The 57,671-nt window shown below is 52.1% G+C and carries 55 protein-coding genes and 1 tRNA gene (2 of these 56 only partly in view); 21 read left to right on the forward strand and 35 right to left on the reverse strand.

The genetic code is table 11. The annotated features are described in order from the left end of the window. The 3 genes from FDX24_RS11470 to FDX24_RS11480 form a co-directional block, all read left to right on the forward strand. Positions 1 to 482 carry the 3' portion of a TerC family protein gene (locus FDX24_RS11470; RefSeq protein ID WP_040232169.1) on the forward strand. 232 nt of this gene lie to the left of the window's left edge, so 482 of the gene's 714 nt are visible here — the last part of the coding sequence; its start codon lies beyond the left edge, outside the window; it ends in the stop codon at positions 480 to 482. A gap of 146 nt (positions 483 to 628) precedes the next feature. Beyond that, positions 629 to 847, forward strand: coding sequence for a lipoprotein YgdR (gene ygdR / locus FDX24_RS11475; RefSeq protein WP_005123410.1), 219 nt, complete (start codon positions 629 to 631; stop codon positions 845 to 847). A 106-nt stretch (positions 848 to 953) separates the two neighbouring features. Then, positions 954 to 1,994, forward strand: a complete 1,041-nt coding sequence (locus FDX24_RS11480) for an NADP(H)-dependent aldo-keto reductase (protein WP_048213112.1) — start codon at positions 954 to 956, stop codon at positions 1,992 to 1,994. Between the two features lie 82 nt (positions 1,995 to 2,076). On the opposite strand, the gene lplT is transcribed toward FDX24_RS11480, so the two are convergent. Then, complete coding sequence (gene lplT, locus FDX24_RS11485; RefSeq protein WP_101741603.1) at positions 2,077 to 3,270, reverse strand: lysophospholipid transporter LplT; 1,194 nt, start codon at positions 3,268 to 3,270, stop codon at positions 2,077 to 2,079. Next, positions 3,263 to 5,422 carry a bifunctional acyl-ACP--phospholipid O-acyltransferase/long-chain-fatty-acid--ACP ligase gene (gene aas / locus FDX24_RS11490; RefSeq protein WP_101741602.1) on the reverse strand — a complete coding sequence of 720 codons (2,160 nt, stop codon included), beginning with the start codon at positions 5,420 to 5,422 and terminating at the stop codon, positions 3,263 to 3,265. Before aas ends, lplT begins: the two co-directional genes overlap by 8 nt. Positions 5,423 to 6,019: 597 nt before the next feature. On the opposite strand from aas, the gene galR reads away from it, so the two are divergent. After that, complete coding sequence (galR, locus tag FDX24_RS11500; protein WP_048213115.1) at positions 6,020 to 7,048, forward strand: HTH-type transcriptional regulator GalR; 1,029 nt, start codon at positions 6,020 to 6,022, stop codon at positions 7,046 to 7,048. Between the two features lie 13 nt (positions 7,049 to 7,061). Continuing rightward, positions 7,062 to 8,072, forward strand: a complete 1,011-nt coding sequence (locus tag FDX24_RS11505) for a LacI family DNA-binding transcriptional regulator (RefSeq protein WP_048213116.1) — start codon at positions 7,062 to 7,064, stop codon at positions 8,070 to 8,072. Positions 8,073 to 8,176: 104 nt separating this feature from the next. Here FDX24_RS11505 and lysA read toward each other — a convergent pair whose 3' ends face one another. Beyond that, complete coding sequence (gene lysA, locus FDX24_RS11510) at positions 8,177 to 9,433, reverse strand: diaminopimelate decarboxylase (protein WP_137364334.1); 1,257 nt, start codon at positions 9,431 to 9,433, stop codon at positions 8,177 to 8,179. 117 nt (positions 9,434 to 9,550) lie between these two features. Here lysA and FDX24_RS11515 point away from each other — a divergent pair, with 117 nt between their 5' ends. Next, a complete protein-coding gene (locus FDX24_RS11515; RefSeq protein WP_048213118.1) occupies positions 9,551 to 10,486 on the forward strand; it encodes a LysR family transcriptional regulator in 936 nt (311 codons plus the stop codon). On the opposite strand, the gene FDX24_RS11520 is transcribed toward FDX24_RS11515, so the two are convergent. Beyond that, on the reverse strand, positions 10,458 to 11,165 hold the full coding sequence (locus FDX24_RS11520) for an aspartate/glutamate racemase (protein WP_137364360.1): 708 nt from the start codon (positions 11,163 to 11,165) through the stop codon (positions 10,458 to 10,460). The genes FDX24_RS11515 and FDX24_RS11520 overlap by 29 nt on opposite strands. A gap of 141 nt (positions 11,166 to 11,306) precedes the next feature. On the opposite strand from FDX24_RS11520, the gene FDX24_RS11525 reads away from it, so the two are divergent. After that, a complete protein-coding gene (locus FDX24_RS11525; RefSeq protein ID WP_061068507.1) occupies positions 11,307 to 11,633 on the forward strand; it encodes a cupin domain-containing protein in 327 nt (108 codons plus the stop codon). A gap of 96 nt (positions 11,634 to 11,729) precedes the next feature. Here FDX24_RS11525 and araE read toward each other — a convergent pair whose 3' ends face one another. From araE to FDX24_RS11550, 5 genes are all read right to left on the reverse strand, one after another. Continuing rightward, positions 11,730 to 13,148 (reverse strand): arabinose-proton symporter AraE, encoded by a 1,419-nt coding sequence (gene araE / locus FDX24_RS11530; RefSeq protein WP_061068508.1) that lies wholly within the window; start codon positions 13,146 to 13,148, stop codon positions 11,730 to 11,732. Positions 13,149 to 13,464: 316 nt separating this feature from the next. Further along, positions 13,465 to 14,226: a 2-dehydro-3-deoxy-D-gluconate 5-dehydrogenase KduD gene (gene kduD, locus FDX24_RS11535; protein WP_137364335.1), complete on the reverse strand. Its 762-nt coding sequence runs from the start codon at positions 14,224 to 14,226 to the stop codon at positions 13,465 to 13,467. A 58-nt stretch (positions 14,227 to 14,284) separates the two neighbouring features. Continuing rightward, positions 14,285 to 15,121 carry a 5-dehydro-4-deoxy-D-glucuronate isomerase gene (gene kduI, locus FDX24_RS11540; protein ID WP_005123391.1) on the reverse strand — a complete coding sequence of 279 codons (837 nt, stop codon included), beginning with the start codon at positions 15,119 to 15,121 and terminating at the stop codon, positions 14,285 to 14,287. 470 nt (positions 15,122 to 15,591) lie between these two features. Beyond that, complete coding sequence (locus tag FDX24_RS11545) at positions 15,592 to 16,770, reverse strand: acetyl-CoA C-acetyltransferase (RefSeq protein WP_005123390.1); 1,179 nt, start codon at positions 16,768 to 16,770, stop codon at positions 15,592 to 15,594. A 102-nt stretch (positions 16,771 to 16,872) separates the two neighbouring features. Next, positions 16,873 to 17,757 carry a LysR family transcriptional regulator gene (locus FDX24_RS11550; protein WP_048213122.1) on the reverse strand — a complete coding sequence of 295 codons (885 nt, stop codon included), beginning with the start codon at positions 17,755 to 17,757 and terminating at the stop codon, positions 16,873 to 16,875. A 101-nt stretch (positions 17,758 to 17,858) separates the two neighbouring features. Here FDX24_RS11550 and FDX24_RS11555 point away from each other — a divergent pair, with 101 nt between their 5' ends. Beyond that, a complete protein-coding gene (locus tag FDX24_RS11555) occupies positions 17,859 to 18,314 on the forward strand; it encodes a multidrug/biocide efflux PACE transporter (protein ID WP_048213123.1) in 456 nt (151 codons plus the stop codon). 142 nt (positions 18,315 to 18,456) lie between these two features. Further along, entirely contained in the window at positions 18,457 to 19,686 is a 1,230-nt protein-coding gene (locus tag FDX24_RS11560; protein ID WP_048213124.1) for an amino acid permease, read from the forward strand. Between the two features lie 53 nt (positions 19,687 to 19,739). Here FDX24_RS11560 and rcnR read toward each other — a convergent pair whose 3' ends face one another. Then, entirely contained in the window at positions 19,740 to 20,012 is a 273-nt protein-coding gene (rcnR, locus tag FDX24_RS11565; protein ID WP_003825567.1) for a Ni(II)/Co(II)-binding transcriptional repressor RcnR, read from the reverse strand. A gap of 120 nt (positions 20,013 to 20,132) precedes the next feature. On the opposite strand from rcnR, the gene FDX24_RS11570 reads away from it, so the two are divergent. Beyond that, complete coding sequence (locus tag FDX24_RS11570) at positions 20,133 to 21,023, forward strand: nickel/cobalt efflux protein RcnA (RefSeq protein WP_048213125.1); 891 nt, start codon at positions 20,133 to 20,135, stop codon at positions 21,021 to 21,023. A 44-nt stretch (positions 21,024 to 21,067) separates the two neighbouring features. Here the strand turns inward: FDX24_RS11570 and FDX24_RS11575 are convergent, their stop codons facing one another. The 7 genes from FDX24_RS11575 to FDX24_RS11605 form a co-directional block, all read right to left on the reverse strand. After that, the gene (locus FDX24_RS11575) at positions 21,068 to 22,450 is read right to left on the reverse strand and encodes an amidohydrolase family protein (protein WP_048213126.1); all 1,383 of its coding nucleotides are present in this window, start codon (positions 22,448 to 22,450) and stop codon (positions 21,068 to 21,070) included. A 12-nt stretch (positions 22,451 to 22,462) separates the two neighbouring features. After that, positions 22,463 to 23,413, reverse strand: coding sequence for a carbamate kinase family protein (locus FDX24_RS11580; protein WP_137364336.1), 951 nt, complete (start codon positions 23,411 to 23,413; stop codon positions 22,463 to 22,465). 26 nt (positions 23,414 to 23,439) lie between these two features. Further along, positions 23,440 to 24,990, reverse strand: a complete 1,551-nt coding sequence (locus tag FDX24_RS11585) for a xanthine permease (RefSeq protein WP_105242191.1) — start codon at positions 24,988 to 24,990, stop codon at positions 23,440 to 23,442. A gap of 117 nt (positions 24,991 to 25,107) precedes the next feature. Next, a complete protein-coding gene (locus FDX24_RS11590; RefSeq protein WP_003033887.1) occupies positions 25,108 to 26,526 on the reverse strand; it encodes a DUF1116 domain-containing protein in 1,419 nt (472 codons plus the stop codon). Then, positions 26,526 to 28,073 carry an acyl-CoA synthetase FdrA gene (fdrA, locus tag FDX24_RS11595; protein ID WP_048213129.1) on the reverse strand — a complete coding sequence of 516 codons (1,548 nt, stop codon included), beginning with the start codon at positions 28,071 to 28,073 and terminating at the stop codon, positions 26,526 to 26,528. The genes FDX24_RS11590 and fdrA overlap by 1 nt, the downstream gene beginning before the upstream one ends. Further along, the gene (locus FDX24_RS11600; RefSeq protein WP_137364337.1) at positions 28,051 to 28,848 is read right to left on the reverse strand and encodes a DUF2877 domain-containing protein; all 798 of its coding nucleotides are present in this window, start codon (positions 28,846 to 28,848) and stop codon (positions 28,051 to 28,053) included. The genes fdrA and FDX24_RS11600 overlap by 23 nt, the downstream gene beginning before the upstream one ends. Before the next feature lie 117 nt (positions 28,849 to 28,965). Beyond that, positions 28,966 to 29,571, reverse strand: a complete 606-nt coding sequence (locus FDX24_RS11605; RefSeq protein WP_048213131.1) for an ankyrin repeat domain-containing protein — start codon at positions 29,569 to 29,571, stop codon at positions 28,966 to 28,968. A gap of 390 nt (positions 29,572 to 29,961) precedes the next feature. Between FDX24_RS11605 and FDX24_RS11610 the strand changes: the two genes are divergently transcribed. Beyond that, the gene (locus FDX24_RS11610) at positions 29,962 to 30,891 is read left to right on the forward strand and encodes a LysR substrate-binding domain-containing protein (protein WP_061068513.1); all 930 of its coding nucleotides are present in this window, start codon (positions 29,962 to 29,964) and stop codon (positions 30,889 to 30,891) included. Positions 30,892 to 30,933: 42 nt separating this feature from the next. On the opposite strand, the gene FDX24_RS11615 is transcribed toward FDX24_RS11610, so the two are convergent. The 6 genes from FDX24_RS11615 to pgaA form a co-directional block, all read right to left on the reverse strand. Then, positions 30,934 to 31,206 (reverse strand): GNAT family N-acetyltransferase, encoded by a 273-nt coding sequence (locus tag FDX24_RS11615; RefSeq protein ID WP_048213132.1) that lies wholly within the window; start codon positions 31,204 to 31,206, stop codon positions 30,934 to 30,936. An 11-nt stretch (positions 31,207 to 31,217) separates the two neighbouring features. Then, positions 31,218 to 31,448 carry a 4Fe-4S mono-cluster protein YjdI gene (gene yjdI, locus FDX24_RS11620; protein ID WP_005123368.1) on the reverse strand — a complete coding sequence of 77 codons (231 nt, stop codon included), beginning with the start codon at positions 31,446 to 31,448 and terminating at the stop codon, positions 31,218 to 31,220. A gap of 82 nt (positions 31,449 to 31,530) precedes the next feature. After that, positions 31,531 to 32,037, reverse strand: a complete 507-nt coding sequence (pgaD, locus tag FDX24_RS11625) for a poly-beta-1,6-N-acetyl-D-glucosamine biosynthesis protein PgaD (protein WP_048213134.1) — start codon at positions 32,035 to 32,037, stop codon at positions 31,531 to 31,533. Beyond that, positions 32,034 to 33,368, reverse strand: a complete 1,335-nt coding sequence (pgaC, locus tag FDX24_RS11630; RefSeq protein WP_040232145.1) for a poly-beta-1,6-N-acetyl-D-glucosamine synthase — start codon at positions 33,366 to 33,368, stop codon at positions 32,034 to 32,036. The genes pgaD and pgaC overlap by 4 nt, the downstream gene beginning before the upstream one ends. After that, positions 33,365 to 35,386 carry a poly-beta-1,6-N-acetyl-D-glucosamine N-deacetylase PgaB gene (pgaB, locus tag FDX24_RS11635; RefSeq protein ID WP_048213135.1) on the reverse strand — a complete coding sequence of 674 codons (2,022 nt, stop codon included), beginning with the start codon at positions 35,384 to 35,386 and terminating at the stop codon, positions 33,365 to 33,367. The genes pgaC and pgaB overlap by 4 nt, the downstream gene beginning before the upstream one ends. Before the next feature lie 9 nt (positions 35,387 to 35,395). After that, complete coding sequence (pgaA, locus tag FDX24_RS11640; RefSeq protein ID WP_048213136.1) at positions 35,396 to 37,858, reverse strand: poly-beta-1,6 N-acetyl-D-glucosamine export porin PgaA; 2,463 nt, start codon at positions 37,856 to 37,858, stop codon at positions 35,396 to 35,398. Between the two features lie 840 nt (positions 37,859 to 38,698). On the opposite strand from pgaA, the gene FDX24_RS11645 reads away from it, so the two are divergent. From FDX24_RS11645 to FDX24_RS11665, 5 genes are all read left to right on the forward strand, one after another. After that, the gene (locus tag FDX24_RS11645; RefSeq protein ID WP_137364338.1) at positions 38,699 to 39,235 is read left to right on the forward strand and encodes a GNAT family N-acetyltransferase; all 537 of its coding nucleotides are present in this window, start codon (positions 38,699 to 38,701) and stop codon (positions 39,233 to 39,235) included. Between the two features lie 272 nt (positions 39,236 to 39,507). Next, entirely contained in the window at positions 39,508 to 40,230 is a 723-nt protein-coding gene (locus FDX24_RS11650; protein WP_115601512.1) for a hypothetical protein, read from the forward strand. Further along, positions 40,230 to 40,859, forward strand: a complete 630-nt coding sequence (locus FDX24_RS11655) for a hypothetical protein (protein WP_115601511.1) — start codon at positions 40,230 to 40,232, stop codon at positions 40,857 to 40,859. Before FDX24_RS11650 ends, FDX24_RS11655 begins: the two co-directional genes overlap by 1 nt. 238 nt (positions 40,860 to 41,097) lie before the next feature. After that, on the forward strand, positions 41,098 to 41,664 hold the full coding sequence (locus FDX24_RS11660) for a YceI family protein (protein WP_137364339.1): 567 nt from the start codon (positions 41,098 to 41,100) through the stop codon (positions 41,662 to 41,664). A gap of 49 nt (positions 41,665 to 41,713) precedes the next feature. Next, a complete protein-coding gene (locus tag FDX24_RS11665; protein WP_137364361.1) occupies positions 41,714 to 42,880 on the forward strand; it encodes a lactate oxidase in 1,167 nt (388 codons plus the stop codon). A 303-nt stretch (positions 42,881 to 43,183) separates the two neighbouring features. On the opposite strand, the gene FDX24_RS11670 is transcribed toward FDX24_RS11665, so the two are convergent. Together FDX24_RS11670 and actS are read right to left on the reverse strand one after the other, a co-directional pair. Further along, positions 43,184 to 43,257, reverse strand: a tRNA-Gly gene (locus FDX24_RS11670). A gap of 80 nt (positions 43,258 to 43,337) precedes the next feature. After that, complete coding sequence (gene actS / locus FDX24_RS11675) at positions 43,338 to 44,096, reverse strand: amidase activator ActS (RefSeq protein ID WP_048213497.1); 759 nt, start codon at positions 44,094 to 44,096, stop codon at positions 43,338 to 43,340. Between the two features lie 166 nt (positions 44,097 to 44,262). Between actS and idi the strand changes: the two genes are divergently transcribed. Continuing rightward, entirely contained in the window at positions 44,263 to 44,811 is a 549-nt protein-coding gene (gene idi / locus FDX24_RS11680; RefSeq protein WP_048213161.1) for an isopentenyl-diphosphate Delta-isomerase, read from the forward strand. Positions 44,812 to 44,907: 96 nt separating this feature from the next. Here the strand turns inward: idi and lysS are convergent, their stop codons facing one another. The 5 genes from lysS to xerD all read right to left on the reverse strand — a co-directional run bounded on the left by lysS (position 44,908) and on the right by xerD (position 51,123). Beyond that, positions 44,908 to 46,425, reverse strand: coding sequence for a lysine--tRNA ligase (gene lysS, locus FDX24_RS11685; RefSeq protein ID WP_115642921.1), 1,518 nt, complete (start codon positions 46,423 to 46,425; stop codon positions 44,908 to 44,910). A gap of 9 nt (positions 46,426 to 46,434) precedes the next feature. Continuing rightward, positions 46,435 to 47,533 (reverse strand): peptide chain release factor 2 gene (prfB, locus tag FDX24_RS11690; protein ID WP_096878465.1). Its coding sequence is split into 2 segments (ribosomal slippage): positions 46,435 to 47,457 and positions 47,459 to 47,533, totalling 1,098 coding nucleotides; the frame shifts between segments, so codons are not numbered across the junction. 217 nt (positions 47,534 to 47,750) lie between these two features. Further along, complete coding sequence (gene recJ, locus FDX24_RS11695; RefSeq protein WP_137364340.1) at positions 47,751 to 49,484, reverse strand: single-stranded-DNA-specific exonuclease RecJ; 1,734 nt, start codon at positions 49,482 to 49,484, stop codon at positions 47,751 to 47,753. A gap of 5 nt (positions 49,485 to 49,489) precedes the next feature. After that, positions 49,490 to 50,203: a bifunctional protein-disulfide isomerase/oxidoreductase DsbC gene (gene dsbC, locus FDX24_RS11700; RefSeq protein WP_137364341.1), complete on the reverse strand. Its 714-nt coding sequence runs from the start codon at positions 50,201 to 50,203 to the stop codon at positions 49,490 to 49,492. A gap of 23 nt (positions 50,204 to 50,226) precedes the next feature. Further along, the gene (gene xerD, locus FDX24_RS11705) at positions 50,227 to 51,123 is read right to left on the reverse strand and encodes a site-specific tyrosine recombinase XerD (RefSeq protein WP_005123354.1); all 897 of its coding nucleotides are present in this window, start codon (positions 51,121 to 51,123) and stop codon (positions 50,227 to 50,229) included. A 113-nt stretch (positions 51,124 to 51,236) separates the two neighbouring features. Here xerD and fldB point away from each other — a divergent pair, with 113 nt between their 5' ends. Continuing rightward, positions 51,237 to 51,758 (forward strand): flavodoxin FldB, encoded by a 522-nt coding sequence (gene fldB, locus FDX24_RS11710; RefSeq protein WP_040232135.1) that lies wholly within the window; start codon positions 51,237 to 51,239, stop codon positions 51,756 to 51,758. Between the two features lie 91 nt (positions 51,759 to 51,849). Here the strand turns inward: fldB and FDX24_RS11715 are convergent, their stop codons facing one another. Together FDX24_RS11715 and sdhE are read right to left on the reverse strand one after the other, a co-directional pair. Further along, positions 51,850 to 52,257, reverse strand: coding sequence for a protein YgfX (locus FDX24_RS11715; RefSeq protein ID WP_048213165.1), 408 nt, complete (start codon positions 52,255 to 52,257; stop codon positions 51,850 to 51,852). After that, positions 52,238 to 52,504, reverse strand: coding sequence for an FAD assembly factor SdhE (gene sdhE, locus FDX24_RS11720; RefSeq protein WP_005123351.1), 267 nt, complete (start codon positions 52,502 to 52,504; stop codon positions 52,238 to 52,240). The genes FDX24_RS11715 and sdhE overlap by 20 nt, the downstream gene beginning before the upstream one ends. A gap of 255 nt (positions 52,505 to 52,759) precedes the next feature. Between sdhE and ygfZ the strand changes: the two genes are divergently transcribed. Further along, on the forward strand, positions 52,760 to 53,740 hold the full coding sequence (gene ygfZ / locus FDX24_RS11725; RefSeq protein ID WP_137364342.1) for a tRNA-modifying protein YgfZ: 981 nt from the start codon (positions 52,760 to 52,762) through the stop codon (positions 53,738 to 53,740). Positions 53,741 to 53,830: 90 nt separating this feature from the next. Here the strand turns inward: ygfZ and FDX24_RS11730 are convergent, their stop codons facing one another. Further along, a complete protein-coding gene (locus FDX24_RS11730) occupies positions 53,831 to 54,490 on the reverse strand; it encodes a hemolysin III family protein (protein WP_101742747.1) in 660 nt (219 codons plus the stop codon). Between the two features lie 163 nt (positions 54,491 to 54,653). Continuing rightward, positions 54,654 to 54,965, reverse strand: coding sequence for a N(4)-acetylcytidine aminohydrolase (yqfB, locus tag FDX24_RS11735; protein WP_137364343.1), 312 nt, complete (start codon positions 54,963 to 54,965; stop codon positions 54,654 to 54,656). A gap of 52 nt (positions 54,966 to 55,017) precedes the next feature. Between yqfB and FDX24_RS11740 the strand changes: the two genes are divergently transcribed. Both FDX24_RS11740 and bglA read left to right on the forward strand, forming a co-directional pair. Further along, positions 55,018 to 55,746: a MurR/RpiR family transcriptional regulator gene (locus FDX24_RS11740; RefSeq protein ID WP_061068520.1), complete on the forward strand. Its 729-nt coding sequence runs from the start codon at positions 55,018 to 55,020 to the stop codon at positions 55,744 to 55,746. A gap of 120 nt (positions 55,747 to 55,866) precedes the next feature. Continuing rightward, complete coding sequence (gene bglA, locus FDX24_RS11745; RefSeq protein WP_137364344.1) at positions 55,867 to 57,300, forward strand: 6-phospho-beta-glucosidase BglA; 1,434 nt, start codon at positions 55,867 to 55,869, stop codon at positions 57,298 to 57,300. 41 nt (positions 57,301 to 57,341) lie between these two features. Here the strand turns inward: bglA and FDX24_RS11750 are convergent, their stop codons facing one another. Then, positions 57,342 to 57,671: the end of an SDR family oxidoreductase gene (locus tag FDX24_RS11750; RefSeq protein WP_137364345.1), read on the reverse strand. 414 nt of this gene lie beyond the right edge of the window; the window shows 330 of its 744 coding nt (coding positions 415–744); its start codon lies beyond the right edge, outside the window; its stop codon occupies positions 57,342 to 57,344.

The raw sequence follows: 57,671 nt of genomic DNA on the forward strand, positions 1-57,671 counted from the left end.
TCGAACTGTTTGGCGAGGCGATTTCAGCGCGCGATCTGATCCTTCTGCTCGGCGGATTGTTCCTGATCTGGAAAGCGAGTAAAGAGATCCACGAATCCATTGAGGGCGAAGAGGAAGGGCTGAAAACCCGCGTCTCTTCTTTCCTGGGCGCGATTGTGCAGATCATGCTGTTGGATATTATCTTCAGTCTGGACTCAGTAATCACCGCAGTAGGCTTGTCCGATCATCTGTTTATTATGATGGCAGCCGTCGTGATTGCCGTGGGCGTAATGATGTTTGCAGCCCGCCCAATCGGTGAGTTTGTTGATCGTCACCCTTCGGTAAAAATGCTGGCACTCTCTTTCCTGATACTGGTTGGCTTCACGCTAATCCTGGAAAGCTTCGATGTCCATGTTCCGAAAGGATACATTTACTTCGCTATGTTCTTCTCTATCGCTGTAGAGACCCTGAACCTGTGGCGCAATAAAAAAAATCCACTCTGACTGACACTATCGCTCCCCCCATGGGGAGCGAATACTCCCCGCGCACCTTCCTTCTCTCACAGATTAAGATTTTACTGCTTTCGCCCTGCACAACTTCGCGTTATTACTAAACTAGTGTCAGACGCAGGCCATGTGAGGATAAGCAGATGAAAAAATGGGCAGTTTTAATTTCCGCCGTCGGGCTGGCTTTTGCCGTTTCCGGATGCAGCAGTGATTATGTGATGGCAACAAAAGATGGTCGAATGATCCTGACCGATGGTAAACCAGAAATTGACGATGATACCGGTCTGGTGAGTTACCACGATCAGCAAGGCAATGCGATGCAAATTAACCGCGACGAAGTCTCTCAAATCATTGAGCGTTGATGGTTAAGGTCAGCAGCGCGCTGGCCTTAACAATTTTGCTTCCCTTTTTCCCTTCCCTCAGCCATTTTTATAATCCTTATGTCGTGATTATAAAAAGGAAACGGCTATGCAATATCACCGTATACCCCACAGCTCGCTGGAAGTCAGTACACTGGGGCTGGGCACAATGACGTTTGGTGAACAAAACAGCGAAGCCGACGCACATGCACAGCTCGACTATGCCGTTGCACAAGGCATAAATTTAATCGACGTTGCCGAGATGTATCCGGTACCGCCTCGTCCAGAAACCCAGGGACTCACCGAAACTTACGTGGGCAACTGGCTCGCCAAACACGGCAGCCGCGAAAAGCTAATCGTGGCGTCGAAGGTCAGTGGACCATCACGTAACAACGACAGCGGCATTCGACCGAATCAGGCGCTGGATCGTAAAAACATCCGTGAGGCACTGCACGACAGTCTGAAAAGACTGCAGACCGATTATCTCGATCTCTATCAGGTCCACTGGCCGCAGCGTCCGACCAACTGCTTTGGTAAGCTGGGATATAGCTGGACGGACTCCGCGCCGGTCGTTTCCCTACTGGATACGCTGGACGCGCTGGCAGAGTTTCAGCGTGCAGGTAAGATTCGTTACATCGGTGTTTCCAACGAAACCGCGTTTGGCGTAATGCGTTATCTGCACCTGGCAGACAAACATGACCTGCCGCGTATCGCCACTATCCAGAACCCGTACAGCCTGCTAAACCGCAGCTTTGAAGTTGGACTGGCCGAAGTGAGCCAGTATGAAGGCGTTGAGCTACTGGCCTACTCGTGCCTTGGTTTTGGCACCTTAACCGGTAAATACCTGAACGGTGCCAAACCTGCCGGCGCACGCAATACGCTGTTTAGCCGTTTTACGCGCTACAGCAGCGAACAAACGCAAAAAGCGGTAGCTGCCTATGTGGATATCGCCAAACGCCATAACCTCGATCCTGCGCAAATGGCGCTGGCATTCGTGCGTCGTCAGCCGTTTGTCGCCAGCACACTGCTGGGTGCCACGACGATGGAGCAGCTAAAAACCAACGTTGAAAGCCTGTATCTGGAATTGAGCGAGGAAGTGCTGGCAGAGATTGAAGCGGTGCATCAGGTGTATACCTATCCTGCACCTTAACAGTTAGCGCCTGATGGCGCTGCGCTTATCAGGCCTACAGACAGCGTTCCCTGTAGGCCTGGTTGCAACAGCATATAACAGACTAATGGCGGCGCTGCCAAATCCACAGCGCCGTAATCGCCAGGGCAAACAACGCACCAAATCCAACGCCAATGGCTACCGCAGGAATACCCACCAACACCGCCAGTGAGTAGATACCGAGCATCAGCAACATCGCGCTGTTTTCACCCAGGTTTTGCACCGCAATAGCGTTGCCCGCACCCACGCTTTTTTTGCCCCGCTCCTGCAGTAACGCATTCAGCGGCACCACAAAGAACCCACCACACACGCCGATAAGCAGCAGCAACGCGTAGGCCGGAAGCAGCGAATGTTGAAGAGAGAAAATCAGCACCACGACGCCGATCAGTATCCCTGCAGGCATACAGCGCGACACGGTTTCCAGCGTCACCAGTTTCGCAGCCGCCCCCGCGCCGACAACAATCCCGATAGCCACCATAGCGTTGAGATAGGTCGGTGTAGCGTTATCGGTAATGCCGAGCGCAACCGGCACCCACAGCACCAGAAGAAAACGCAGCGTGACGCCCGCGCCCCAAAACAGGCTGGTTCCTACCAACGAGAAACGTGTTTCACCGTTGCGCCACAGCGAGGAGGCGGCACAGAAAAAACTACGCGTCATTTTGCCCAGATGCCAGGACTGACCGGGGCGAGCCGCGGCCAGTTTCGGGATATACAGGTTAGCGACCACCGCGCCTGCATAGGCCAGCGCACAGGCGGAAAGCGCAGCAATCACATGCCAGTCGGCCAGCACACCGCCGGCAACAGAACCCAGCAAGATAGCGGCAATGGTTGAAGCTTCCATCAGGCCGTTGGCTTTCACCAGTTTGTCGCCGGTAGTCAACTCACCCAGGATGCCATACTTGGCCGGAGAATACGCCGCTGCGCCAATACCCACCAGCGTATACCCGAGAAATGGGTTAACGCCGAAACAGATACTCGCCGCGCCCAGCAGTTTGAGACCGTTGGCGAACATCATCACTCTACCTTTGGCAAAGCTATCCGCCACCTGTCCAACAAACGGCGCAAACAAAATGTAAGCGCCCACAAACACCATTTGCAGGATTGGCTGGCTCCAGTCCGGGTAGAACTGCGCCTTGAGCAAAGCCAGGGTAGCAAACAACAACGCGTTATCGCCAAACGCTGACAAAAACTGCGCGGCGATAACGGACATCATCCCTTTTGACCAGATTGACGTGCTAGTGTGTACTGACTCACGCATGTTGTTTTTCCGGTTCATCGACCCAGTTTTTCAGTGTCACAAAATCTGGCTTACCGCTGCCGAGCAGAGGGAGTTGTTTTAGGTGGCGGATATCACGCGGTACGGCAAGCTCTGGAATGCCGTGGATGCGCGCATACTGGAGTAATCTTTCACGGGTCAGCTCGCTGTCGGTAGTAAACAGCACCAGCGCTTCCCCTTTATTGGCATCGCTCTTGATAGCCGTGGCATGCATTTTGTCAGCAGATACTGCCAGCGCCAGCTGTTCAACCATCTCCAGTGACACCATCTCACCGGCAATTTTGGCAAAGCGCTTGGCACGCCCCTGAATCTGTACAAAGCCATTTTCATCAAAGCGTACAACATCACCGGTGTCGTACCAGCCGTGTTCTATCTGACCCTGCGCATTTTCTGCGGTTGGGACTTCCAGTACACCTGGCTTTTCGACGCGTAGATAGCCGCTCATAATATTAGGGCCTTTCAGCTGTAAACGCCCGCCATCTTCAATACCAGGAACCGCCAACAGTCGGGCATCCATACCAGGCAGAATGCGCCCTACCGTTCCCGATTTCGCCGCCATCGGTACGTTAATCGACACCACCGGCGCACATTCCGTCACGCCATAGCCTTCAAGGACGCGCAGGCCAAACTTCTCCTGCCACAACTGCTTTGTGCTGTCTTGCAGCTTTTCGGCTCCGGCAACAACATAGCGCAGACGGTGGAAATCGTACGGATGAGCAAACCGCGCATAATTGCCGAGGAACGTTGAGGTACCAAACAGTACGGTGCAGTTACGGTCATATACCAGCTCAGGAACGATGCGGTAATGCAGCGGACTGGGGTACAAAAACACTTCAGCACCGGTCAGCAACGGCGTGAATAACCCTACCGTCAGGCCAAAAGAGTGAAATAGCGGCAATGCTGACATAAAGCGATCGTCGGCAGTGAAATCGGCAATCGTCTTAATCTGCTCGACGTTCGCCAGAATGCTCTTATGGCTGTGTACGACACCTTTCGGGTGGCCTTCTGATCCTGAGGTAAAGAGGATCACCGCAGCTTCTTCCGGCTGCTGCTTCACCTGTGCCAGATGCGGCGCCAACAGATGAGAAAAAATCCACAGCTTATCGCCAAAGGTCACATCGGCCTTCAGATCTTCCAGATACACCCAGCGCACCTGGGTGAGCTGTTCCGGTAGGTGCCAGAGTTTGCCTTTATCGAGAAATTGTCGGGAAGTGAAGATCGTTTTGATTTCAGAGGCTGTAATGGCGCTGGTTAATCCCTTCACGCCCGCCGTATAGTTCATCATCGCCGGGATGCGTCGACGCGCAATGGCGCCAAAAATGACCGCCGCGCTGATCCCCGCATTTGGCAGCATCAGGCCGATTTTTTCACCTTCCGCGCTATATTTCTCCAGAATACGAGCCACAAAGAGTGTCTTCGTCAGCAGTTTGCGGTAGCTGTCCGGCGTAAAGTTAACATCTTCAATGCAGTTTTTGCCTGCGCCAAACCGGTATTTTGCCGCCAGTAGCGACTCGTATAACGTTTCACGCGGGCGGACGGCCATACGCGCTTCCATCATAATCTGATGCAGCATTTCACCGGCGATTTTGCGGCGATCGCGAGCACGCGGCGCTTCCGGCATCGGCATTTGGGTCGGCGGCAGGATATGCAATTGAATACGCGGAAAAAATCGCTGTTTAACCAGACCTTTCAGGCGGCTAAAATGGGTCAGTTCCGCGCCTTCAATACGCACAGGCACCACCGTCGCCTTTGATTTTGCGGCAACGAACCCGGCACCATCGTAGATTTTCATCAGTGAACCGGTGGTCGAAATACGTCCTTCCGGGAAAATAACCACCGGGCGACCCTGCTCGACCAGGCGTACCAGATGTTTAATCGACATCGGTTTGGTTGGGTCTAGCGGTACGAAATCAATCAGTGGAGTGAGCCAGCGCATATACCATTGCTGGCTGATCGAGGTGTAAACGGCAAAAACGGGGCGAATCGGTAAAAAGAGCGCCAGCAGGATACCATCGATAAATGAGACATGGTTGGGCGTGATTAAGACGCGTTCTCCCCGTAGCGCGCTGACATCGCCCGTGACGCGAACACGAAACAGCACGCGAAACAGATTTCGAAAAAAGCCAAATAGCATCTCAACTCCCTGTGCCATTAATTATATAAACATCAATGATGGGAGAGTATACGAGTTGGGGAATGGGCGCGACAGATAACGGGTAAATAGAATCCGAAAAAAAACCTGCGCATCCGCGCAGGTCGGTGCAAGAGACAGGTACGAAGTGCGTACCGAATAATCTCACCAATCAATACCTCTGGGATCTTGATTGTGGTCGTCACCGCGCCGTTCCGCCAGTTGGAAAACGCAAAGGAATGAACCCAAGTGCAACGAGTTGTGTAAATTATCGGTTACTGTTACAGATACGCCGTACGCAAAAAAAAACCTGCGCATCTGCGCAGGCTGGTGTAAATTTTGTGATCAACCCGAAAGTTGATTTCACCTATCAATACCTCTGGGATCCCAACTCTATCAATCCGCTCTCTCCCCTCACCAGCGAACAATCGCAACAGCACATCGCAAAGTGTAAGCAAAGGTTTTCATTTTCTATTTTCTGTCTTACTTCGCTCGTGTCCGCTCACATTTGCGACGTCCTGACGGGCAATCTGCTTGAACAGACAGCCGTTTTCCGTAACACTGGCGGGATGTAAGCGTTTACCCACAACAGGTACTATCATGGCGACCATAAAGGATGTAGCCCGACTAGCTGGTGTATCAGTCGCCACCGTTTCTCGAGTGATCAATGACTCCCCCAAAGCCAGCGAAGCATCGCGTCTGGCTGTAATGAGTGCAATGGAATCACTCAGCTACCACCCCAACGCCAACGCGCGTGCGCTGGCACAACAATCTACTGAAACCGTCGGTCTGGTAGTCGGTGATGTGTCCGATCCGTTCTTTGGGGCAATGGTTAAAGCTGTCGAGCAGGTGGCCTATAACACCGGTAACTTTTTACTGATTGGCAACGGCTACCATAACGAGCAAAAGGAACGTCAGGCGATTGAGCAGCTTATTCGCCACCGCTGCGCAGCCCTCGTGGTCCACGCTAAAATTATCCCGGATGCCGAGCTGACATCATTGATGAAACAAATCCCCGGGATGGTACTGATCAATCGAATCTTACCGGGATTCGAACAACGCTGCGTTGCGCTGGACGACCGTTACGGTGCCTGGCTGGCAACCCGTCATCTTATTCAGCAGGGCCATACGCGCATCGGTTATCTGTGTTCCAACCACAGCATTTCAGATGCGGAAGATCGTTTGCAAGGCTATTACGACGCGCTGGCGGAAAGCAATATTCCGGTAAACGATCGACTGGTCACGTTTGGCGAGCCCGATGAAAGCGGCGGCGAGCAGGCAATGACTGAGCTGCTTGGTCGCGGCAAAAACTTCACGGCTATCGCCTGCTATAACGACTCAATGGCGGCGGGCGCTATGGGTGTATTAAATGATAACGGCATTGATGTGCCGGGAGAAATCTCGCTGATTGGTTTTGATGATGTACTGGTTTCACGCTACGTGCGCCCACGGCTGACGACGGTACGTTACCCTATCGTGACGATGGCAACCCAGGCCGCCGAACTGGCGCTGGCGCTGGCCGAAAAACGCCCGGTCCCGGAAATCACTCACGTCTTTAACCCAACGCTGGTACGTCGGCATTCCGTTTCGGCGCTGACTGAGCCGGGAAATTCTTTGTCAAACGATTAATCAGGATTGCGTCATGACAACGATGTTAGACGTTTCACGACATGCAGGCGTATCGAAAGCGACCGTTTCACGCGTACTGAATGGTACGGGGCAGGTTAAAGAAAGCACGCGCCAGAAAGTCTTCAACGCCATGCAGGCATTAGATTATCGGCCTAATTTTTTAGCGCGCTCACTGGCAAACCGCACCAGCAACAGCATTGGTTTAGTGGTATCTACATTTGATGGCTTCTACTTTGGTCGCCTGCTACAACAGGCTTCGCGCCAGACGGAGTCTCACGGTAAACAGCTGATTGTCACCGACGGCCATGACACACCAGAGCGTGAGCAGGAAGCCGTTCAAATGCTGGCCGACCGACAGTGCGACGCCATTATTCTCTACACCCGCTACATGAGCGAAAAGGCGATTATGTCGCTGATGAGCCGCATTGATATGCCATTGCTGGTCATTAACCGCGACGTCAGCCAGGCCCGCGACCGCGCAATTTTCTTTGAACAGGAAGACGCGGCGTTTCAGGCCGTCGATTACCTCATCTCGCAAGGACATCGCGATATTGCCTGTATCACCGTACCAGGCCATACACCAACCGGTAAATCTCGGTTAATGGGATATCGTAAGGCGCTGGAAAAAAACGGTATTCCCTGGGAACCCGCCAAGGTCAAATACGGTGATTCAACGATGACCAGAGGCTATGAAGCCTGTCGTGAACTGTTGGATGAAGGAGTGATATTCAGCGCACTGTTCGCCTGTAACGATGACATGGCGTTAGGTGCATCGAAAGCATTACATCAGGCTGGACTAAAGATCCCCGAGGATGTTTCGTTGTTTGGTTTTGATGATGCGCCCAGCGCGAAATGGCTGGAGCCGGGGCTGTCTACCGTTTATCTGCCGATCGATACCATGATAACCACGGCAATCGATCAGGCTATCCGTCTGGCCAACGGCGAAAGCGTGGAGCCGATCCCACCGTTTACCGGCAAACTGGTGTTACGGGAATCGGTGACAACGGGGCCGAACTTCACGTAATCAGATGCCGGATGGCGGCTTCGCCTTATCCGGCCTACAGGCCCCACAGTTTATTTCGTAGGCAGGATAAGCGTAGCGCCATCCGGCGTTTCATAACGCTGTATTCAGATTAATTCCAGCGCTAACAGCTCATCAATAGTCTGACGACGGCGAATGAGTCGCGCCACGCCGTTATCGAACAGAACCTCCGGCAGCAGCGGGCGGCTATTGTAGTTCGACGACATCGACGCGCCATACGCACCGGTATCATGCAATACCAGGTAATCTCCCGGCACTACCGCAGGTAATAGACGGGTTTCGACTTTACCGCCTTCCTGTTGGGTAAAAACATCGCCCGATTCGCACAGCGGCCCGGCAACCACCGTCTCAATCTGCGCCGCATTATCCAGCGAGCGGCCATCCCCGGCCAATGCGGAGATATGGTGATAGCTGCCGTACATTGCTGGCCGCATCAGATCGTTGAAGCCCGCGTCGATCAGCACGAAGTGGCGACTGCCCATCTCTTTCACACTGCGCACCTGCGCCACCAGCACACCCGCTTCGGCCACCAGAAAACGTCCTGGCTCGATCTCAAGCTTCACCGGATGCCCCAGATGTTTGGCGATTTGCTCTCGTGCGGCGTTCCACAGTCCGAAGTAGTGATCGGTGTTGATCGCCTCTTCTCCTTCGCGATATGGGATCGACAAACCTCCGCCCGCAGATATAGCCTCCAAATCCTGACCTAATTCAACAACCTGACGCACCATCGCGCCACACACTTGCTCCAGATGCCCGTAGTCCACACCGGAGCCGATATGCATGTGAATGCCCACCAGTTTCAGTTGATAACGCTGAATCACCTCCAGCGCCGCCGGAAGGTCGCTATACCAGATACCGTGCTTGCTGTTCTCGCCGCCGGTATTGGTTTTCTGACTATGCCCGTGACCAAAACCTGGGTTGACGCGCAGCCATACACGATGCCCTGACGAAACCTGGCCCAGTTGTTCCAGCATATCAACCGACCCGGCGTTTACTGGAATACGTAGCTCATGCACCCGGGCCAGCGTCGCCTGGTCAATCATATCGGCGGTAAAGACGATTTCATCATTCTCCGGCACAAAACCTGCTGCCAGCGCACGTTCAATCTCACCCAGCGAGACGGAATCCACCTTCACGCCCTGCTCACGCATCAGACGCAAAATATGAATATTCGAGCAGGCCTTTTGGGCAAAACGCACCACATCAAACTGACTCAGTTTGGCTATCTGCGCGCGGATAATCTGCGCATCGTAAACCCATACCGGACAACCGAATTCGGCGGGCAGACGCAGCAGGTTATCTGCGGTCAGGTCAGTATCAGTGCTGTTGAGTGGACGTGGCATGGTGTGCTCCGGTATTGGCTTTTTTATGATTACGCCACAGCCCGAAGAGAATAAAAAATATCGTTTTATCGCGAGTCTATGCAAAAATGATATGGAATGTTTATTTGAGGATCGCCGATGCCTGCCGTTAACTTGCGCCACATTGAAATTTTTCACGCCATTATGACAGCAGGCAACCTGACGGAAGCCGCACGGATGCTGCACACGTCGCAGCCTACCGTCAGTCGCGAGCTGGCAAGATTTGAAAAAGTTCTGGGGTTAACACTGTTCGAACGTACGCGAGGCCGACTGCATCCCACAGTGCAGGGGCTACGCCTGTTTGAAGAGGTGCAACGTTCGTGGTATGGCCTGGACAGAATTGTGAGCGCCGCAGAGAGCCTGCGTGAGTTTCGTCAGGGTGAGCTGTCGATTGTCTGCCTGCCAGTGTTCTCACAGTCCTTTTTACCGCCGCTGCTGCAGCCATTTCTCGAGCGCTATCCGCAGGTCAATATTCAGATAGTGCCGCAGGAGTCGCCGCTGCTGGAAGAGTGGCTGTCGGCACAGCGCCACGATCTCGGGTTAACTGAGACCCTGCATACCCCCGCCGGGACTAAACGCACTGAATTACTGTCGCTGGATGAAGTTTGCGTGCTGCCACAGGGACATCCGCTGACCGGGAAAGCAGTATTAACACCGCAAGATTTTCAGGGGGAAAACTATATCAGCCTGTCGCGCACCGACAGTTATCGCCAGTTGCTGGATACCCTGTTTAATGATCATCAGGTCAAGCGCCGAATGGTCATAGAAACGCACAGTGCCGCATCAATTTGTGCGATGGTACGTGCCGGCGTGGGGATCTCGGTAGTGAACCCGCTGACCGCCCTGGATTACGCAGGCAGCGGGATTGTAATCCGGCGTTTTAGTGTTTCGGTGCCTTTTACCGTCAGCCTGATCCATCCACTGCATCGCCCGGCATCCGCGCTGGTTGATGCTTTTACAGCACATCTACAGGCCCATCTCCACCGGCTTACTGACCCGCTGGAGGCTATTTTACAATCTCAGGTGAAAGCATAAACGTCACGGCATCCTGCGCATGGATCGCCGCGGTATCGAAGACCGGCAACGGGCTCATTTCAGTGGGAACCAGCAGGCCAATTTCGGTGCAGCCAAAGATCACCCCTTGTGCCCCCTGACGAGCCAGTCGCTCAATCACGCTCAGGTAATAATCGCGGGAAATTTCGCTAAATTCACCAAGGCACAGTTCCTCGAAAATAATCTGGTTTATTTTCTGTCGGTCGTCAGCGTCAGGGATTAGCGTGCTAATGCCAAATTCCATCTGTAAACGCCCACGATAGAAATCCTGTTCCATGGTGTAACGCGTGCCCAACAGCGCGACGTTACTCATCTTCTGTTGTTGTATGGCCCGACCTGTTGCATCGGCAATGTGCAAAAACGGGACATCGCAGGCCGTTTCAATGGCCTCGGTCACTTTATGCATAGTGTTGGTACACAGCACAATTCCCTCAGCTCCCGCTTGCTGTAACCCCACCGCTGCCTGCGCCAGGATCTCCCCTGCCCGCTGCCAGTCACCGTTCGACTGACACGCTTCAATCTCATGGAAATCGACGCTGTGCAGCAGAATTTTCGCAGAATGCAGACCGCCCAGATTCTGCTTAACCCCTTCATTAATCAGACGATAATAAGGAATAGTAGATTCCCAGCTCATTCCGCCTAACAGACCGATCGTTTTCATCATTTACCCTTATTCGTGGTTGTCCTCCCAGTGAACCAAAGATGTGATCAACTTTCCACATCTGCCGGCGCACATTTCCTTTTTTTATTTTCTGATATAAATTTAATGAAATAATGTTTCATTTTATTGCAAGGATATCGAATGTTTATTTTTCATAAAGAAACCACGCTTGAAGATCTGGGTAACGGCGTTACCCGGCGTATTCTGGCTCACGATGGCAAAATGATGGCCGTGGAAGTCAATTTCGAGCAGGGCGCAGTTGGCCCGATGCACAGCCATCCGCATGAACAACTCACGTACGTTTTATCGGGCGAGTTTGAATTTACGATTGGGGAAGAAAAGCATGTCGTCAGTGCAGGAGACACCCTGTACAAGCAACCCAATATTATGCACGGCTGCGTCTGTTTACAGCCGGGAACATTACTCGATACCTTCACCCCGGTACGCGAAGACTTCCTGCAGGCGTAATCTCTCTATTCTCGAACCTTGTTATACAAAAATGCCGGGTATCGCTTACGCTTGCCCGGCCTGCACGAGACGTCATCCGACACTGCGCCTCACTACTTACACCCCAATATCTCTTAACTTCTCGCCAGCCATCAGCTTACGTTCGATATGCTCAAGCGTAACGTTTTTGGTTTCAGGAATAAGCCAGAAGGTAATACCAATAAATACGACGTTCAGTGCGGTATAAAGCCAGAACGTACCGGCTGCGCCAATGCTGTCGAGTAACGTCAGGAAGGTTGCGCCGATAATCATGTTCGACACCCAGTTCGTGGTGGTGGAACAGGTGATACCAAAATCGCGACATTTTAGCGGCTGAATCTCAGAACACAGGATCCACACCACCGGCGCGGCGCTCATTGCGTAGCCGGCAATACACATCATCGTCATGCCAACTGACAGCCAGGATAGCCCACTGGAAGCCGTGCCGTTATCAAACTGCATCAGGCAATAACCAAGCACCAGCGTCCCAATGGCCATCACGCTGAAACCAATTTTCAGCGCCGGTTTGCGTCCGGCTTTATCTACTGTAAAAACAGCAATAAAAGTCGCGAACATAAAGGTTAAGCCAACGACTAACGTGGCAATCATCTGCTGTTCAGTCGTGGTAAAACCGGCCATTTTAAAAATACGTGGGGCGTAGTACATAATGATGTTCATCCCGGTGAACTGCTGCATCGCCTGCAGTAACATCCCAAGAAAAACTGCGCGGCGCACGTTACGGTTAATTTTAAACAACGCCCAACCGCCCTGCTTCAGCTTCAGGCTTTCACGAATTTCGTTCAGTTCATCACGGGCCTTTTCTGACGTATCGCGCAGCATGCGCAATACTTCTTCGGCTTCGATGTGGCGGCCTTTCTCCGCCAGCCAGCGCGGGCTGTTTGGCAGGAAAACAACCAGGATAATCAGTAACACCGCCGGAAGCGCCAGCACGCCCAGCATAGCGCGCCAGTTACCGCTGTAGCTAAACGCCGTATCAGATAAAAAGGCCAGTACGATCCCCAGCGTTACCATCAGTTGATACATGCTGATCATCTTGCCGCGCACGTTCTCACTGGCCATTTCGGAGAGATAGAGCGGCGCGGTGTAAGAGGCGATACCTACGGCAACGCCCAGTACCACGCGGGCAAAAATGAGCATTTCCACGCTTGAAGCAAATGCTGACCCCAGGGAACCAACGACAAACAGGATCGCCCCGGCCATCAGACTGTATTTACGTCCCAGGCGGAATGACAGCCAACCGTTAAACAGCGCACCAATTGCCGCGCCAAGCATCATACTGCTGACCACCCACTCCTGCAGGCGACTGGTCAGGACAAAGTGATCGGTGATGAAAGGCAACGCGCCGGCAATTACGCCGATATCGAGGCCAAATAACAACCCTGCGACAGCCGCAGAAATAGAGACAAACAAGTTCATACGTCGCGTATCGCGCTGCGTACGCGGTGTTAAAGCAGCTTCATGATTAATTGAGACCATTTTTTCCTGCCAGATACAGAGTAAGCCATGTCGATGAAAGTAAGGGATCCCTTACAGGAAGCGTCAGGCGGGAAACGGCAAAAACATGGATAAAATTGCTGCACCACATCGTTATGTGATGGATATTCCAATTTTAAAATTTATCGCTAATTACTCAATTAAATTTAATGCACTGATATTAAAGAGTATTAATTATTGCCAACCCATATATATATAATTATGTATGGATTAACTTATAAACAGAATATGGACTAAAATAACTTAACACCAAAAAAAACCCTGCCATTGGCAGGGTTTGTTGATGCTGGACGGTAAATTAACGCGCCAGCCACCCACCGTCGACCGCAACGGTATAACCGTTAATGTAGTCAGATGCGCTGGACGCCAGGAACACTACTGGCCCCATCAGATCGCTTGGCAGACCCCAACGGCCCGCCGGGATACGATCGAGAATTTCGGCGCTACGCTGCTCATCAGCACGCAGTTGCTGCGTGTTATTGGTCGCCATATAACCCGGCGCGATCGCATTCACGTTGATGTTATGTTTTGCCCACTCGTTGGCCATCAGACGGGTGACGCCCATTACGCCGCTTTTAGACGCGGTGTAAGACGGCACTCGGATGCCGCCCTGGAAGGAGAGCATAGAGGCGATGTTGATAATTTTGCCGCCATTACCCTGCGCGATAAAGTGCTTCGCCGCCGCCTGAGACATGAAGAACACGCTCTTAATGTTCAGGTTCATCACGTCGTCCCAGTCTTTTTCGCTGAAGTCGATAGCATCGTCACGACGGATAAGACCGGCGTTGTTGACCAGAATGTCGATATGACCGAATTCTGCGACCGCACGCTCCAGCAGTGCCGGAATACCATCAATCTGACGCAGATCGGCGGTCAGGCTTAAAAAACGGCGGCCCAGGGCGGTAACACGTTCGATGGTTTCAGTCGGCTCAACAATGTTGATACCCACGATATCGCAGCCCGCTTCCGCCAGGCCCAGCGCCATACCCTGACCCAGACCGGTGTCACAACCCGTCACAACGGCGGCTTTACCTTCAAGAGAGAATGCATTCAAAATCATTGTAAATCCTTAAATTTTTATAATGCCCGCCACAGGCAGGCAAGGCTGTCGCCCGCAACTAGCGCAGATCTTTGACTGCAACATGGTCCATATCATCAAAGACCTGGTTTTCGCCGACCATGCCCCAAATGAACGTATACGCTTTTGTGCCGACGCCGGAGTGAATTGACCAGCTCGGAGAAATCACCGCCTGCTCGTTGTGCATCACTATATGACGCGTTTCCTGAGGCTGCCCCATCATGTGGAAGACACAGGTGTCCTCTTCCATATTGAAGTAGAAATAGACTTCCATACGGCGTTCATGGGTATGGCACGGCATGGTGTTCCACAGGTTGCCCGGCGCCAGTTCGGTCAGGCCCATGCTCAGTTGGCAGGTTTCCAGTACGTCCGGCACAAAATACTTGTTGATGGTACGGCGGTTACTCGTGAGATCATCACCCAACGTCACTGGCGCAACGTCGGCTGGGGTCACTTTTTTGGTTGGATAAGTCATGTGTGCCGGCGCGCAGTTATAATAGAACTTGGCGGGTTTTGCAGGGTCAATGCTTGCAAAAACAACTTCTTTTGCCCCTTTACCGACATACAGCGCATCGCGATGACCAATTTCATAACACTGACCGTCAACGGTAATCGTGCCCGGTCCACCGATGTTGATCACGCCTAACTCACGACGCTCCAGGAAGTAGGTTACGCCCAGCTGTTTGCCAACTTCACCACCCACAGAGACGGTTTTGCCCACAGGCATAATGCCGCCAACAATGATGCGGTCGATGTGGCTGTAGACCATGGTGTATTCATCTGCGACAAACACTTCTTCTACCAAAAACTCATTACGCAGCGCCTGGGTATCCAGGGTTTTCGCATGCGCACTATGGATGCTTTGTCTTACGTCCACATTTACCTCCAGTGATAAATTGACCGTGAATTCTTGAGCGATAGCAAAACGCCGTTCCGTTTTACCTAATGCGTTCATGATATCCCTCCCGGGACGGGTTTTCAATTATAACTAAAACGATGTTTCACTTTTTCCGCATCTTATTATCAAAAGTGTAAGTGCGATCACGCCAGCGCGTATAAATAGCGAAATAGGTTTAAATAAAATCATTGAATAACAATAAGATAAATTTATTCATTCACTAGAGGTGGGGATAAAAAATGGAAAATTCAGCCGAGTTTATAGGCCGATAAGACACCTTTTCTAACAAAGTGCGCAGTTAATCACATGAAATGAAACAATGTTTTGATAAGTTGACTGTGTTTAGAGTGTATGTTTCTGTAACTGGCCTTGCCCTCCTGCTGGAGGGCTTTTTTACAGGTGCAGGGAAAACACTTAGAAAGGCGTTTAAGACGGTAAATGTAAGATCGTTAATCTCGTTCGATAGCGAGTGCCACCCCCTGGCCGCCGCCGATACATAACGTTGCCAGCCCTTTATGCGCCCGACGCTTCACCATTTCATGTACCAGTGAAACCAGAATCCGGCAGCCTGATGCGCCAATCGGATGACCGAGCGCAATGGCTCCGCCGTTCACATTCACCCGACGCTCGTCCCATTCCAGCATTTTCCCAACGGATAATGCCTGCGCGGCGAATGCTTCATTGGCTTCAATCAAATCGACATCCGCCAGTTGCCAGCCGACGCGCTCAAGGCAGCGACGCGTCGCGTATACCGGAGCTATCCCCATGAGCGCAGGATCGACACCGACGCTGGCAAAGGCGCGAATGCGCGCCAGTATGGGTAAATTCAGCGCCTGCGCTTTGGCTTCGCTCATCATCATCACCGCGGCAGCGCCATCATTGATAGATGACGCGTTGCCCGCCGTGACCGAACCGAGTCTGTCGAAGGTAGGATCCAGACGCGCCAGCCCTTCGGCGCTGGCATCGGTGCGCGGCTGCTCGTCGGTATCCACCACAAAGGATTGCCCGTTACGCTGGGTCACTACCGGCACGATCTCATCTTTAAAGCGCCCGGCATCAATTGCCATCCGCGCTTTGTGCTGCGAATGAAGCGCGTAGGCGTCCTGTAATTCGCGGCTGATACCATATTCCCGTGCCAGGTTTTCCGCGGTAACGCCCATGTGATAATCGTTGAAGGCATCCCACAGACCGTCATGTACCAGGCTGTCGACCAGTTGGCTGTTCCCCAGCTGTGCGCCGGTGCGGCTATCGGTAAGGACATGCGGGGCACGGCTCATATTCTCTTGCCCGCCCGCAATCACAATGTCGGCTTCGCCGCACTGGATAGCCTGGGTCGCCAGATGCAGCGCTTTCAGGCCCGAACCACAGACATCGTTAATGGTGATGGCGGAAACGGTATTGGGTAGCCCACCATTGATGGCAGACTGACGCGCCGGATTCTGCCCGGCACCTGCGGTAAGCACCTGACCGAGGATCACTTCATCCACAGCATGAACGTCCACGCCCGTGCGTTCCAGTAACGCCCTGACTACCATGCTACCTAATTCAACGGCAGAGTGGCGCGCCAGCGTCCCCTGGAAGCAGCCAATCGGTGTCCTTAACGCCCCGACTATCACAACCTCTTTCATCACCACCTCAGCGCAAAATAACACCGCAATAGTAGATGATTGTTAAAAAGAGTTATCAAGGTTGTTTAAAAACGGTGATTTTTATCACAAAGGAAATTCGTATCATTTATTGGTCATCTGAACGCCACTCTGCTGTAAATGGTCGCGCAACCAACTTCCCGCCACGCCTGGCGGGGATTTCTTATTCCACAACAGATCGATAGAGATAGCCTTTGGCCAACCGGGCAGCGTCAATGGAACCAGCGGCTTTTCTGCGGCAAATTCTTCTACCAGCGCGCAAGGCAGCGCGCACCAGCCGAATCCCTGAACCGCCATACTCAGCAGCAACAAATAGTTGGGAGCAGACCACACAGGGCCGCGCGCCACGTTGGTACGGCTTTCCAGATAGGTGTTCAGACGCAGCTCGCGCCAGGTATGCAGCTGTTCCCACTGCAGTTTTTCCTGCGCCGCCAGCGGATGCGAAGCCGCAACATATAATCCCATCCAGGTTTGCATCGGCAGGCGCGTGACGCCCATGTCGGTCGGGTAATCCTCCCGCGCTTCGATCAATCCCACCTGAGCACGTCCTTTTTGCAGCAGATCGATCACGTCCTCGTCTTCACCAATCAGACATTCAAACTCGGTATGGGGAAACTTACGGTCAAACTGCACCATCAGTTCTTCCAGCACATCCGGATGCAGCGTATCTGACAACACGAAGGTCAAACGCGCTTCCGTTTCACCCGACAGCGAAATCGCCGCTTCGTCCAGACGATCGCTCGCTGACAGAATGGCCTGCACATAACCCAGCACCCGCTTACCTTCTTCGGTCAGCGTTGGCTGGCGTGATGAACGGTCAAACAGCGCAAAACCAAGGTCGGCTTCCAGATGCGCAATGGCCGTACTGATGGTGGACTGGCTTTTGCGCAGCCGCCGGGCCGCAGCAGAAAATGAGCCGCAGGAAACGGTCTCTACAAATGCCGTTAACGCTTCAGGAGAGTAACGCATGAACTATCTACTTTATCGATGGATACTATCTTTTAGATATCACATAAAACGATAAAATTGCCACCATTCCGTTATCCGGGCATCAAAGAAGGTTTTAGGTTATGCAACACGATACAGTCCAACGTCGCTCGTTAATGGAGCGCATTTTTCATGCCGTCTGCTTTGAAGGCATTGCCACCGCTGTTCTCGCACCAACCACCGCATGGTTGATGCAGCGCTCGGTACTGGAAATGGGCGGGCTGACCATTCTGCTGGCAACGACAGCAATGATCTGGAATATCATATATAACGCCCTGTTTGACCGCTTATGGCCGTCACATCTGGTGAAACGTACGGCTAAAGTACGCGCATTCCACGCGTTAGGTTTTGAGAGTGGTTTTATTGTGATCGGGGTGAGCATCGTGGCGTATGTGCTGAACGTCAGCCTGTTTCAAGCATTCACGTTGGAAATAGGTTTCTTCCTGTTCTTCCTGCCGTACACCATGTTCTATAACTGGGCATATGACACGTTACGCGAGCGTGTTATGAAGCGTCGCCAGCAGCGCGTTACTGCCTGATAATTCAAACAATAGCCGGAATTTTCTCAATTCCGGCTATTCATCCATTCACCAGCCCACTTGTTCACACCTCCCCCAGCCCCTCTCATTTGTGGTAAATTGCGCTTCTTTTTGTTTATTTTATAGTTGATACGTTCAAATAATGTCGAAATTTTGGTCAAAAGAAGAGACTCTCTGGAGCTTCGCACTATATGGGACTGCCGTCGGCGCAGGAACCCTCTTCCTTCCCATACAGCTGGGTTCTGCAGGCGCGGTGGTACTGTTTATCACCGCACTCGTCGCCTGGCCTTTAACCTACTGGCCGCACAAGGCGCTGTGCCAGTTTATCCTGTCGTCAAAAACCTCTGCAGGTGAAGGGATCACCGGCGCGGTCACCCACTACTATGGCAAGAAGATAGGCAGCCTGATTACGACGCTTTATTTTATTGCCTTCTTTGTGGTGGTGCTGATCTACGCCGTGGCGATAACCAATTCACTCACCGAACAGTTGGCAAAACATATCGAGATTGATCTACGCATACGCATGCTGGTAAGTCTCGGCGTGGTACTGGTGCTGAATTTAATTTTTCTGATGGGTCGCCAGGCCACCATCCGGGTGATGGGCTTTCTGGTGTTCCCGCTCATCGCGTATTTTTTATTCCTTTCGCTCTACCTGACCGGAAGCTGGCAGCCAACGCTACTCACCGGCCAGATGTCTGTCGATCAGCACACGCTTCATCAGGTTTGGATATCTATTCCCGTGATGGTTTTCGCTTTTAGCCATACGCCAATTATCTCCACGTTCGCCATTGATCGACGTGAGAAATATGGCGAGCAGGCCATGGGTAAATGCAAAAAAATCATGAAGGTAGCCTACGTCATCATCTGCCTGAGCGTGCTGTTTTTCGTTTTCAGCTGTTTGCTTTCGATTCCGACAAACTATATCGAGGATGCAAAAAATGAAGGCGTGACCATTCTGTCAGCACTATCGATGATGCCAAACGCGCCGGCCTGGCTGTCAATCTCCGGGATTATTGTTGCCGTCGTGGCGATGTCAAAATCGTTCCTCGGCACCTACTTTGGCGTAATTGAAGGGGCGACAGAAGTTGTAAAAACGTCGCTGCATCAGGTAGGTGTGAAGAAAAGCCGGGCCTTTAACCGCGCCCTGTCCATTATGTTGGTCTCAAGCATCACGTTTATCATCTGCTGCATTAACCCGAATGCCATTTCAATGATTTACGCGATCAGTGGGCCGCTGATTGCCATGATTCTGTTTATCATGCCGACGTTATCGACCTATCTGATCCCGGCGCTGAAGCCGTACCGTTCAGTGGGGAACCTGATAACGTTGATTGTCGGTCTGCTGTGTGTATCTGTGATGTTTTTTGGCTAAATGACGTTATCAACGGCTCATTCATCAGTGTGTGGATGAGCCGTTAAACTGACTTATTTGATGTACGAATCCAGCACTTTCAGGACAACGTCCAAATCCTCTTCACGCTTTATTTCATCGCCCTGATGCACAATGTGCTCGGTCAGATGACCTTTAATCACTTCGCGCATTAATCCATTTACCGCCCCGCGGATCGCCGCTATTTGCTGCAATACCGCCGCGCATTCATGCGGTTCATCCAGCATGGTTTTCAACGCCGCTACCTGCCCCTGAATCTTACTGGTTCGGGCTTTCAGCTTCTGTTTGTCGCGGATCGTATGTGACATAACTTTACCTTTTTAACGTCTGGCTGTAGCGACAATACCATCGACATTCTACTGGGGGGTAGTATTTGATACTGGGGGGGAGTAGAATCCGGTGAAACAAAACAACTAAGAATCATTCTCATGGGTGAGTTTTCGACGCTTCTTCAGCAAGGCAACGCCTGGTTTTTCATTCCCAGCGCGATCTTATTGGGCGTGTTACACGGTCTGGAACCGGGGCATTCCAAGACAATGATGGCGGCCTTTATTATCGCCATAAAGGGGACTATCAAGCAGGCGGTGATGCTGGGGCTGGCGGCTACCCTGTCGCATACCGCTGTGGTGTGGTTGATTGCGCTCGGCGGGATGTATATCAGCAAAGCGTTTACAGCCCAGGCCGTGGAGCCCTGGCTGCAGTTTGTCTCGGCGATAATTATTCTCGGGACCGCATTCTGGATGTTCTGGCGGACCTGGCAGGGAGAGCAGAACTGGCTGGCCCAGACGCATCACGACCACGATCACGGGCATCACCACCACCATGATCATGACGATCATCACCACCACCATCATGACCACGATGACGATCATCACCATCACCATGACCACGATCATAACCATGCCGCGTTAGCAGGGCTGAGCGAGGGTTCGAAAGAGTATCAGGACGCGCACGAACGCGCACATGCCACCGATATTCAGCGCCGCTTTGCGGGCAAAGAGGTCACCAACGGCCAAATTTTATTGTTTGGCCTGACCGGCGGGTTAATCCCGTGTCCTGCGGCCATTACGGTACTGCTGATTTGTATCCAGCTCAAAGCCTTTACGCTGGGGGCAACGATGGTGCTGTGCTTTAGCCTCGGGCTGGCGATAACGCTGGTAACGGTGGGCGTGGGCGCGGCAATCAGCGTGCAGCAGGCGGCCAAACGCTGGAGCGGATTTAACACGCTGGCACGCAAAGCGCCCTATTTTTCCAGCGTGCTCATCGCGATGGTCGGCGTATATATGGGGATTCACGGCTATATGGGGATCGTCGGTTAATATATGGGAGCGCAGCAGCGATAGCCGCTGCGCGTAGAACCAGGCTAGCTTGCGACATTCCCCCACACCAGTTGCCCTTTATGGAAGGTCGCAGTGCGTGGGGAGATTCGCGCGACCGCTTCCGCCGAGCAGGAGGCATCCACCAGCACAAAGCTGGCTTCATCCTGCGCTTTCGGCCAGACGCGCTCACCTTTATCGTTAAGCGGCAGCACATCACCGGTAGCGAGAAACAGCGCCCGCGACAGGTTGAGTTCATTCGGGCGAATATAGAGCTGCGCGTACAGATTCGCCTTCTCCAGCATGTCTCCCAGGCCGTACGGCGACCAGTGGTCAATCACGCTGTCGGTGCCGGTAATCACTTCCACGCCTTTGTCGCGCAGCTGTTTTAGCGGCATGTGCATCGTGCCAATCGGCACCGTCGAGGCAATGGTAATCTGCTGCGCCGCCATGCGGGCTGCCAGTTCATCCACCTGCTGCTCGTTCAGCGTAGACAGCGCAAATGCATGGCTGATGGTCAGTTTTCCCTTCAACTGCGGGGTTTTCTCAACCGTTTCCACCATGTAATTCACCGCCGCCACGCCCGCCGGACTGGTTTCATGCAGATGGATATCCACGCCTTTGTTGTAATCGAGCGCAATCTGGAACATGGTATCGAGTGATTTTTCCATCGCGCCGTCGACGCTGGTTGGGTCCAGACCGCCGACATACTGCGCTCCCGCCTGCATCGCTTCACGCATTAACGGTTCAGATTTTGATAACAGCAGGCCATGCTGCGGAAACGCCACGATTTCGCAGGCAAAACCCGGCTGGCGACGCGCCAGCACCGCCTGCAGGTTCTCCAGGTTTTTCAGTCCGGAAACCGGTTCGATATTGCAATGACTGCGGGCAATCGAGGTGCCTTTTGATTGCAGCAGATCGATAAGCTTTTCCGCCCGCTCCTGGGTATAAGGCTGGAGTTCAGGCAGCAGCTTTTGCTCCAGGCGGATCATATCCTGAATGGTGGTGCCCGCCGGACGGTTCAGCGAACGCCAGGGACCGCCGTAAAAGGTTTTATCCAGATGGATATGCATGTCGCGCATGGCGGGCAGCATCAGCTTTCCACCCGCATCGTAGTGCGGCAGCGCCGCATCCGGATGCTGCTTATTCTCGCGCAGCGCAACAATTTTCCCGTCCTGGATTTCAACGGTTTGCAGCGCGGTACGGGTATGTACCACCACCGAGTTTTCGTAATCAAACCCCGCTTCCAGCAGGACGTTATCCAGGTAATAGTGCTTATCGTTAATCGTCATTGTGCTCTTCGACCCGCAGGTGTTCCCGACAGGATTAGCAGCATACGCGACCGGGGCGACTGCGCCAAACAGCGCGGCAGCAGTGACCATTTTTCCGCTCTGGCTTAAAAATTCACGGCGGCTGTTACTTTCCTTCATTCGCATCTCCTCTCAGGAATGGACAATATGGGTGCCCGTTTCACCGCGCAGTGCGGCGGGCAGGCATTCCGGCGTGGTGATGATTACCCGCTTACCGCCGCGCGCCAGGAACGTCAGGCTGGCAACGATTTTGGGTAACATACTGCCCGGCGGGAAGTGACCTTCCTGCATGTAGCCGGTCATTGTCGCAATATCCACCGTATCCAGCGCCTGCTGGTTGGGTTTGCCGAAGTGAATACACACTTTCTCTACGCCGGTGGTGATCACCAGAATGTCGGCGCGGATCTCCTGTGCCAGCAACGCCGTGGAGAGATCTTTATCAATCACCGCATCCACGCTGTGATAATCCCCGTGCTCGCTACGCACCACCGGGATGCCGCCGCCACCCGCACCAATCACCACAAACCCCTGCTGGGTCAGCGTTTTGATGGCCTCTGCTTCAACAATACGTTTGGGTTCAGGGGAAGCCACAACCCGCCGGTAGCCGCGCCCCGAATCCTCGACAAAGCGCCAGCCCGGATTGACCCGCAGCAACTCATCGCGCTGCGCTTCGCTAAAGAACGCCCCGATAGGCTTGGTCGGATTAGCGAAGCCCGGATCGTTTTTGTCGACCTCCACCTGCGTGACCACCGTAACTGCCTTCTGCTCACCGCGCCGCGCCAGACGGTTATTCAGCGCCTGTTGGATCAGATAACCGATACCGCCCTGAGTATCGGCAACGCAGTTTGCCAGCGGGGTAAGCGGCAAACCTTCGCGTTCGTGCGCGATTTCAGCACGCCGGAGATCCAGCCCCACCTGCGGCCCGTTACCGTGTGTCAGCACAATGTTGTAGTCCGATGCCAACATCTCCAGCACCGTGTCCGCCACCGCCTTCACCGCTTCAGCCTGGTGCTCAATCGACTGGCTGGCGTTATCTTTGATAATGCTGTTGCCGCCAATGGCAACGACCACAAGTTCTTTCATCGTATTTTCTTCCGCTTGCAGGCGATTCAGGTTGTTTTCGTCGGTTCCTGCTCAGGCGCAGTAGCCGCTTCACGACTGTCGAGAATATGTTTGACGACAAACATGCCGCTCATCATCAGGTAGGCCACAACAAACATCATCGAGCTGCCCTCAGCAAAGCCAACTGCCGGGGAGTGGATCACGCCAAACAGCGACAGCAGTGCCCCAAAGGCTGCGGCAATCGCCCCGCGTAACGGCTTATTCATAATGGCGAAGATAGCGACACAGCCCCACAGCATGCTGGCCAGCGGCGCGCCGCTTCCCAGATGCACCAGTCCGTCGTAATAGACGCCTTTGCTGTGCAGCAGGTCACTGCCCAGTTTCCCCGCAGAGGTTCCGGCGGCGCCCATCACGCTGTTAACGATGGTCAATGCCCAGTTGGCAATCCACGGGAACAGACAGATGAAGATGACGGGAACCTCTACTTTGGGTGTTTCTCGTACCACCTGGTTGGCGGTCACCACGCCGATAAACACCAGAATCGGCACTATCGCAGTCATCGGAATAATGGCGAGCATAAACGCGCCCAGCCCAAACAGCGGTACCAGGAACATGGTGATGCCTGAAGCGAGGGTATAGCCGATGCTGGCGCCCATCGCTTTCCAGCCCGCATGCCCAACATACACGGTCACCGGGAACGGATTGCCCAGCATGCAGCCGAGCATGGAGGCAAAGCCATTCGCCATCATCACCTTACGGGTGTTGTACTCATCCCCCGCCGCGTGCGCACTTTCAATGTTCTCAAGGTCGAAAATGTAGTTCGCCAGACCCAGAGGAACCGCAGAAGCCAGATACGGCAGCGCGTGCGGCAAACCTTGCAGGAAGCTGTCGACATGAATTTCCGGCGGGTTGAAGCCAAAGGAAGACATCGACGCTTTAATGGCTTCCGGGCTTTGTAAACCGGAGATCCACGCCAGGGCCGTACCGGCAATCAGCAGCAGCAAACCGGTAGGAATACGGGCAAAAATCGGCTTCTTACCGAACCAGTTAATGAAGATCAGCAACAGGACGATGAAAGAGACGGTCGGCGCTTCGAATGCCTGCAGCATCGGGTTCATCGCCAGCAGCAACAGTCCCAGGCCGGACAGACAAGAAAGCAGTACCGTACGTGGGATCATCTTGCGGATGGTTTCGCCCAGGAAGGAGCCGCCGACCAGGATTAACGCTTCTACAAAGCACCATACCAGCGCTATCTGAATCGCAAAGTTGGCATCTTTGGTTTGCTGATAAACCGGCATCAGTACCAGGAAGGTGACGGTAAAGATTGACGGTGCGCTCGGTCCGGACGGCAGCGCCGTCACGTCTTTACGCCCGGTGTGCTTTGCCATCTGCAGGCCAAACCAGGCGTAGCAGACGCTGGCCACCAGCACCGCCAGACCAAAGGCAGGCGCAATGCGACCATAGACAATTTCGGTAGGGATCCCGACGACAAAAATGAGCAGCCCCATCATTGTCAGCAGGTTAGTCAGGTTGTTGGTCATCAGCCCAAAGTAAGCTGCCCAGTCACCACGTTTCCATTCTAGTTTTATGCTGTTCATGGAATATCCTTAACAGGTTAAGCATCGTTTGCGATCGCGGAGATCGCCCAGCCCTGCAGGTAAGCAACGTTTTTCGCTTCGCTACTGTGGGGCTAACCGCGTCAGCCCCGATTGTTGTTATTGGCAGTAGCGGTCGCGCCAGTTGAGGATCGCCTTTTCAAAACAGGCGAACGGCGGGTGGACTATTCCGGCACCGATCATGCCGATCCCCGCGTCTTTGTGCGCAATTGCGGTGTTGATCACCGGCAAAATGCCGGTGCTGCCCACGCGCGTAATATCGATAGCGGTCGGTACGCCCATAAAACCAAGCAGCGGAATGGTGACGTTGGGGTTTTCGCCGAGAGTGATTTCACGCATCTGGCGCGAGAAATCAACGGCCTCTTCGACCGTACCACCGACCAGCGCCACGATAGCCGGTGCCGTCGCCATGGCGAAACCGCCAATACCGTAGGTTTCGGTAATCGCGCTATCGCCGATATCGCGTCCTGAATCTTCCGGCTTATAGCCCGCAAACATCGGGCCAATCACCTGTTGCGCCGGACCGGTAAACCACTGACCCGGTAAGCCGCTGATGCGCAGACCGAACTCAACGCCGTTACGCGCCATCGTCGTCACCACGGTGCTGTATTCAATGCCGTGTGCAGCGTCCATTGCGGCTTTACACATCGCCATCCAGGTCGGCCCGGAGAAGTAATCGCTGCTGAGGACGAATTCGAACACCTCACGCTGCTGCTCAACCGGATAACCGGTCTGAATAATCCACGGCGTCAGCGCCTGAATCAGCAGCGCCGTCCCGGCATTGTTACGGTTATGGCACTCATCGCCCATGTGTAGCGCCTGCGCCAACATCAGGCGCAGATCGATTTCGCCCGCCAGCTTCATGGCGTCGCGCAGCATCGGTCCCAGCACATCACGCATCCAGTTCAGACGATCGATAACGCTCTGATCGTTCGCCCCCATGCGCAGGATCTTCGCCATCTGCTCGCTCATATTGGTATATGCGCGGTTGCCGTAGGTTTTGTTCTCAACGATGTGCATAAACATGGATGCTGACGTCACACCCGCCATCGAGCCAACGCAGTCATGCTCGTGGCACGGAGAGAAGATAATTTCGCCCGAGGCGGCCAGTTCGGCGGCTTCATCCAGATCTTTCGCCAGCCCTTCAAACACCAGCGCACCGGTGACTGCGCCCTTCATTGCGCCGCACATTTTTTCCCAGCGGATTGGCGGTCCAGCGTGCAGGATGGTGTTGCGGGTCATCCCCGGCACGACATTGATTGCCTGGTCATAGCCAATCAGCACCGGATGCGACTGGATAATACGTTCCAGCGCCTGCTGGTTAGCGGCAGCGATTTTGTCTGCCAGCGGCGAATCGGCAATCTCGTCCAGTGCCGCAACCACCTGCATGTTGCCCTGGCCCGGCGGCGTCCAGTCGAGCTGGGTCACGGGAACGTTCTGCTTTTTCAGGTCATCGCTGAACATCGCGATACCGACGTTAATCACATTCAGCGGCTGGTTAAACAGCGTCTGGCTCATCAGGCTTCCTCCCCTTTACAGATAAATTCACGCGCCAGCAATCCGGTGTTGGTGCTACTGCTCGCCCAGATAACACCAGCATCAGTCAGCATCTGACACTGTTTTTCCAGCGATGGCGTATCAAGATCGGTTCCCAGCACATAGCCGAGGATCTCAAGCGGACGACCGTCTGCGGCGGCGATCGCTTTGGCTTCAACGATCGCATCGAGCATTACGCCAACCGGATCTTCATGCGATCCAAAGCCAAGCACAAAGTCCATCACGATCACGCCGACTTCAGGATCGCGCGCTTCCTGCAACAGACGACTAATGCGGTTGGTGGGATCGATCATCGGGTGCGGTTTACCGTTGGTGAAATCATCATCACCGAAATCAAGGAAGGTATGCGCGACGCTGCGATTGAGATCCGTGAGGCGGAATGCCGGGTCCGGATGAATGTTGCTGTACACTTCGGCATGTTTTTCCATGGCGGCAAACATCGCCTCATCGCACAGCGTGCCACCGCAGAACAAGCCACGGATGTACTTTTGTTGCGGGGTCAGACGGGCGCGAACCTCTTCAATCAGCGGCCAGTTGAGCGGATGCAGATCCAGGCTCTCTTTTTTCACGCCTGTCAGCAGTACCGCTTTCAGCGCAGCTTCTTTGGTGCCACGTGCGAACTGCAGCCCCGCTTCATCCGCAGGCGCGGCATCACGTCCAAGGAAACACACCACCACGGGCTTATGACAGGCGCGTGCACGTTCCAGTACCTTGCGGGCCACCGCAGGTGCAGGCGGTTTGGAGATCAGTGCAATGATTTCGGTTTGCGGATCGGCTTCCAACATGCCAATCGCGTCAAGCATCATCAGGCCGCCAATCTTTTCACTCAGATCGCGTCCACCGGTGCCAATCAGTTGGGAAATCCCGCCGCCAAACTCGTGAATGCGTACGCTCAGTTCCTGGCTACCGGTACCGGACGCACCAATAATTCCGATGTTGCCGCGACGCACTGCGTTGCCAAAACACAGCGCCGCGCCGTTAATAATGGCGGTTCCGCAGTCTGGCCCCATCATCAACAGCCCTTTTTCGTGCGCCAGTTGCTTAAGCGTCAGCTCGTCTTCAAGAGAGACGTTGTCAGAGAACAACATCACGTTGAGGTTATTTTGCAGCGCCTGACGCGCTTCACGCGCGGCAAACAGGCCATTGACCGAGATCACCGCCAGGTTGCTGTCAGGAACATGTTTCTTCGCGCTGGCGAGCGTAGCGTAGCGCGCTTCGTGCTGGCCGCCCTGCTCTTTATGCGTGAACAGATCCTCAATCGCCACCAGCGTCTGCTCGTTCGCCGCTTCGCTGGCGCCTTTAATGACAATCATCAGATCGCCACTTTTCGCCTCTTCCAGTTCAGGCGTGAGCAGGCCGAGATTCTTCAGCACGCCCTTATTCATTTCTGTCGCCATAGCCACGAACGCCTGCTCCACACCATCGAGCTTATTTGCGCGTGTTGAAATAGACATCAGTGAGACCGAATCAAAGTACGTATTCTTTTTAACAACTATCCTGATCGACATAATTCCCTCCGGACCTGTGGCTCAGGGCGCAGGCATCTGCCATACCGTACAGCATGTCGCAGCCAGAACTTGAGCCGATATTTTTAATATCAGTTATATATTGCGTAGAAACGGGTTGTTGCTCATTAATAATATGGTTCAGCAGTCGTGCGACACTTTCCCGATAGCGCTGATGAAAAGCCTCCTCCAGCGTAATTTTACTGAGTAATGTCGTATTATTTCCGTCACGCTGCAAGGCGGCTAAAAACTCTCCCCGATATTTTCCCAGCGGGTGTCCTGGAATAAATAAGATGGTACTTAGACCAACTAAATAATCATCCGATGATGGCGTCAGCCCAATCCCCAGACCAATTAAATGGCTGACCGCTGTAGAGATATTTTCTCCTGTACGCAACGCCGTCAGTAATGTTTGTCGGCGGTTGCGTAATTGACGGGTGATTTCCTGAAAAAACGGATTGTCACCCTGATACAGAAATAATGTGTCATCGTTTTTAAGCTGTTGGCGGATATCCTCTTCCCAGCGCTGCCACCGAATAGCCGCAAACGCTGTTGCATCTGGCGTCCACTGTGGCATTCGCCACGGCAGGCACCCGGAAGTCTCTATCCACTTATCCTTACCAACGACAATCCCTGATTCGGTAAAACTGACCGGCTCACCGGGATGAAACAGGTCTTCACAATGCGTCAGCGCCAGCCGACAGCTATTGGGCGCGTTATCACAGCCTTCACTCAGTAACGTCAGTAATCGCTGCTGCTTGGGTATGAACAGATTCACCGCGCGGGAAAAAACCTGTTCTACTCGCCCGGTTCCCCGGAATGAAAGAAACGCGCCGTCGGCGGTTAGCGCCCGAACGCATCGCCGTGATGGCGTGGCGATAGCGGCGCTCCTCTGTCAGGCTCCGGCGGCAATCAGCAGCTCGGCAATTTCGTGGTAACCTTTCTCCCGCGCCAGTTCCAGCGGGGTTTTACCGTATTTATCCGTCATGTGCGGGTTCGCGCCATGGTCGAGCAGCAGCTTGACGATCTCCTGCTGCTTCGCGCCGCCGTCGTTAAGTACGATAGCTTCCAGCAGCGGCGTCCAGCCAACGAAATTGGTGTGGTTGACATTAATATCGGTATGCAGCAGCAGCTCGCGCACGATCTCAACATGACCTTTTTCGCTGGCAGGCGTAATGCCGACACCGCCAAAACGACTCAGACGCTCAAGATCCGGGTTAGCCGGTAATACCAAACGCAGTAGCGTTAAGTCATTTGTCAGGCAGCTAATCAGGAATGGATTAAAGCAGGTTTGATCTTGCTTATTAATATCAGCACCGGCGGCAATCAATAAAGAAACACAATCGTAATGCTTATTCAGGCTGGCAATAATTATGGCAGTACGGCCCTGACGGTTGGTGGCATTAATATCCACATTTTTTTCCAGACAGGATTTTAATCCTTCGACGTTACCCTGTTCTGCCGCCAGCAGAAATTCAGTAATAAGTTCTTTCTCTGACATAATCACTCTCCTGCAGTTTTTTAGACTTTTTAAATATCCGATAACCTGAGAATAGCAACAGAGTGCAGAGAATAACATCCGCTTAAATTTCATTCATCGTTAGTGCATCGATTATTGAATCAATTTTAACAATGAGAACAAAACGTGCTGTAGTGCAATCTTTCCCTTATGGCTGGGGCCCTTTTAGCCACTAATCAGTAGTCCGGTGAATCAGGCGGTATGCTGCACGGATAGCGGCCTGCAATTAAAATACAGAAGTGTGATTGCCTTCAAATCAAATGTAAAACTAGTGTTAAATTTTGTTCAAAACTGATTGCTCTGTATAAGGATTACAAATACATTCAACAATCATCGTGTTGCGGATGCGCATTGTCGCCGGAGGAGAGAAAGATGAATTCAATATTTACCGAGGAAAACCTACTGGCGTTTACGATGGCTGCCCGCTACAGCAGCTTTAGCAAGGCGGCTGAAGAGCTTGGCTTAACAACGTCGGCCATCAGCTACACCATCAAACGTATGGAGATGGGGCTCGATGTGGTGCTGTTTACTCGCAGTACCCGCAGCATTGAGCTCACCGAGTCCGGTCGCTACTTCTTTCGCAAAGCAACCGACCTGCTGAATGACTTCCACGCCATCAAGCGCAGCATCGATACTATCGCCCAGGGAATTGAAGCGAGGGTACGCATTTGCATTAACCAGCTGTTGTATACCCCACAGCATACTGCACGGCTGTTACAGGTACTCAAAAAGCAGTTTCCGACCTGCCAGATAACCGTCACCACCGAGGTGTATAACGGCGTCTGGGATTCGATCATCAACAACCTCGCCAACATCGCTATCGGCGCGCCTGATACGTTACTGGATGGCGGCGGCATTGATTACACCGAGATCGGCGCGATCCGTTGGTCGTTTGCGATTGCCCCGGATCATCCGCTCGCCTTTATGCCTGAACCCATTTCTGAGAGCCAGCTGCGCCTGTACCCGAACATCATGGTGGAAGACACCGCGCACACCATTAACAAGAAGGTCGGCTGGCTGTTACACGGACAGGAGTCGATTCTGGTTCCCGATTTTAATACCAAGTGCCAGTGCCAGATCCTGGGTGAAGGCATTGGCTTTTTACCGGACTATATGGTACGCGAAGCGATGGAAAAGTCGCTGCTGGTGACGCGGCAGATCCACAACCCGCGTCAGGATTCACGAATGCTGTTGGCAACCCAGCATTCGGCAACCGGTCGTGTAACGCAGTGGATTAAAAAAGAGTTTGGGCCACAAGGGATACTGACGGGGATTTATCAGGATCTGCTGCATCGGGAGTGATGAACCGGATGGCTGTTATACCTTCCGGTTCATATAAGATGATCAGGCGCGGATATCGTCGTACTCGCGGGTTTTATCAAATTCATGTTTGGCAAACGGGCACAGCGGAATAACTTTGCGGTTTTCAGCGCGCATCTTCTCTACCACTTTCGCCACCAGCTGTTTGCCGACGCCCTGACCTTTCAGGCTGGGGTCGACATCGGTATGTTCAATGATGCTCAGATGCTCGCCCGTCGGCACAAAAACAATCTCGGCGACCTGCTTGCCTTCAGCATCGTTCACATAAAATTTGTTGTGGCCTGCAAGAATTTCCATGGTTCCCTCACTTATTTCTGGCGATACTTCAGTGCACCACTCGGACAGGTATCAATAACCCTGATAACCGTCGCAACATCGACTTCATCCGGGATGATCCACGGTTTACGCTTCAGGTTAAAAAGCTTTGCGCTTCCTCGTACGCAATTACCCGAATGTTGGCACATCCCCGTGTTGAAATAGACATCAATCTTCTCGCCGGTATAGGCCCGGTAACCTGCATCCAGTAGTTCCTTATCCACGACATTGCCTCACATTTTTTTATTGTCTGGGTCTAATCATAGACCGATGCGAGGCTGAAGGAAGCCGCTGAAAGCAGAAATATCACTCAGACCGTCTCTGCCACGACGGCTGCTGCTCTGGTGGCAAATACTCCAGCATCGCAGGCGTCGGTGGCGGCAGACGGTTATCGGCGATATCCCTGTCCACATCGATATGACTGATCTCACCACTTTCATGATGGTGAACCGTCAGCACCCTCGCCTTGTTCAGCTCGGTCACCAGCTCGCGGGTAATGCGTAAACTTTCCGCCAGCTCATGCTCTTCCAGACCCGGTCTGCGACTGCGGCGTTCCACCCGGAAACGAAACTGGTTGTACTTAGCCCAACCAATTAGCACCAGACCATTGACCAGGGCAATAAGAATGTAAAACGTCACCGTATCCAGGGTCGTGAAAAAGGGGCGAACCCCTATATGCGGTGAATGCGCCAGTGCGACGATCAACCCTTTATAAATCAGGTATAAGAACCCAATCCAGGCAATAAGCGTCAACACGACGTCGATCACCCGCGGCAGCAGACGCCGTTCGGTAAAAATCAGCGGTTGGTTCATGATTCAATCCTCCCGATACCGCGATCAGGACTGACCCAGCGTGCCCTGCCGCGTTTGCGTTTGAGCATCACTTTGGGGAACGCCACCAGCGTGGTGAACAGACTCAGCATCCAGTACACCACCGGGAACCAGATGATCCAGAACAATGAGGCCCCAATCCCTTTTTCATAGCGCCGTTCAATCATCAGGCTCACCGCGAACTGCAACAGGCAGACCACGCCGAGGATAAGTCCAGTGAAGGCTGGCGGGAACAGATGCTGAACATACAGCGTGTCTGGCATCGGGAATAGCAGCCCTAACAGGAACAGCACGATACTAACCGCATACGCAAATGCCCAAGCGGTAGAGAAACAGAACTCAAGGAACAGCGGCCACATACGGCGGAATTCCCACGACCACAGGCGGCGCATGTTAACGATAAACACCTCCGCACCACCTTGTGCCCAGCGCAGGCGCTGTTTCCACAGTCCTTTCAATGTTTCAGGCATCAGGATCCAGCACAGCGCGCGCGGCTCAAAGAATACCGACCAGTGGCGTAATTGCAGCTTCCAACTGATGTCGATATCTTCGGTGATCATGTCCGGGCTCCAGTAGCCAACTTCAGCCAACGCCCGGCGACGAAACGCGGCAACGACACCTGAAACGGTAAATATCTGCCCGTAGACTCGCTGGGTACGCTTGATTAAGCCGATAATCGACGAGAACTCACCAACCTGTACGCGGCCAATTAACGTCGAGCGGGTACGAATACGCGGGTTACCGGTCACCGCACCAACGCGCGGGAACTGGATAAGCGGAGCCACGATATAGGCGACGGCATCACGATCCAGTAACGCATCCCCATCAATGCACACCAGGTAATCGCTGCGCGCTGCAGCTGCGCCGGTCTTAAGAGCCAGGGCTTTCCCCTGGTTTTCCGCTAAGTGAATCACTCGCAGGCTTGGGTACTCTGTTGCCAGCTGTTCCAGAACATCGTGCGTGTCATCCGTCGAACCATCATTGATGGCAATAACTTCAATATTCTTATATCGCTGGGCCAGTGCGGCCTCGATCGTTTCGCGCGCGTTGATCCCTTCGTTAAAACACGGGATCAAAATCGAGACCAGCGGATTTCCCTCCAAAGTAGGCGGCGGCGTTTCATCTCCCCATTTCCAGTGACGCTCACGGTAAAACCAGAAATAGACCCCGCCGCTTATCCACAATGCAGACATGAACAAGGGCCAGAAGAAGACAAAGTTCAACATCACTTCACCCGTGAAGACGACAGCCACGCCAAACGGCAGGCTGAACATCAGGCAAAGTATCAGGAAAGCAATTATGCGATCGGTCATTTTTGCGGGTACCAGTATGAGGAGAACGTCGAACGAATCTCTGACATCTCAGGTTTATCGCTGATGAAATCATCCGGGTAATAGCCATAGTTGCCTGCGCCGCTTAACTTAAGCTGACGCATCCATTCGGCGAGCTGTTTACCGCTGATTTCGGCCTGTTCCCCGGATTTACGCCAATCGCGTGCCTGCAGTTCAAACACGGTTTTATCCAGCGCGCCGGGCGTCTGTGCGACAGCATTCACCAGTCGATCAAGCCAGGCGTTAGCATCATTGGCCGGGATCTGCTCCATAAATGGCATCGCCATGGGTGCCGTCCAGTCATAGGTATTCAGGAAATCATTCAGGTTTTGCGCAAACCAGGCTTCACTCTCCGGTTCCAGTACCGGCATAGCATAGATATTACGGGCGGTTTGCACCTGCGGACCGCGAATATTGCGTACCGATTGCGTCAACTGCTTCGTGAAGTCGATCAGCATCTTACTTTTCAGGCGCGTCCAGCGCTCAAACGCCTGAGGGTTATTACGGATTTGCTCGATGCTTCCCGGAAGTCCTGCGGCACGGTAGGCGGCTAACGCCTCCGGCGATGCATCTTCAAAATCCGTCAGGAAGGCATCGTCATGGAACAAGATGCCTTTGAAGCTGGCGTGCTTCGCCAGGTCTTCGTAGATCTCGGTAATGCGCTGACGCGCTTCACTGCTCCAGGGTGAAAGACGGACATAGTTCTCGCGGTTGATCGCAGTACGTCCGGTTTTCGGATCCCATGCCGTTACACGCGGAATTGAGGCATCCAGATCGAAAGCCAGCACCGGCATCCAGGCGTACACGGTAACCCCTGCACGGGTTTGTAACTGCCAGGAGATATAGTTAAACAGATCGGCGCGCATCGGCAGCCAGCGGTTAGGGAAATAGACCTCGCGAATGTTCCCGTCGCCTTTAGGGTCGGCATACGCCTGCAGGAAGACATGAGAGATACGCATGTCGTAGACACGCTGGATCAGCTTATCGATGTTGCGCTTCTGCTGGGCGGGGTCTTTGTCATAGACGTAATCCAGATCGACATGCATCACGCGCATCGTCTGCGGTTCACGCACCTGAGCAACCTGACTGGCAAAACGCTTGAGCGATGGGTTATCAGAAATCAGTACACGCGGGATATCATCAAGGAATGCCGCATTCGCCAGCCCTTCATTAAGCGTAAACGCCATCTTATAACCTTGCTCTTTGGCCAGGTTTAAGGTCGTACCGCTGGCGGCACCGTAAGGCCATACCCACGCACGTGGCGATTTCCCCGTTACCGCTTTAATTTTATTGGTGATCAAAGAGATATCGGTATTAATACGGCGATAGTATTGCTCGTCCGTTTCGTAAGTGCCGGTTTTCTTATCGTAGAGACGGTTTGCCACTGCAGGTTCTTTACTTCCCTGCGGGTTCGCCTCAGCACCGAAATGCGAGTTCCAGGTATGCGCGCCGATTTCCACCAACGGCGATTTGCCCATTTCCTCGACCATCTTCCAGGTGGCGAATTTGTCGCGCGCCGTCATCAGGCCACCAAAATCGACTTTTTTGTCCGCAGGGGCATCCACCCAGCTTCCAACCGGTGCCCAAAGGGCTGGCCAGTTGTAAGCTTTCAGCAGCGGCCAGACGCGGGTATAGAAACTGCTATACCCGTCATCAAAGGTGAGCAGAACCGCTTTTTCCGGCAGCACGATTTTACCGTCATGAGCATCCAGAATTTGCTGAACGCTGATCGGGTTATAGCCATTATCACGGAGCCAGGCTATTTGATCGCTCAGCGCGCTGGTACGCACAGAGAGGTAGCGCTGATCGGCTGCATCATCCTCTACATCGTGATAACCCAGAACCAAAAAACTATTTTTCGGCCACGGGTGATCGGCCGTCAGCGGCGTTCTCTCATCAGGAGGAACGTAGCGAGGCGTCGTATTGTGCGCACTGCTGCACGCGGTAATCATCAACCAGCCAGCGATGAGTGCGCTAAGCCATAGGCATCTTTTCAGCATGAACAATCCTTAAAACCTGACATTCAAATCGAAAGCGAGGGAGATATTCCGCTCACGTTTACCGTCGTAGGGGCGTTTATCCCACACCAGCATCACCCCGCCATCTACGACGTTGTTCCATTTAAGCCGTTGACCGTAACCCAACTGGACGATAGCCCCTGCGTCTTCACCTTGTTGCCAGTAGCCGCCCACACCAGCCACTCCTTGCTGTGTCCACACGGTGTCATAGTGTCGGTAAAGCACCTGCTCCGCGGTCAAGCCGGGAACTACGGAGAAATCACTTTTGGGGTTGTAATACGGCACATTCTCTTTGGTGTTGGTGCTACCGCCGATACCCGGGGTAAAGTCCAGCGTGAAGCGCGGTGTCGTCCACATACGCTCTTTTCCGCTAAGCCCGTATTCGAGACGATCGTTACCATCCGAGAAATGTGAGGCCGCAAACGACAATTGATACTCTCGCCGTTCGTTTTGGTACCAGCGGACATACATGTCGCCGCCGTTTGCATATACGCCGCTACGCAGCGCACGCAGTGGCGTATTGCGGGAAAGACGCTCTGCTGACCCACCCACACGCCAGTTATCATTGAAGTCATGCCAGGCTGAAAGACGGCCCCCCATTTTCTGCCCGTCGCCATAATTACGGCCAGACAGTTCCATTTCGGCCCAGTAATCACGTGAAGTCCATTCAGCACCAGCCGCCAAATCGCGGCTGATGCCCTTTCCTTCTTCAAACTCGCCGGTGGCAAAGTTGAAACCGGTAAACAGTCGCCAGTTGTCATTAATCGGCGGGCTGTAAATCGCAGTATTGATGTTGAAGTCATTCTTACCGCTGACCGGACTATCGGAGGAGATCCCCTGCGTACCGCTGATACGCACTTCCGACATTTTGTGTACATCACGGATCCGTGCCAGGCGCAGCGTCGCTTCGTCATCCGGGCTACGGGCGATGACATCATCGGTCAGCTCATCGGCCTGTTTCCACTCCTGAAGATCCAGCGCCACATAGGCCTGCTGACGCTCCAGCTCCAGGTTGCTGGGCTCGATCACTTCCGCAAGCTTTAACTCTTTTTCCGCCGCATGTGGCAATCCACGGGCTTCCAAAACGGAAGCATAGGTTATGCGCAACCCCTGGTTACCGGACCCCGTTCGTGCCAGATGTTCTGAGAGTTTTTCTGCCTCAGGCAGTTCATTGGCAGCAAGATGATATTGCGTCAGCAGCGTCTGCCCGAGCAGCCAGTTATCGTTAGGCTGTGGCGTTGGCGAGCCGTAGATACGACGCAGATACGGGCTCTCTTTGATCAAGTCATCAACTTGTTTTTTAGCGGCATCAAAGTTTTCATTATCAATATGCGCATAGAACAGATCCTGTTGATCTTCAGGACTGAGCGGCGTCACAGGGATAGGTCCGTTCGGATAATAGATGCTCGCCAGCATTGCTTCGGTCTTTTCCGGCTGACGTTCGCTGAGCCACGCCGAAGCCACCCAACGTTTGGCATAGTTGGGCACTTCACCGTCCGCGGAAAGGGATTCGTACTCCTGAATCACGTCGGCAGTGCGCTTACGCACCAGCAGGGCCCCCATGCGGTCAATCCTCGCCCGACGCACATCCCCCTGAGCTGCGGGTTCATCTTTCCAGGCTGCCAGCAACTGGTCATAGCGGGCAAGCGCTTTATCCGCCACGATAAAACGCTCATCTTCATTTCGTGCAGAGGTATAAGAAGCGCGCACCTTTTCGGCTGCAGCATCAAGCGCCAGACGCCGCTTAACGGGGTCAGATGTCGGAACCACTTCCGTCAGTCCCAACGCCGGTTCAGCAACACGGTTGGCTGACAGCGCTGACAACAGCGTGGATTTCGCATTTTTGTTACCCGGATCAACTTCATCCGCCTGGCTGGCGACTAACAGCGCATCCCAGTTTTTACCCTGTGAATGATACACATAGGCAAGCAGTGCATCAGAGTCAGCCCCCGGATGCGCACGTGCCCATTTATTCGCTTCAGTCAGGGCCTGCTGATTGTAACGTGCATCCGCCAGCGTCATGATCCAGCCAGTACGCACATCGGCGTTCTCAGGCTCTTCCTGTACAACGCTCTCCCAGAGCGCTAATGATTCATTCCAGCTCTTCTGATTGCGATACGCACGTGCAGCGGCCACTTTGCCGCGTGCGGGCACTTCCATCTGTCCACGATACCTTTGCCAGATATCAATGGTTGCTTTATCGTTGTTATCAACCCAACTGGATACTTGCAGCCAGTCAGCCACCTGATTTGGCGTTAACGCACTTTTCTTTCCCTGCTCCTCAAGGTAGCGCAATAACGGTGTGCTATTACCACCTCGCGCTTCAATAATCAACGCATCGTAATCTGATACTGCTGCAGAGGCTTGCATTGGGAAAAGAACGCTTGCCGTAAATAAACAGGTTACTGACTTGAAGCGTTTAATAAAGTTGGCATGTCGACGCATACTGAACATATCTGCCCTTATATCTTACATCATAGTAAAAATAAGCGTTTTCAATAAGTTATAGTCATTCCATGACGGTTGCCGACCATGTAAAGTGCACTGCCGCTTATTTCGTAATATGGCTAAAAATCATTTAATTCTTTCGTCTTATTGACTCCCTATGACTCGTCCACTCGTCGTTGAGAGGCTGGCGAAAGCTCAGGAATTTTATCACTCAGTGTGGGGTCTTGCTATGTTATAAGAAAACTCTTAGGCAAAAAAAGTATTTTAAACCAAATTATCCTAATACTCTTGGGATCGAATACTGGATTTAGATTAAGTTTCCGTGACGAAACCACGTAGTGATGATAACTATTATCAGCAAATATAGAAACACCAGGTAACTGTTTGCCTGATAAGCATTTTGAAAATTGACAGGGAAAACCTGATAATTAACAGTAACTGATAACACTATAAATAACATCAGTTAATTTTAAACGGCTAAGTTTCAGGGTTAAATCGGCAACATAACACCAGGCAAAAAGAATTAGATAAAGATATAACAAAATGAAATTAAAGGGCTTTATGAGCAGTATGTTTATCACCTACCAAAAATGGCATTGTGGAATACCTCAATGAACTACCACAGGCAATTGTTAATTCCACTACGCCCAAGTGTATTTATCATTCCGTAAAACTGTACTTATCTATTTGTTAAATTATTGGCGATATCAACGACAATCAATTTTACCCTTACAAAATACAAGCCTAATGCTATTGAATGATGTCCATTGAGCCATAAGCTTTTACGCTTACCCTTTCCGCATTCTTTCAGGTAATCTGGCAAAAGATGCCAACGGGAACTGGTCAATGAAAATCGTTAACGCAGAAGAAAAGCACATCCCCGCTATCCATACTATCTACGCACATCATGTTCTTCACGGGACGGCCAGTTTTGAGACTAACCCGCCAGATTCTCACGAAATGCTTGTTCGCCTGACTAAGATCCGCGAGCTGGGGTTGCCGTGGGTTGTGGCCCTGCAGGACGAAAAAGTCATCGGCTACTGTTATCTCACTCGCTACCGTGAACGCTATGCCTACCGTTATACGCTCGAAGACTCGATTTATATTGATCCGACAGCACAACGTCAGGGCGCGGGCAAAGCGCTACTACACCATGTCATTGCATGGGCAGAAACACACGGCTACCGACAGATGATTGCCATCGTCGGCGACAGCAATAATCAGGGATCGCTGAAAGTCCACCAGCAGGTCGGATTTATGGAGGTCGGCACGCTAAAGAATATTGGCTTCAAGCATGGTCGCTGGCTCGATACCGTATTGCTACAACGTAATCTGGGTGAAGGTAACAGCACACTGCCGCCCGACGCTGGCATGATGCTCTGAGGGAAAACGGAGGGGCCCCCCTTAATACTTATTTCAGTCGTTTGCCTGCTTTATCTACCTGCTACTCGCCATCTTCCTTTACGAAAATGCCTTTTTGCGCACAACAACACGATACCCAGAGGGGTTTCATCAGATAGATTTCTGTGGTGCAGGACTGGCAAGATGGAATGATAAGGTAGATGATTGCTACGCTTGAACATGTCAGTATAAACAATTAGAAAATAAAGCTAACCGACTAATTTTATTAGCTAAGCCACATTAAGGAATATGGGATGTTAAATGCCATTCTGGAAGGTAAAGCGGGAAGAATAACGCTAAATGAAGGGATGCGACAAAGCTGGCGAACTGTTTTTCAGTCCTATGAAGATCTACTCACAGCTGCAATCTGGAGCCGGGTTAACTATTTATCACCTGCTGCAATGAGTCATTTCTTTTCTGCATTGACCGGGAAATCCAGGGATGATTGGGGAGCTTATGAAGCTATCGCTTTCTGGCCAAAATTCGCTTTTCCCGATTCCATTGATGAAAAAATGCAGCCATACACATCTGGTCTGGAACAATTTTCTGAACCGGATGTGGTCATCACTTTCGAACATGCGGCACTGATTGTCGAGGTAAAACCACCTGCTGGAGGGATGCAATATCAACAGCAATGGCGAAAAGAACTTTATACTTATTTACACGATGATGACGCCAAACCTGTTGTCCATTTTTTAGCTCTGGGCAACTTGCCCGCCGCCGCAAAATCCTGGTTTCACGAATTAGCGACAGAGTTTCCCCAGGTTGAATTTCATGGACTGGAATGGCGTAGACTCAGAGAAATTTTCCAGCATTCAGAATGGAATGCTCCTCAGGATAAGCGCATCGTTGCTGATTGCCTGAAAGCCCTTGCTCTGTACGGCATCCGCGAACCACTGCTTCCCTGGCACAGATTTAGTCAATTTCTGACAGAGAATCCCCTCTCCGGCGATTTATCACTTATTAAGGAACAATAATGACACATGATCCCTTTGCTCAGGTTCGTCAGGCTCACCGCATCTGCGGGGCGTATTACCAGCAAATTCTGCCAATGATCAATGAGGTTGCGCAGAAAATAGAAACCTCTTTTCTCCTCTGGGATACATGGAGTTTCAATAAACCTCCTCGTCGTGGCGTGAATCCACTGGAGAGTTGGAAATGGGACTACCTGCCAATGATGGATGTATCATTCGTCTTTGGCAAACAAAAGCAGCCTTCTTTACCGATGTTGATGACCGACTATGTGATTGATTTTAAATTGGTTACTGACAGCGAATTAGAATATCACCAGCGCACATCACAGTACCCAAAAGATGAAGAACCACTGGCAACCCGACTGAAAACACCCGCCGACAAATCCCAAAGTTATCTGAATATTTATCTCTTCTCAGCAGCAAACAATGACACACCGTATTCCTCTCCAGAAGAGATGTGGGACAGCTATGAGGGCTATCCTGATACCCATTCCAAAGTACAATTTTCTGACAATAACCAAATTCGCGGTATCGGATTTTCAGTGCCGCTGATAGATATCGCGAACGACAATGGAGTGAATCTACTGGTGGAAAAAATTTTGGAACATAGAGAATATCTCATGCAAGGATAACCTGTTATCGCAGGATAACTTAATTTTTATAAGTGTTATCAGCGATTGAGCGGGTAATATTAAATCCAATATATCCTTATAATTCCAAAGTGATGCAGGGGGATTATTCAATAGAGAATAGTCCCCTTGCATCTCCCTATCGTTCTATAAATGGGACACTGCTTCCCACTTTTCAATCTGGACGGGTTATAACACATGAATTATAAATGCATCTGTTTTTTATCTCTGAGGTTACACCATGAACAAGAACATATTGATCACAATATGCGCATTAGGTTTTGTGAATATTGCGCATGCCGAAGTATATAAATTGGATAGTACGCATACGAATGCGACATTTAATATCGACCATTTTCAGACGTCAACCAACCATGGTGGCTTTTACTCCATCAGCGGAGAAGTGAAATATCTTCCAGAGAAACAGCAAGGTGAAATGCAGGTAACCATTCCTGTTAAGTCTCTAAATACCGGTCTGGAAGCATTTGATAAACATATCCGTAGCAGCGATATACTCGATGCAGAAAAATATCCGAATATTGTATTCAAATCAACAAAATGGAACTTCTCTGAGGGCAAACCCGCCTCTATTGAAGGGATGTTGACGATGAAGGGTGTTACTAAACCTGTCACGTTAACGACGACCAAATTCGGCTGCTATATGAGTCCGGTTTTCAACGCTCAGGTCTGCGGTGGCGATTTCTCTGCAAAAATTGATCGTACCCTATGGGGTGTTGATTATCTCGTCAACATAGGAATGAGCAAAACAGTTGATATTAGTATTCAGGCTGAAGCAATACGCCAATAACAAGGAAGTAAGAGTGAAAGTGAATAAAACAGTTCTGGCCATAGCCTCTATGGCTATGATGATTTCATCGGGTATGGCGCAAGCCGAAGCATATAAAGCCAGCACCGAAGAGCACCCCATTAAAATGGTCAACATTGACTCTCTTGAAGATCAAGTAAAAGCCAGAATGGAAAAGGGAGCATTTGGTTATATTCGTGGAGGCGCGGAAGATGAAAATAATCTGCGCAGCAATACCGAGAGCTTTGATAAGAAATTTATCGTTCCTCGAGTATTGCAAGGTATTGAATTAAAAAATATCGATCTTTCAACCAGCTTGCTGGGCATTCCGCTAAAAACCCCCATAATCCAGGCGCCAATGGCAGCCCAGGGTCTGGCGCACGAAGCCGGTGAACTTGCCACAGCCCGAGGAATGGCCCAGGTAGGTTCAATTTTCTCTTTAAGCACCTACGGAAATAAAACCATTGAAGACGTTTCCAGGGCATCAGAGGGAAATCCGTTTTTCTTCCAGCTCTATATGAGTAAAAACAATAAGTTTAACGAATATATACTGAGTGAAGCAGTTAAGCATGGTGCAAAAGCGATCATTCTGACAGTCGATTCACCTGTTGGTGGATATCGTGAAGACGATATAAAAAATAATTTCCAGTTCCCTCTCGGCTTTGCAAATCTTGAGATGTTTGCGAAGCAGAGTGATGACGGTTCAAAAACAGGCAAAGGTTCTGGTATCAGCGAAATTTACGCACAAGCCAAACAAGCCTTCACACCGGAAGATATTAAATACGTTCACCAAATCTCCGGTTTGCCGGTCATTGTGAAAGGAATTCAATCGCCGGAAGATGCAGAGATTGCTATTAAGGCCGGAGCTGCAGCTATCTGGGTTTCTAACCACGGGGGAAGGCAACTCGATAGTGGGCCATCCTCATTTGATGTATTGCCCTCTATCGCAAAAGTGGTAAATAAACGCGTACCCATTATTTTTGATAGTGGTGTACGTCGTGGCTCACATGTATTTAAAGCTATCGCTAGTGGCGCTGATATCGTGGCTATTGGGCGTCCTGTCCTGTACGGTCTAAACCTTGGCGGGGCTCAGGGTGTTGCTTCTGTTGTCGAGCAACTCAACAAAGAATTAGTCATCAATATGATGCTCGGTGGAACCAAAGATATCGAGCAGGTGAAAAAAACCAAATTGTTGACCTTACGTGATCTGGAAGAATAAGAGCATACTTTGGGTTAACGGTGTGGAATATTAACCCCTCTACTCCACTCACCAGAGACATTATTAAAAATAGATAATAATGCTGAATACCGGCCACTATGGCCGGTATTTTATTTATTCACCATGGAGGAAAAATACCTTAATAGCCAAAGTGCAAGCCGACCCCGTAAAGCGCATATCCCATAGTGAAATCACTCAGTCGCCCTGAGGGAGTACAATTGAGTTCAATAGACTAATAGAATGCTATAACTGCTGATTTATCAAGAGAAAATTGAGTTCGGTAGACTTCAGTAGACTTGAGTTTGGAGCGGGCGAAGGGAATCGAACCCTCGTATAGAGCTTGGGAAGCTCTCGTTCTACCATTGAACTACGCCCGCGAAGAGGTGCGTGGGCCATTATAGACCTTACGCACCCTCTGACAAGCCCAAACTATGCTAACTGCTGATAAAATAGCCTGTTAGCACTTAGGTTTACTCCCCTGCGGCGGTAAATAACGCAGCGGATCAATCGCCGTTGCGCGATAGCGAATCTGGAAGTGCAGGCGTACAGATGCCGCATCAGTGCTACCCATGGTGGCAATTTTCTGCCCGGCCTTCACGCTCTGCCCGTTGTTCACCAGTAGCGTATCATTATGCGCATAAGCGGTAATGTAATCCTCACTGTGCTTAATCATGATGAGGTTGCCATAGCCCCGCAGCTGGTTGCCGACATAAACTACCTTCCCTGCTCCCGCCGCATAAACCGGTGTGCCGCGCGCAGCTGAGATATCAATACCCTTGTTGCCGCCATCCGCCGTTGAATAAGGCAGGATCACTTTACCGCTGGCAGGCCACAACCAGCAGCGTTGCCCCACCGGCGGCCAGGATGACTGCGGCACGGATGAAGATGGTCTGACAGTTGCCGTTTTAGTCGAGGATTTCTTGGTTGTTTTGCCAGAGCTTGAACTGGTTTTCGCGCCGCCGCTGACCTTCAGCCTTTGCCCTACTTCGATGGTATAGGGTGGTGAAATGTTATTCAGACGGGCAATCTCTTTCACGCTGGTGCCGGTGGCGCGCGAAATACGGTATAGCGTATCTCCCCGCTTCACGGTATACACGGAGCCGGAATAACTTCCTGTATCAGACGACTTACTCCCGGAACAGCCCGCTAACAGCAGACCGGCACACAGCAGCATCACGATACCCAAGCCATTTTTCTTCAGGCGTCCTGCACTCAAAACAATACCTCGCAACATTTTCAGACGCTTTATCATAGCAGCCAGAAACCGGATGCCAAATCATATCGCGTAACGAAGCGTCGGCTCTGGCATTTCACACCCTCTGTTAATCAATATGACTTAATTAAGCATATAATGTAGGCGCTTAAGATTGAGGGTGGACGCAATGCGACAGGAACATGTCATTTTATTGAACGAACAGGGCCAACCCTGTGGAACGCTGGAAAAGTATGCGGCGCATACCGCCACAACGCCCCTGCACTCCGCTTTCTCATGCTGGATATTTAACGAGCAGGGGCAACTACTGGTCACCCGCCGGTCGCTGCATAAAAAAGCCTGGCCGGGTGTCTGGACAAACTCGGTGTGCGGTCATCCACAATCAGGGGAAACAACTGAAGACGCCATTATCCGTCGCGCCCGCTTCGAGCTGGGAGCTGACATTCGCGCACTCACGCCCGTATACGCTGATTTTCGCTATTGTGCCGCAGATCCCAGTGGAATTGTGGAAAATGAAGTTTGTCCGGTATATGCCGCACAGCTAATCAGCACGCTGCAGCCGAATGCGGAGGAAGTGATGGATTATCGGTGGAGCAATCTTGAGGATGTGTTATGCGGGATTGACGCTACACCGTGGGCCTTCAGCCCGTGGATGGTAATGCAGGTTTCAGACGATAAGGCGCGAAAATTGTTGCGCGCATTTTCCAGCGGTCATTAATTGCCGGATGACAACGCAAACGCGTTTTATCCGGCCTACGAATCGTCTTCCGCGTAGGCCGGATAAGGCATCAGCCGCCATCCGGCAGTTCACATCTTACTTAACCGGACGCATTGCCGGGAACAGGATCACGTCGCGGATGGTGTGGCTGTTAGTGAACAGCATAACCATACGGTCGATACCAATACCCAGGCCCGCAGTCGGCGGCAGACCGTGTTCCAGAGCGGTAACGTAGTCTTCGTCGTAGAACATCGCTTCGTCATCACCCGCATCTTTGGCGTTAACCTGATCCTGGAAACGCTGCGCCTGATCTTCGGCATCGTTCAGCTCGCTGAAGCCGTTACCGATTTCACGTCCGCCGATGAAGAATTCGAAGCGATCGGTGATTTCCGGGTTTTCGTCATTACGACGCGCCAGCGGAGAAACTTCTGCCGGGTACTCGGTAATGAAGGTCGGTTGAATCAGGTGCGCTTCTGCAACTTCTTCAAAGATCTCGGTCACGATACGACCCAGACCCCAGCTCTTCTCAACTTTGATGCCGATAGATTCAGCAATCGCTTTTGCAGAGTCGAAGTTATCCAGATCGGCCATGTTGGTTTCCGGACGGTATTTCTGAATCGCTTCGCGCATGGTCAGTTTTTCGAACGGCTTACCGAAGTCGAAGACTTCTTCACCGTAAGGCACTTCAGTCGTTCCCAGAACGTTCTGCGCCAACGTACGGAACAGAGATTCGGTCAGTTCGATCAGATCTTTGTAGTCCGCATAAGCCATGTAGAGTTCCATCATAGTGAACTCTGGGTTATGGCGAACAGAGATGCCTTCGTTACGGAAGTTACGGTTAATTTCGAATACGCGTTCGAAACCGCCCACCACCAGACGCTTGAGGTACAGTTCCGGCGCAATACGCAGGTACATGTCCAGATCCAGCGCGTTATGGTGGGTGATAAACGGACGTGCTGCCGCACCGCCGGGGATCACCTGCATCATCGGGGTTTCAACTTCCATAAAGCCGCGGCCCACCATGAACTGACGGATACCCGCCATGATCTGTGAACGCACTTTAAAGGTGTTGCGGGATTCATCATTAGAGATGAGATCCAGGTAACGCTGGCGGTAACGCGCTTCCTGATCCTGCAGACCGTGGAATTTATCCGGCAGCGGGCGCAGGGCTTTGGTCAGCAGACGCAGCTCGGTACAATGGATGGACAGTTCGCCGGTTTTGGTCTTAAACAACTTACCTTTCGCGCCGAGGATATCGCCCAGATCCCACTTCTTGAACTGCTCGTTGTAGACGCCTTCCGGCAGATCGTCGCGCGCAACGTACAGCTGAATACGGCCGCCCACGTCCTGCAGCGTAACGAATGATGCTTTACCCATAATACGACGGGTCATCATGCGGCCAGCAACGGATACCTCAATGTTCAGCGCTTCCAGTTCTTCGTTTTCTTTCGCGTCGAAGTCAGCGTGCAGTTGGTCTGAGGTATGATCGCGACGGAAATCGTTCGGGAACGGGATCCCCTGCTCGCGCAGGCTCGCCAGCTTCTCACGGCGCGTTTTCAGTTCATTGTTAAGGTCGGCTACCGCGTCAGCGCCCTGTGCGTGTTGTTCAGACATGTTGGTTCCTCATAACCCTGCTTTCAAACTTGCTTCGATAAATTGATCCAGGCTGCCATCCAGCACTGCCTGCGTGTTACGGGTTTCAACCCCGGTACGCAGATCTTTAATGCGGGAGTCATCAAGGACATAAGAACGAATCTGGCTACCCCAGCCGATATCTGACTTGGTGTCTTCCATCGCCTGTTTCTCGGCATTCTTCTTCTGCATTTCCAGTTCATAAAGCTTCGCTTTCATCTGCTTCATGGCCTGGTCTTTGTTCTTGTGCTGGGAACGGTCGTTCTGGCACTGCGTCACAATCCCGGTCGGGATGTGGGTAATACGCACCGCAGATTCTGTACGGTTAACGTGCTGACCACCCGCACCAGAGGCGCGATAAACGTCGATACGCAGGTCCGCTGGGTTGATATCGATATCGATATCATCGTCAACTTCCGGGTAGACAAACGCCGAACTGAACGACGTATGGCGACGGCCGCCGGAATCGAACGGGCTTTTACGTACCAGGCGGTGTACACCGGTTTCAGTACGCAGCCAACCGTAAGCATATTCTCCAGCGATTCTGATGGTCACGGATTTAATACCCGCCACTTCACCTTCAGACTCTTCAATAATTTCGGTCTTAAAGCCGCGCGCTTCAGCCCAACGCAGATACATACGCATCAGCATGCTGGCCCAATCCTGCGCTTCGGTACCGCCGGAGCCAGCCTGGATATCGAGATAGCAATCTGCGCTGTCATATTCACCGGAGAACATACGACGGAACTCCAGCTGTGCCAGTTTATCTTCCAGCGTATCGAGTTCTGCTACGGCTTCGTTAAAGGTTTCTTCGTCATCGGCTTCTACAGCCAGTTCCAACAGGCCGGAGACATCTTCCAGGCCCTGGCTCATCTGATCGAGCGTATCAACGATGGCCTCAAGGGAAGAACGTTCTTTACCCAGCGCCTGTGCACGTTCGGGTTCGTTCCACACGTCCGGCTGTTCCAGCTCGGCGTTTACTTCTTCCAGACGCTCTTTCTTGGCATCATAGTCAAAGATACCCCCTAAGAACGTCTGAGCGTTCCGTGAGGTCCTGAATGCGGTTATTTACCGGATTAATTTCAAACATGGTCTGATTTCTTTTATTGAACGAGTCAAAATGCGGTTATAAGAGCGGGATTGTAACCAATCCACACCCTTTTTTATAGCGAATATACACGTCATCCTTCAAGCTGACTCTTTGTTGGCTGCGCGAATTCACCCCAGTCACGTACTCGTTGTACGCTCCTGGGGACTCATTCACTTGCCGCCTCGATGCAGCTTGAATGATTATGTGTATTGTGACGCTAAAGTGGCCAGATATTATCGATTATAATCTGCAGGCTGCGGTTACCGCGAAACTCATTAATATCCAGTTTGTAGGCAAGCTGAACTTCGCGAACACCGTTATCCGGCCAGCATGTGGTATCGACATTAAACGCAATTCCGTCCAGCAGTGGGCCGCCGCCAACAGGCTCCACCATCACCTTCAGATGACGCTCACCGACCAGGCGCTGCTGAAGCAGGCGGAAATGCCCGTCAAACAGCGGCTCCGGGAACATTTGTCCCCACGGGCCGGCATCGCGCAGCATTTGCGCGACCTCCATGGTCATCTCTGCCACACTCAGCGGACCATCAGAGACTACCTCACCCTGTAATAAAGCGGGGTCAAGCCATTCTGTTACCAGTTCGCCAAAACGCTGCTGGAAACGCTCAAACTGCGCTTCTTCCAGCGACAGACCTGCTGCCATCGCATGTCCACCAAACTTAATGATCATGCCGGGATAAAGCGTATCCAGACGCTCCAGCACATCACGCATATGCAGTCCCTGGATCGAACGTCCGGAGCCTTTCAGCGTACCGTCACCGGCAGGCGCAAACGCAATCACCGGACGATGGAAGCGCTCTTTGATGCGCGACGCCAGAATCCCCACCACGCCCTGATGCCACTCTGGGTGGTACATTGCCAGGCCGCCTGGGAGTGTGTCACTACTGCGTTCCAGCTTTTCACACAGGGTCAGTGCTTCTGCCTGCATCCCCTGTTCAATCTCTTTTCGTGTCTGGTTTAGCGCGTCCAGCTCATTGGCCAGCACGCGCGCTTCACCAATGTTGTCACACAGTAGCAGCGCCACGCCGACGGACATATCATCCAGACGACCTGCCGCGTTCAGCCGAGGGCCAAGCGCAAAACCTAAATCACTGGCGGCCAGTTTGAGCGGGTCACGATTGGAAATCTCCAGTAGCGCCTTAATGCCAGGGCGGCACTTTCCAGCACGAATGCGGCTTAAACCTTGCCACGTCAGGATACGGTTATTGGCATCCAGCGGCACCACGTCTGCTACTGTGCCCAAAGCAACCAGATCAAGCAAATCTGCCAGGTTCGGCGGTGCAATGCCTCGTTCATCAAACCAACCTTTGTCACGCAGGAAAGTACGCAGCGCCAGCATCAGATAGAAGGCTACACCAACGCCTGCCAGCGATTTCGACGGGAATTCACAGTCGGGCAGGTTAGGGTTGATGATCGCCTCTGCGCCCGGCAGCGTGTCACCGGGCAGGTGGTGATCGGTCACAACGACCGGGATCCCCAACGCTCTGGCATGTTCGACTCCCGCGTGAGACGAGATGCCGTTGTCTACGGTGACAATTAGCTGAGCGCCCCGGGCATGGGCCTGATCCACGACTTCCGGGCTTAAACCATAGCCGTCTTCAAAACGATTAGGCACCAGGTAGTCAACGTTGCTGCAGCCCAACGCACGCATTGCCAGGATGCTCAGCGCCGTGCTGGTCGCACCATCGGCATCGAAATCCCCCACCACAATGATGCGGGTTCCTTCGCGAAAGGCGTTATAGAGGATCTCAACCGCTTTTTCGACGCCGTTCAAATGCTGCCACGGCAGCATGCCTTTCACGCTACGCTCAAGCTCCTGCGCGCTGCGCACGCCGCGACTGGCGTACAAACGACGCAGCAGCGGCGGCAAGTCGGCTGGTAGCTCGGCGGTCTCGTCGGCTTCACGCCGACGAAGTTGTATCTGTTGTTTCACGCGAATTATTTACCGCTGGTCTGTTTTTCGTGTGCGTCGAGGAATTCTTTCATCTCTTTCGGCCCCTGATAGCCCGGAACAACATAGCCGTTGCTCAGGACAATCGCCGGTGTGCCACTGACGCCAAACTGCACGCCCAGCGCGTAATGATTCGCGATATCCACATCACAGGTCGCCGCTTTCACGCCCTTGCCCGCCATTGCATCGTCAAAGGCTTTGTTTTTATCTTTTGCACACCAGATTGACTTCATGTCCTGCTCGGCCAGGCTTTCCAGCCCCTGTCGAGGGAAGGCCAGATAACGGACGGTGATCCCTAACGCATTGTAGTCTTTCATCTCTTCATGCAACTTGTGGCAGTAACCACAGGTGATGTCGGTGAAAACGGTGATGACGTGTTTTTCCTGCGGCGCTTTGTAGACGATCATCTCTTTTTCCAGCGCATTCAGATGCTTCATCAGCAGTTGATTAGTGACATTTACCGGACTTGCGCCACTTACGTCATACATCGGCCCCTGAATAATATGCTTGCCGTCTTCAGTCACGTACAGCACACCGCTATTGGTCAGTACGGTTTTCATGCCCGCAACCGGAGCAGGTTGAATTTCGGTGCTCTGCACGCCCAGCTTCGCTAATGACTGGCGAATAGCTGCATCGTCTGCATGCACCATGCCTGAAAACGCTGTAGCCAGCAGGGTGAGCATCATAAAACGTTTCTTCATAACCTATCCTTTACTGTCAGCACTCACGCTCGTGGGTGATGCTGTTGATGTAGTTGACGCAAGCGCTCCGTTGCGACATGTGTATAAATCTGCGTAGTCGAGAGATCGCTATGCCCCAGCAGCATCTGCACCACGCGCAGGTCAGCGCCGTGATTGAGCAGATGCGTGGCAAAAGCATGCCGCAATACGTGCGGTGACAGTTTCTCGCTGTCGATCCCTGCTAACACAGCATAGTGTTTAATACGATGCCAGAAAGTCTGACGGGTCATCTGCTGCGCACGCTGGCTGGGAAACAGTACGTCAATCGATACGCCGTTGAGCAACCACGGACGACCGTGTTCCAGGTATGTTTCCAGCCAGTACACGGCTTCTTCGCCCAACGGCACAAGCCGCTCTTTGTTGCCTTTACCAATCACCCGCACAACGCCCTGGCGCAGACTAATATCGCTCATCGTCAGCCCCACCAACTCTGATACGCGCAACCCCGTAGCGTACAAAACCTCCAGCATCGCTTTGTCGCGTAGCTCAAGCGGTTGGTCAATAAGCGGAGCCTGCAGCAGCCGTTCTACCTGCGCTTCGCTGAGATCTTTTGGCAAACGCTGCGGAAGTTTAGGTGAAGCAAGCGAGGCGCTTGGATCGTCTTCGCGAAATTTTTCGCCGTAAAGATGCTGAAAAAAACGCCGCATGGCACTGAGCAAACGTGCTGAACTGGTGGCTTTATACCCGCCATCCATCCGCTCAGCCAGCAATGCCTGCAAATCATCACTTTGCGCCGTCGCCAGTGAAATGCCACGATGGTGCAACCATTCAACAAGCATTGTCAGATCGCGACGATACGCACTTAACGTGTTCTCTGCCAGATTTCGTTCCAGCCACAGTGCATCAAGAAACTGCTCGATGCGCGCCAGATCCTGTTCCACTCGCGCCCCTTATTCCACTCTCATTTTTGATGCATTATGCCTCATTGTGCCGGGATTGCGGCGATTCTGTTACACTACCCGCAACGCTACAGCAGAATTGAGATGTTTACGTCATGAACATGGGTCTTTTTTACGGTTCCAGCACCTGCTACACCGAAATGGCAGCAGAAAAAATCCGCGATATCCTGGGTCCCGAACTGGTGACACTGCACAATCTCAAGGATGATTCCCCGGCTCTAATGGAGCAGTATGACGTGCTCATTTTGGGTATTCCAACCTGGGATTTCGGTGAAATTCAGGAAGACTGGGAAGTGGTCTGGGATCAACTGGACAACCTCAACCTGGAAGGCAAGATTGTCGCGCTTTACGGCATGGGCGATCAACTGGGGTACGGTGAGTGGTTCCTTGATGCACTGGGTATGCTGCATGATAAACTGGTCACCAAAGGCGTTAAGTTTGTCGGTTACTGGCCAACAGAAGGTTATGAGTTCACCAGTGATAAACCCGTGATTGCCGATGGGCAGTTGTTTGTCGGTTTAGCTCTGGATGAAACGAACCAGTACGACCTCAGCGATGAACGTATCCAGGCATGGTGTGAGCAAATTCTCGGTGAAATGGCCGAACACTGGTCCTGATAGCCAGTTTGCCGGATGACGGCGTGAATGCCTTCTCCGGCTTACATAGCGCGCTAAACCGTAGCTGCTCGCCATCAGTCATTCGCCGGCGTTAACCCTGCTTTACCTGTTGCAGCATTAACCGCCGCAAATCCCGCCACTCAGCGTCATCCATGCTGTCCGCTGCCAGCCACAAATGCTGACGTTTTCCCGCATCTGAACGCAAACGCAGCATCATGCCCGTTTTAATCATCCAGGGTGCACAAACGATAGACCACTCTTGCCCCTGCCAGCGCAGGCGACCGTCCATTAACAGTCTAATTTCTCCCTGACAAGCGTTAATGCGACGCTGACTGCGTACGCTATCAAACACCACCAGAGAGAGCAGCACCAACCATAATGGGGTGTAGCTCAATGGCCAGGGCATCAATAAAATGAATACCGCAACCAGCCCATGAATGAGCAGAGAGAGCCACTGTGCGCGCCATGAAACGCGTAAATCAGATTGCCACTGGACCACGTTCCCGATTCCGTGTCTGGATGAGTCGCACCATCTGCTCCAACTGCTCATCAGCCGGTTTCCCATGATTCATCAACCAGTTAAATAAGTCTGGATCATCACATTCCAGCAGACGGATAAAGATGCGTTTTTCTTCGTCACTTAAGTTGTCATACTCATGTTCGAAAAACGGCATGATAGAGATGTCCAGTTCACGCATACCGCGGCGGCATGCCCAATGAATACGTGCTTTGTTGTTAATATCCATGTTCTTTTCCCTGTCTCGCGAAAACGAAGTATCCGGCTATTGTAACGTGTTTTTCACGCTCTTTTACGGGAATATCAGTAAACGGAAGCGCGATCGCTAAATAAAACCACATTAAGTCAAAGGGTTCACTTTTTTGGATGTCTCCTCGCAAAGCTTAATATAAGGCACAAACAGGATGTTTAAACCGCTTGCAATAGCCTATAGCTCTTTTACCATTAGTCATTATTATCGCGTTAAGCAAATCAGGACATTATTATGGCTTTTACATCGTTTCCTCCTCGCCAGCCGTGTGCGTCGGCACGTTTGCCTCTGACGCTAATGACGCTCGACGACTGGGCTCTCGCCACCATTACCGGCGTCGACAGTGAAAAGTACATCCAGGGCCAGGTCACCGCTGATGTCAGCCAGATGACCGAACAGCAACACCTGCTGGCAGCTCACTGCGATGCCAAAGGTAAAATGTGGAGCAACCTGCGTCTCTTCCGTCAGGCTGATGGTTTTGCCTGGCTTGAACGCCGTAGCCTGCGTGATGCCCAATTGACCGAACTGAAAAAATACGCCGTCTTCTCGAAGGTCGTGATTGCCCCGGATGACGAGCGCGTCCTGCTGGGCGTAGCGGGCTTCCAGGCGCGCGCGGCGCTAGCCAATCTCTTTAACGAACTGCCAACCAGCGATAAGCAGGTCGTTACCCACGGCGCTTCCACCCTGCTGTGGTTCGAGCATCCATCTGAACGCTTCCTGCTGATCGTTGATGTCGCAACAGCTGAGATGATTGCGGAGAAACTGCGTGGCGAAGCAGAATTGAATAACAGCCAACAGTGGCTGGCGCTGGATATCGAAGCGGGTATTCCGGTTATTGATACTGCCAACAGCGCACAGTTTATTCCGCAGGCCACCAATCTGCAGGCATTGGGCGGTATCAGCTTTAAAAAAGGCTGCTATACCGGTCAGGAAATGGTTGCCCGTGCAAAATTCCGCGGCGCCAATAAACGCGCCATGTGGACTCTGGCAGGTGCGGCCAGTCGGGTGCCGGAAGCGGGTGAAGACCTTGAGCTGAAAATGGGCGAGAACTGGCGTCGTACCGGCACCGTACTCGCCGCGGTACAGCTGGCTGATGGACAAGTGCTGGTGCAGGTTGTGATGAATAACGACATGGAAGCCGACAGCGTGTTCCGCGTTCGCGACGATGCAAAAACGCTGCATATCGTACCGCTGCCGTATTCGCTGGAAGAGTAAAAGATTAACGCCGGATAGCGCACGCTTATCCGGCCTACAGGCACATTTTGTAGGCCGGATAAGGCGTTAGCCGCCATCCGGCATCAAGGGTTAAGCCTGACCAACGTACAGATAGATTGCCAGGAAGTGGCAAACGCTGCCGCCCAGCACAAAGCCATGCCAGATCGCGTGGTTGTAAGGAATGCGCTTACAGACGTAGAAAATAACGCCCAGCGAATACACGACGCCGCCAACGGCCAGCAACGTCACACCACCCGCCGACAGCTTAACCGCCAGTTGATACACCACTATCAGCGATAGCCAGCCCATTGTCAGGTAGGTCACCAGCGACAGAACCTTAAAGCGGTGCGCAATAGTCAGTTTGAATAAAATACCGATTAGCGCCAGGCTCCAGATAACAATCATCAGTCCGCGTGCCAGCGGCGAATCCAGCCCCACCAGCAGAAATGGCGTGTAGGTCCCGGCAATCAGCAGATAAATCGCGCAGTGGTCGAATTTTTTCAGCCAGACTTTCGCTCTCTGATGGGGGATCGCATGATACAAGGTTGAGGCAAGGAACAGCAGGATCATGCTGCCGCCGTACAGGCTATAGCTGGTAATAGCCATGGCGCTGGCGTTGGTATCCACTGCCTGAACCAGTAACAGCACCAGTCCGACAATCCCAAACACCAGCCCGATACCGTGACTGATGCTATTGGCTATTTCCTCTGCCAGCGAATATCCCTGCGCGATTAATGGCTTCTGAACCATAAGTTACTCCCCAGAAACGAACACTTTCGTTATTGCGCCTCTAGCGTAACTGAGAATGGTTCCAGTGAACACATGTTAGCTAAAATATTTATCAAATAATAAATAATTAATAAAAATCATATAATTGCATTTTATATTTCAGCTAACAGCTGTACCTGTAAAGTTAAAGGCATTTAAAATCAATCACATAAAATTGCGTTTGATCCGGGTAAATCTCGGCGATCACCTGTTTAAGCTCATCGAGCGCCATGTTTTCCTGCTGGGCATGTTTTTCCGTTAGCCTATCCAGCGTAACCGTTGAGGTGCCGACAACTTCAATCGTGCAGAAGTAGCCCTCATCTTCAAAGCGTCCAACCCGTAGAATGTCCCCGGCTTTAAAGTGTGATTCGGACTCGTCACGAATGGTGATGGTTTTGCGTCCGGCCAGAATGTCATCCTGGAAACGCTGAAAAAAAGTGATGTCATTTGGCTGCATGTTATTATTCCCTGTAGATAAAGTCTGATGAGTGAGTTTTGCCATTGTGAGTATGTTCTCCCACGCTGCCATCGCCAGTCTCAACAATCTTGAGATGCTGGTCTACAACTATGTCATCAAAAACCGTGACAAAGTCATGTACATGACCATTCGCGAACTGGCTGATGCCGTGGGCGTTTCCACCACCACCGTACTGCGCTTTTGCCGCAAGCTTAAGTGTGAGGGTTACTCAGAATTTCGCTTACGCTTCAAATTATATTTAGAGCAGAATGAACCGCAACAGGCTAATTTCGGTGCCAGCGAAATTATCAGCTTCTTTAAAGGCGTCAATAACGACGAGTTCGATAAACTGCTCGATCAGGCTGTTGATATTATATTATCTTCCGAGCGTATTATATTCGTCGGAGCGGGAACGTCTGGAGCGCTGGCAAAATATGGCGCACGTTTTTTCTCAAACGTCGGTAAATTCAGTAATCACATTGACGATCCTTATTTCCCGGTAACTAACGACATGGCCAGAAACGCGCTGGCGATCGTGCTTTCCGTTTCTGGTGAAACAGAAGAGATCCTGCGCTTTGCCAGCCAGTTCAGTCTGCACAACTGTAAGGTTCTGTCTGTCACCAGCCATGAACACTCTCGCCTGGCGAAACTCGCCGACTTTAATCTCTCCTGGCATGTTCCACAAACACGTATTGCCGGGGTATACGATATAACCACGCAGATCCCCGTTATTTATATTCTGGAATCACTCGGTCGCAAGCTGGCGAAAAGAATAGCGTAAAAAAACAATCTGTTTTTTTGATGTAACAAATCACATTTACGCTATTTTGTTATATCGTGACATTTATCTTTCCTTTGTTAGACTCAAAATCAGATTGTATTAATTTGAGACTGAGCGCAGATGAAAAAACTTACCTTACCAAACGATTTTTTATGGGGCGGCGCGGTGGCGGCGCATCAGGTTGAAGGCGGCTGGAACAAAGGTGGCAAAGGCCCCAGCATTTGCGACGTCCTGACCGGTGGGGCACACGGCGTTCCGCGAGAAATTACTCAGGATGTCGTACCGGGTAAATACTATCCCAACCACGAAGCTGTCGATTTTTACGGTCATTATGAAGAAGACATTAAGCTGTTTGCCGAGATGGGCTTCAAATGCTTCCGTACGTCAATTGCCTGGACCCGCATCTTCCCGAAAGGGGACGAAACCCAGCCAAATGAAGAAGGCTTAAAATTCTACGACGACATGTTTGATGAACTGCTGAAGTACAACATTGAACCGGTCATCACCCTTTCCCACTTCGAAATGCCACTGCATTTGGTTCAACAGTACGGTAGCTGGACCAATCGTAAAGTCGTCGATTTCTTTGTCCGTTTTGCTGAAGTCGTTTTTGAGCGCTACAAGCACAAGGTCAAATACTGGATGACCTTCAATGAAATCAACAACCAGCGTAACTGGCGCGCGCCGCTGTTTGGTTATTGCTGCTCCGGCGTGGTGTATACCGAGTATAAAAACCCGGAAGAGACCATGTACCAGGTGCTGCACCACCAGTTCGTGGCCAGCGCTCTGGCAGTAAAAGCCGCACGTCGCATCAACCCGGAAATGAAAGTCGGCTGCATGCTGGCGATGGTCCCGCTGTACCCGTTCTCCTGTAAGCCTGAAGATGTGATGTTCGCGCAGGAATCGATGCGTGAGCGTTACGTTTTCACCGATGTTCAACTGCGCGGTTACTACCCGTCTTATGTGCTAAACGAATGGGAACGCCGTGAATTTAACATCAGGATGGAAGACGGCGACGAGCAAATCCTGCGCGAAGGCACCTGTGACTATCTCGGTTTCAGCTACTACATGACCAACGCCGTTAAAGCGGAAGGTGGCAGCGGTGATGCGATTTCCGGCTTTGAGGGTAGCGTACCGAACCCGCACGTCAAAGCATCCGACTGGGGCTGGCAGATTGACCCCGTCGGTCTGCGCTATGCCTTATGTGAGCTGTATGAACGCTACCAGAAGCCGCTGTTTATCGTTGAAAACGGGTTTGGCGCTTATGACAAAGTAGAAGAAGACGGCAGCATCAACGACGACTATCGCATCGACTATCTGCGCGCTCACGTCGAAGAAATGATGAAAGCAGTAACGTATGATGGCGTAGACCTGATGGGCTACACGCCGTGGGGCTGCATCGACTGCGTGTCATTCACCACCGGCCAGTACAGCAAACGGTATGGCTTTATCTATGTGAATAAACACGACGACGGCACCGGCGATATGTCGCGTTCGCGCAAGAAGAGTTTTGAGTGGTATAAAACGGTGATTGCCAGCAACGGCGAGAATTTGTGATTTTTTGCCGGATGGCGCTGCGCCATCCGGCAATCAAGTCCCTACTTCCCGCCCGCCAGTTCCAGAAAACTGCCCGTTACGTAAGATGCCTTCTCGCTCAGTAGCCAGGTAATCGCCTGCGCGACTTCTTCCGGCTGCCCGCCACGCTGCATAGGCAACATAGATTTCACGCGATCGACCCTTCCCGGCTCGCCGCCTGACGCATGCATTTCAGTGTAGATAAGACCCGGTCGCACACCGTTCACGCGGATGCCCTGCGCCGCAACCTCCAGCGCCAGACCGGTGGTAAGCGTGTCCACCGCGCCTTTCGAGGCCGCGTAATCAACATACTCGAAAGGGGCGCCAAGCCGTGAGGCCGCTGAAGAGACATT

The sequence above is a fragment of the Citrobacter sp. wls716 genome, assembly GCF_005280975.1.
Classification (GTDB): Bacteria; Pseudomonadota; Gammaproteobacteria; order Enterobacterales; family Enterobacteriaceae; genus Citrobacter; species Citrobacter youngae.

Excerpts from the sequence above, each read along its gene's own strand:
- FDX24_RS11515 (WP_048213118.1), top strand. The coding sequence starts at position 9,551 with ATGCCTGCCGTTAACTTGCGCCACATTGAAATTTTTCACGCCATTATG.
- FDX24_RS11585 (WP_105242191.1), bottom strand. The coding sequence starts at position 24,990 with ATGAACAGCATAAAACTAGAATGGAAACGTGGTGACTGGGCAGCTTAC.
- pgaB (WP_048213135.1), bottom strand. The coding sequence starts at position 35,386 with ATGCTGAAAAGATGCCTATGGCTTAGCGCACTCATCGCTGGCTGGTTG.
- lplT (WP_101741603.1), bottom strand. The coding sequence starts at position 3,270 with ATGCGTGAGTCAGTACACACTAGCACGTCAATCTGGTCAAAAGGGATG.
- ygfZ (WP_137364342.1), top strand. The coding sequence starts at position 52,760 with ATGGCTTTTACATCGTTTCCTCCTCGCCAGCCGTGTGCGTCGGCACGT.
- FDX24_RS11580 (WP_137364336.1), bottom strand. The coding sequence starts at position 23,413 with ATGAAAGAACTTGTGGTCGTTGCCATTGGCGGCAACAGCATTATCAAA.
- FDX24_RS11655 (WP_115601511.1), top strand. The coding sequence starts at position 40,230 with ATGACACATGATCCCTTTGCTCAGGTTCGTCAGGCTCACCGCATCTGC.
- FDX24_RS11645 (WP_137364338.1), top strand. The coding sequence starts at position 38,699 with ATGAAAATCGTTAACGCAGAAGAAAAGCACATCCCCGCTATCCATACT.
- araE (WP_061068508.1), bottom strand. The coding sequence starts at position 13,148 with ATGGTCTCAATTAATCATGAAGCTGCTTTAACACCGCGTACGCAGCGC.
- FDX24_RS11650 (WP_115601512.1), top strand. The coding sequence starts at position 39,508 with ATGTTAAATGCCATTCTGGAAGGTAAAGCGGGAAGAATAACGCTAAAT.
- sdhE (WP_005123351.1), bottom strand. The coding sequence starts at position 52,504 with ATGGATATTAACAACAAAGCACGTATTCATTGGGCATGCCGCCGCGGT.
- FDX24_RS11520 (WP_137364360.1), bottom strand. The coding sequence starts at position 11,165 with ATGAAAACGATCGGTCTGTTAGGCGGAATGAGCTGGGAATCTACTATT.
- FDX24_RS11740 (WP_061068520.1), top strand. The coding sequence starts at position 55,018 with ATGTTCTCCCACGCTGCCATCGCCAGTCTCAACAATCTTGAGATGCTG.
- FDX24_RS11590 (WP_003033887.1), bottom strand. The coding sequence starts at position 26,526 with ATGAGCCAGACGCTGTTTAACCAGCCGCTGAATGTGATTAACGTCGGT.
- galR (WP_048213115.1), top strand. The coding sequence starts at position 6,020 with ATGGCGACCATAAAGGATGTAGCCCGACTAGCTGGTGTATCAGTCGCC.
- fldB (WP_040232135.1), top strand. The coding sequence starts at position 51,237 with ATGAACATGGGTCTTTTTTACGGTTCCAGCACCTGCTACACCGAAATG.
- pgaC (WP_040232145.1), bottom strand. The coding sequence starts at position 33,368 with ATGACCGATCGCATAATTGCTTTCCTGATACTTTGCCTGATGTTCAGC.
- FDX24_RS11480 (WP_048213112.1), top strand. The coding sequence starts at position 954 with ATGCAATATCACCGTATACCCCACAGCTCGCTGGAAGTCAGTACACTG.
- FDX24_RS11605 (WP_048213131.1), bottom strand. The coding sequence starts at position 29,571 with ATGTCAGAGAAAGAACTTATTACTGAATTTCTGCTGGCGGCAGAACAG.
- kduD (WP_137364335.1), bottom strand. The coding sequence starts at position 14,226 with ATGATTTTGAATGCATTCTCTCTTGAAGGTAAAGCCGCCGTTGTGACG.
- FDX24_RS11505 (WP_048213116.1), top strand. The coding sequence starts at position 7,062 with ATGACAACGATGTTAGACGTTTCACGACATGCAGGCGTATCGAAAGCG.
- fdrA (WP_048213129.1), bottom strand. The coding sequence starts at position 28,073 with ATGTCGATCAGGATAGTTGTTAAAAAGAATACGTACTTTGATTCGGTC.
- FDX24_RS11615 (WP_048213132.1), bottom strand. The coding sequence starts at position 31,206 with ATGGAAATTCTTGCAGGCCACAACAAATTTTATGTGAACGATGCTGAA.
- FDX24_RS11570 (WP_048213125.1), top strand. The coding sequence starts at position 20,133 with ATGGGTGAGTTTTCGACGCTTCTTCAGCAAGGCAACGCCTGGTTTTTC.
- rcnR (WP_003825567.1), bottom strand. The coding sequence starts at position 20,012 with ATGTCACATACGATCCGCGACAAACAGAAGCTGAAAGCCCGAACCAGT.
- dsbC (WP_137364341.1), bottom strand. The coding sequence starts at position 50,203 with ATGAAGAAACGTTTTATGATGCTCACCCTGCTGGCTACAGCGTTTTCA.
- lysA (WP_137364334.1), bottom strand. The coding sequence starts at position 9,433 with ATGCCACGTCCACTCAACAGCACTGATACTGACCTGACCGCAGATAAC.
- FDX24_RS11545 (WP_005123390.1), bottom strand. The coding sequence starts at position 16,770 with ATGAAAGAGGTTGTGATAGTCGGGGCGTTAAGGACACCGATTGGCTGC.
- pgaA (WP_048213136.1), bottom strand. The coding sequence starts at position 37,858 with ATGTTCAGTATGCGTCGACATGCCAACTTTATTAAACGCTTCAAGTCA.
- FDX24_RS11610 (WP_061068513.1), top strand. The coding sequence starts at position 29,962 with ATGAATTCAATATTTACCGAGGAAAACCTACTGGCGTTTACGATGGCT.
- FDX24_RS11665 (WP_137364361.1), top strand. The coding sequence starts at position 41,714 with ATGGCTATGATGATTTCATCGGGTATGGCGCAAGCCGAAGCATATAAA.
- FDX24_RS11555 (WP_048213123.1), top strand. The coding sequence starts at position 17,859 with ATGCAACACGATACAGTCCAACGTCGCTCGTTAATGGAGCGCATTTTT.
- FDX24_RS11575 (WP_048213126.1), bottom strand. The coding sequence starts at position 22,450 with ATGAAGGAAAGTAACAGCCGCCGTGAATTTTTAAGCCAGAGCGGAAAA.
- FDX24_RS11525 (WP_061068507.1), top strand. The coding sequence starts at position 11,307 with ATGTTTATTTTTCATAAAGAAACCACGCTTGAAGATCTGGGTAACGGC.
- FDX24_RS11560 (WP_048213124.1), top strand. The coding sequence starts at position 18,457 with ATGTCGAAATTTTGGTCAAAAGAAGAGACTCTCTGGAGCTTCGCACTA.
- FDX24_RS11730 (WP_101742747.1), bottom strand. The coding sequence starts at position 54,490 with ATGGTTCAGAAGCCATTAATCGCGCAGGGATATTCGCTGGCAGAGGAA.
- aas (WP_101741602.1), bottom strand. The coding sequence starts at position 5,422 with ATGCTATTTGGCTTTTTTCGAAATCTGTTTCGCGTGCTGTTTCGTGTT.
- idi (WP_048213161.1), top strand. The coding sequence starts at position 44,263 with ATGCGACAGGAACATGTCATTTTATTGAACGAACAGGGCCAACCCTGT.
- yqfB (WP_137364343.1), bottom strand. The coding sequence starts at position 54,965 with ATGCAGCCAAATGACATCACTTTTTTTCAGCGTTTCCAGGATGACATT.
- ygdR (WP_005123410.1), top strand. The coding sequence starts at position 629 with ATGAAAAAATGGGCAGTTTTAATTTCCGCCGTCGGGCTGGCTTTTGCC.
- FDX24_RS11550 (WP_048213122.1), bottom strand. The coding sequence starts at position 17,757 with ATGCGTTACTCTCCTGAAGCGTTAACGGCATTTGTAGAGACCGTTTCC.
- lysS (WP_115642921.1), bottom strand. The coding sequence starts at position 46,425 with ATGTCTGAACAACACGCACAGGGCGCTGACGCGGTAGCCGACCTTAAC.
- pgaD (WP_048213134.1), bottom strand. The coding sequence starts at position 32,037 with ATGAACCAACCGCTGATTTTTACCGAACGGCGTCTGCTGCCGCGGGTG.
- FDX24_RS11660 (WP_137364339.1), top strand. The coding sequence starts at position 41,098 with ATGAACAAGAACATATTGATCACAATATGCGCATTAGGTTTTGTGAAT.
- bglA (WP_137364344.1), top strand. The coding sequence starts at position 55,867 with ATGAAAAAACTTACCTTACCAAACGATTTTTTATGGGGCGGCGCGGTG.